Consider the following 55099-nt stretch of genomic DNA (forward strand, 5'->3'; position numbering starts at 1 on the left):
GGGGTCGTCGCCGCGGCCCTCGACGTCCGGCCAGCCGTAGTTGCCGCCCGGCTCGATCAGGTTGACCTCGTCGAAACTGCTGGCGCCGAACTCCGAGGCGTACAGCCTGCCCGAGCCGTCCCAGGCCAGACCCTGCACGTTGCGGTGACCGAGGCTGTAGACGAGCGTGCCGAACGGGTTGCCGGGAGCGGGGGCGCCGTCCGCGGTCATTCGCAGGATCTTGCCGGCCAGCGAGTCGCGCTGCTGGGAGAGCCGCCGGTCGCCGGTCTCGCCGGTGCTGGCGTAGAGGTGGCCGTCGGGGCCGAACGCCAGCCTGCCGCCGTTGTGGATGACGCCCTTGGGGATGTCCTGGACGATCACCCGCGGCTCCGACAGGCTGTCGCCGCTGAGGCGGTAGCGCACGATCCGGTTGTCCGAGGCGGCGGTGTAGTAGACGAACACCTGCTCGTCCTTGACCGCCACCCCCATCAGACCGCCCTCGCCGTCGGGGACGACACCGTCGATCGTGCCCAGTTCCTTGACCTGGCCGGTCCGGCTCACCCGCAGCAGCCTGGCGGTGTCGCGCTCGGTCACCAGCGCGTCGCCGTCGGGCAGGAAGGCGATCGCCCACGGCACGGCGAGGTCGCGGGCCACGACGGCAGGCTCCCCCGGAGGCGGCGCGGCCGTCACGGACGCCGTCGGCGCCGCCGCCCCACCGGCGCCGGAGCAGGCGGTGAGCGCGGCCAGCAACATGATCATCCAGATCTTCCTCATGTGTCCCATACTCACTCCCTGGCCATAAAGTTTCGGGCATGAAGATCTGGGTTCCCTCCGGCGAGGTCGCCGAAGTCCTGTCCGACCTGCCCGGTGTGCAGTGCTCCGTCTACGACGGCACGGGCCCGGAGCCTGCCGGGATCGAGGACGTCGAGGTGTGGATCCCCCCGCTGGTCCCGGTGCCGGACGTGCCGGGGACGCTGGCGAGGATGGGGTCGTTGCGCCTGGTCCAGACCGTCACCGCGGGCGTGGATCCCTACCGGCCGCACCTGCCGGAGGGCACGGTGCTCTGCAACGCCCGCGGCGTGCACGACGCGGGCACGGCGGAGTGGGCCGTCGGCGCGATGATCGCGGTGATCAGGGAGTTCCCCGGCTTCACCGACGCGCAGCGCGAGGGCGAGTGGACCTACCACCACACCGGCGCGCTGGCCGACTCCACCGTGCTGATCGTCGGCTACGGCTCCATCGGCGCGGCGCTCGAAAGGCGGCTCGACGGCTTCGAGGTCGAGGTCGTACGGGTGGCCAGGCGCGCGCGCGAGGAGGAGCGCGGCCGGGTGCACGGCATGGACGAGCTGTCCGCTCTGCTTCCCGGCGCCGACGTCGTGGTGCTGCTGGTGCCCGCCACCCCGGCGACCGCCGGCATGGTGGACGCGGCGTTCCTGGCTCGCATGAAGGACGGCGCCGTGCTGGTCAACGCCGCCAGGGGCGGGGTCGTCGACACCGACGCCCTGGTGGCCGAGCTCAAAGGCGGTAGGCTGCGGGCGGCACTCGACGTGACCGTGCCCGAGCCGCTGCCGGAGGGCCACCCCCTCTGGAGCGCCCCCGGCGTCCTGATCACGCCACACGTCGCGGGCAGCACCCCTGCCTCGGGGCGTCGCATGCTGCGGCTCATGCGCTCGCAAATGGCGCGTCACCTCGCTGGTGAGCCACTCGACAACGTCATCACGGACGCGTATTGAGAGTAATCCGGACCGTGGCTGGTCCGTGACCTTAAGTGCGTACGGTGGCGTCTAACCAGGAGTTCCTGACTCCGTGTCAAGGAAATCCTGGCGGCAATTGGTCCGTGTGGTTATCAGATCGGTGACGACATCGGCGTTGTCACCACCCGCGCACTCACGACCGCACACACTGGCGATGTGCACCGTCGGACTTCGGCGGTCTCGGGAGCAGGGTTCGAGACGGGATGGGCAACGACTGTGATCCGCTGGCGTGATCCACGGGCACCGCTGACCGCTGTGGCGGTGATCGGTGCGGCGGGTTTCGCCGCTGCGCTCCTTGCGGGCGGCCCGGCCCTCCTCACCGGCTCCGTCGCCGGATTCCTCGCGGCGCTGCTCGCCGCAGCCTCCCTGCTGATCGCCTCGGTCCAGCCGGTCGAGCAGCGGTCCACGGCCATGGGCACGCGCTGGATGGGCGGTGGCGGGGCGATCTGGGCGGCGGGCATGGCCGTGCGCCCGTTCGCCGCGAGCTCCAGTTTCATGGTGAGCTTCGCCGATCTCCTCGTGCTGCTCGGCGCCGTGCTGATCGGGGGCGGCGCGCTGATCGCCGCCGGTCGCAGGCTGCCCGCCATGGTGGTGTTACGGCATCTCGCCGACTCCTACCTCTGCGCCGCTTCGCTGTTCGTGGTGGCCTGGGTCGTGGCGCTGCGCCACGTCTACACCGAGACCGCGGACCCGGCGCTGTTCACCTTCGCCATGCTGCCGCCGATGCTCGCGCTGGTGGTGACGTGCGCGGTCATCCCGTCCGCGGTCACCGGCAGGTCCGCCGCCTGGCCGCTCGGGGTGGCGGGGGTCGCCGTGCTCGCCACCACCACGGTGGCCGGCATGGCGAGCGCCGTGGCCCGGCTCGACGGGGGCGCGGCGCCGGTCTGGAGCCTCGCCCTCGCGCCCGTGGCGTTCCTGCTCCTGGCCGCCATCCCGTGGATGCGCACGCGCGAGATGTCGGCCGCCCCGCTCGTCGGCAACCTGATCTCGCTGGTGCCGCTGGCGCTGGTCGCCGTGGCGACCTGCACGCTGCTCGTGCACCTGGCGAGCGCGCCACGGCAGGCGCCCGTCACCGGCGTGGTGGTGGTCGCCGCCTCCGTGGTCCTGCTCCTGCTGGTTCGCATGTTCGTGCTGTCGGGGGCCAACATCCGGCTGCGCACGCTCGTCTCGCTCGGCGACAAGCAGCTCAGGGACCTGGCCGAGAGCACCGGCGACGTGGTGCTGATCTGCGACTACGACGGGATGGTGCACGAGATCGGCCCGGGGGTGGAGGTCACCTACGGCTACCGTCCCGACGAGCTGGTCGGCGGATCGATCTTCGACTACATCCACCCCGAGGACGTGCCCCAGATCCAGTCCTCGCTGCGCGCGATGGGCATGGACGACGACGAGAACGCCAGCCCCGGCGCCTGCCTGATCGCCTGCCGGGTGCGCGGCGCCGACGGCACCTGGCGGCCCACCGAGTCGGTCGCCACCCGCCACGCCGGCGGCGAGGACCAGCTCCTGGTCACGACCCGGGACGTGAGCGACGAGGAGGCCCTGCGCAACCAGGTCGCCCACCTCACCTTCCACGACGGCGTCACCGGCCTGCCCAACCGCTCCTACTTCGAGGAGCGCACCCGCGAGGTGCTCGCCGGCCGCAGCTCCGGGCACGTGGCCGTGATCTTCCTGGACCTCGACGGATTCACCTCCGTCAACGACTCCGTCGGCCACGCCAGCGGCGACTACCTGCTCGGCCAGGCGGCGCGCAGGCTGCGCGGAGCGGTGCGCCCCGACGACACGCTGGCCCGGTGGGGCGGCGACGAGTTCGCGGTGCTCCTGGAGACGGGCGCCGAGGCTCAGCACGCCGTCGACCTGGCCGAACGCCTGGTGCGGGCGGTCTCGCAGGAGCCGTTCAGAGTGGCCGACCGCGATGTGGCGCTCACCGCGAGCGTGGGCGTGGCGTTCGCCGAGGACGAGCTCCCCGCGGGCGACCTCATCCGCAACGCCGACGTCGCCATGGCCCGCGCCAAGGAGCTGGGCGGCCGCCGGGTCGAGGTGTTCGCCGCGCAGATGCACGCCGACGTGGTGCGCAGGCTGGAGCTGGCCGCCGACCTGCAGCGGGCGTTGATCGAGCAACAGTTCGCCATCGAGTATCAGCCGGTGGTGGACCTGACGACCTCCAGGGTGACCGCGGTCGAGGCGCTCGTGCGGTGGTGGCGCGGCTCGGTGTTCGTGCCGCCTGACCAGTTTCTCGGCCCGGCCGAGGACACCGGTCTCATCGTGCCGCTGGGCGAGTGGATCCTGCGCGAGTCCTGCCGCGAGGTGGCCGCCTGGCGGGCCTCCTCCTGGGACATCGGGCTGTCGCTGAACCTGTCGGCCCGCCAGATCACCGCGCCGAGATTCGTCGAGACCGTCGAGGAGGCGCTGGCGGAGAGCGGGCTGCCGGCCTCCGCGCTCACCCTCGAGGTCATCGAGGAGATGCTCGTCGAGGACGCCGAGGAGACGGTCAAGCGGCTGTCGGAGCTGCGCGCCCTGGGCGTGCGGCTGGCCATCGACGACTTCGGCACCGGCTACGCCTCGCTGGCGTTCCTCAGGCAGCTGCCGGTCGACATGATCAAGATCGATCCGTCCTTCGTGTCCGGCCTGGGTCGCGACGAGACGCTGACGCTGCTCACCCGCACGATCGTGCGGCTCGGCCACGACCTCGGGCTCATCGTGGTGGCCGAGGGCATCGAGCGCCCCGAGCAGCTGGAGCAGCTGCGTGAGATGGGCTGCACCAGGGGGCAGGGCTTCCTGGTGGCCCGGCCGATGGCGGCCAGGGGCGTGGACTCCCTCATGAGGACGAGTCTCACGGTTTGAGATCAGTGTCCACTAAGTTGACACTCATGCGCTCGGAGCGGCTATGGTGTAAGGCATGCTTCGCAGTGAGATTCTCGTAGTACTTCGCCGGCGCGCAGGCCGTTAGCGAAGCACTACGACCTGCGCGCCGCCCCAGTCCCACCGCAGGTGGGGAGGGGCATTTTTTATGTCCTTAAGCGAGCAGCCACGCAAGGAACGAGCCGATGACCGAACGGATGACAGGTGCACAGGCCCTGGTCAGGGCGCTGGAGCACGTGGGAGTCGACACCGTTTTCGGGATCCCGGGCGGCGCCATCCTCCCCGCCTACGATCCTCTGTACGACTCGACCAAGGTCCGGCACGTGCTCGTACGGCACGAGCAGGGCGCAGGGCATGCGGCCGAGGGCTACGCGCAGGCCACGGGGCGGGTGGGGGTGTGCATGGCGACCAGTGGCCCCGGGGCCACCAACCTGGTGACGCCGATCGCCGACGCCTACATGGACTCGGTGCCGATCGTGGCGATCACCGGCCAGGTGCCCAGCGGGGCGATCGGCACGGACGCCTTCCAGGAAGCCGACATCTCCGGCATCACCATGCCGATCACCAAGCACAACTTCCTGATCACCGATCCTGACGACATCCCCCGCACGATCATGGAGGCGTTCCACATCGCCTCCACCGGCCGTCCCGGCCCGGTGCTCGTGGACATCGCCAAGGACGCGCTGCAGTCGGAGACCACCTTCATCTGGCCGCCGACGATGCAGCTGCCGGGATACCGGCCGGTGACCCGGCCGCACTCCAAGCAGATCCGCGAGGCCGCCAAGCTGATGGCCGAGTCCAGGCGTCCGGTCCTCTACGTCGGCGGCGGGGTGCACAAGGCGGGCGCGTCGGCCGACCTGATCAAACTCGCCGAGCTGACCCACATCCCGGTCGTCACCACGCTGATGGCCCGCGGCACCTTCCCCGACAGCCACCCCCAGCACATGGGCATGCCGGGCATGCACGGCAGCGTCTCCGCGGTCGGCGCCCTGCAGCAGGCCGACCTGCTCATCGGCCTGGGAGTCCGCTTCGACGACCGCGTGACCGGGCAGCTGACGACCTTCGCGCCCCACGCCAAGGTCGTGCACGCCGACATCGACCCGGCGGAGATCTCCAAGAACCGCCACGCCGACGTGCCGATCGTGGGTGACTGCAAGGAGGTCATCGGCGACCTGATCGCCACCATCGAAGCGTCCGGCCAGCAGGGCGACTACGCCGACTGGTGGACCGTGCTCAACGGCTACAAGGAGACCTACCCGCTGGGTTACGAGGAGTTCGCGGACGGCACGCTGGCCCCTCAGTACGTGATGCAGCGGCTGAGCGCGATCGCCGGGCCGGACACCTACTACGTGGCGGGCGTCGGCCAGCACCAGATGTGGGCCTCGCAGTTCATCGACTACGAGAACCCCGGCACGTTCATCAACTCCGGCGGCGCCGGCACGATGGGCTTCGCCGTCCCCGCCGCGATGGGCGCCAAGATGGGCCGGCCGGAGGCCACCGTGTGGGCCATCGACGGCGACGGCTGCTTCCAGATGACCAACCAGGAGCTCGCCACCTGCGCGCTCGAAGGCGTGCCGATCAAGATCGCGGTCATCAACAACGGCAACCTGGGCATGGTCCGCCAGTGGCAGACCCTCTTCTACGACCAGCGCTACTCCAACACCAACCTGCAGTCGACTCGCCGCATCCCCGACTTCGTCAAGCTGGCGGAGGCCTATGGTTGTGTTGGCCTGCGGTGCGAGCGTCCCGAAGACGTGGACGCCACCATCGAGAAGGCCATGGAGATCAACGACGTGCCGGTGGTGATCGACTTCGTCGTCCACCAGGACGCGATGGTCTGGCCCATGGTCGCGGCCGGGACGAGCAACGACGACATCAAGATCGCCCGTGACATGGCGCCTAAGTGGGAGAACGAAGAATGAGCAGGCACACGCTCTCTGTGCTCGTGGAGAACAAGCCGGGTGTTCTGGCGCGGGTGTCCGCCCTGTTCAGCAGGCGCGGCTTCAACATCGACTCCCTGGCCGTCGGGCCCACCGAGCACGACGACATCTCCCGCATGACGATCGTGGTCAGCGTCGAGGAGCTCCCGCTGGAGCAGGTCACCAAGCAGCTCAACAAGCTGGTGAACGTCCTGAAGATCGTGGAGCTGGACACCTCGCACGCCGTGCTGCGGGAGCTGATGCTGATCAAGGTCAAGGCCGACGCCGACAGCCGCTCGCACGTGCTGGAGCTCGTCCAGCTCTTCCGTGCCCGCTGCGTCGACGTGGCCTCCGACGCCGTGACCATCGAGGTCACCGGCACCCCGGACAAGCTCGAGGCGTTCGTCAAGGTCCTCGAGCCGTTCGGGATCAAGGAGCTCGTCCAATCGGGCATGGTGGCCATCGGCCGCGGCGCCCGTTCCATTACTGACCGGTCCCTCAGGGCACTGGACCGTACCGCCTGAAAGGTTTTAGCAAGTGACCGAGATTTTCTACGACGACCAGGCCGACCTGTCGATCATCCAGGGACGTCGGGTGGCCGTGCTGGGGTACGGCAGCCAGGGCCACGCCCACGCGCTCTCCCTGCGTGACTCCGGCGTCGACGTGCGCGTCGGCCTGCCGGAGGGCTCCAAGAGCCGCGAGAAGGCCGAGAACGACGGCCTGCGCGTCCTCACGCCCGCAGAGGCGGTGAAGGAGGCCGACGTCACCATGATCCTGGCGCCGGACCACATCCAGCGCCACCTCTACGCCGAGCACGTCGCGCCCAACCTCAAGGAGGGCGACGCGCTGTTCTTCGGCCACGGCCTCAACATCCGCTACGGCCTCATCGAGGCGCCCGAGGGCGTCGACGTGTGCATGGTCGCGCCCAAGGGCCCCGGCCACCTCGTCCGCCGCCAGTTCGAGGCCGGGCGCGGCGTGCCGTGTCTCGTGGCCGTCGAGAAGGACGCCTCGGGCAAGGCCCTCGACCTGGCGCTGTCGTACGCCAAGGGCATCGGCGGCACCCGCGCCGGCGCGCTGCGGACGACCTTCACCGAGGAGACCGAGACCGACCTGTTCGGCGAGCAGGCCGTGCTGTGCGGCGGCGTCTCCGAGCTCATCAAGGCGGGCTTCGAGACCCTCATCGAGGCGGGTTACCAGCCGGAGGTCGCCTACTTCGAGTGCCTGCACGAGATGAAGCTCATCGTCGACCTCATGTACGAGGGCGGCATCTCGAAGATGTACTGGTCGGTGTCCGACACCGCCGAGTACGGCGGCTACACCCGCGGCCCCCGCGTCATCACCGACGAGACCCGTCAGGAGATGCGGCGCATCCTGGGCGAGATCCAGGACGGCACCTTCGCCCGGCAGCTCGTCGAGGAGTTCGACGGCGGCCAGAAGGACTTCACGCGCTACCGCGAGGAGCTCGAGGAGAACCCGATCGAGAAGACGGGCGCCAAGCTCCGCCCGATGATGAGCTGGCTCAAGGCGTAAGTAACACCGCGACAGGGCGGCGGGCGGGCGGCGAAGCCCGCCCGCCGCCCGTCGTGCGGACGGCGGGCTCGTCGTCCGCTCCACCGTCTCCCTCCCTCGCGTGCGATTCCGCGATCCGGGAAGAGCGTCGCCGGCTGCGCGTCGAGGCCGGCCCATGAGGATCGTGACGGCCCAGCGCCATCCGTCATCCCGTACGGCGCCCGTACCCGAGCGTGAGCGGGCTCAGGGCGTCAGGGCGTCGCCCGCGATGACGAACCCGGGCTGCGCTCCCACCGCCGGCAGCACGGCGCCCGACACCCCCGACCCTCGGGTGGCCGATCGCTCAGGTCCGGCCGCACGGAGGATGACTCCGGGGACTCGTCGTCCGCCGGCTCGGCCCTCGGCCGCAGAACCCCCAGCCCGGAGACAGCAGCGGCATCCAGATCACGCTTGGCGCCGCTTGACGTAGTCGTCGTCGCGCGAGTGGGAGAAAACCGGCTCGACCACCACGAGAACGCACATCACGGCGTGTTCGCCGAGCGGGGTCCGGTGTGGGTGGTTATAGTCCGCTTCCCAATGAGATGCACCAGTTTGAGCCACGGAGTGCTCGCGTCATGGTCATCACGAGGCAACGAGAGACGAGAGCATTCCCCAGCTGGGCACACCTATTCGTCAAGTAGGGCGATCTTCGGCATCACTTCCCCCAGGTGATGTGTTTTCGCAGGTCAAGAGTGAAAATGCCAGCGTTTGTGGAAAGAAGGCGCAGGGCAGATCTTCTCCCGATAGCTACGGAGAGTAGTCGATCGGTATCAAGGAGAATCAGTATGTACAGACAAGGGCTCATCCTGGCCGGGATCGTCGGCGGGATGGTCATGTTCGGCGGCTCCGCGCTAGCTGCGACGCCCACCTCCCACACGGAGACGGCCGTTTGGCCCCAGGCCAACGACGACCCGGAGAACAACTTCCTCGTCTGCGGTGACGAGAACATCTTCTCCAGGGAAGGCGTGGACAACAGCACGAGAGGCGTGCTGGTCCTTGAGACCGGCGACATCCTGAGCCAGATCCTCGGCATCAAGAGCGAAGACAACGAGTGCAGCATCAGCTGAAGTCAATTCTCAGCGGCTACGAAGCGTAATCCAGGGGTCCGCCTGTAGGGCGGGCCCCTCCGCTGTGCTCGGCCTCGTACGCGAAGGCCGCCTCGAAGGAGTTGCGGGCGAGCCGGTCGAGTTGCTCGCCGGTCATCCCCAGCTCCAGCCGCAGCGCCTCGTAGTTGTCGTCCACGTACCCCCCGAAGTACGCGGGATCGTCCGAGTTGACGGTCACGACCAGCCCTTCGTCCAGCATCGCGGGCAGGATGTGGTCCCGCAGGGACGGCACCGCGCGCAGCCGTACGTTCGAGAGCGGGCACACGGTCAACGGGATCCGCTCCTCCCGCAGCCGGGCCACGAGCCGCGGATCCTCCATCGCCCTGATGCCGTGGTCCACCCGCTCCACACGCAGGATGTCCAGCGCCTGCCACACATAGTCGGGCCCGCCCTCCTCACCCGCGTGCGCCACCCTGTGCAGCCCCTCGGAGGCGGCGATGTCGAAGACCCGCCTGAACAGCGACGGAGGATGGCCGACCTCCGCCGAGTCGAGTCCCACCCCGATGAACCGGTCCCGGTACGGCAGCGCCGCCCGCAGCACCTGCTCGGCCTCCTCCGCGCCTCTGTCACGGAGGAAGCACAGGATCAGCGCGGCCGACACGTCGCTGTCCTTCATCGCCGCCGACAGGCCGCCGAACACCACGTCCAGCGGCACGCCCCTGATCAGGTGGGCCTGCGGGTCGAAGAAGATCTCCGCGTGCCGGACCCCCTGCGCGGCGGCCCGCCGCAGGTAGGCGGCGGCGAGGTCGTAGAAGTCCTCCTCGGTGCGCAGGACCGCCAGGTTCTCGTAGTAGACGTCCAGGAACGACTGCAGGTTCGCGAAGGAGTAGCGCGCGCGGATGGCCGACACGTCGAAGGTCGGCAGGTCGATCCGGTTACGCCTGGCCAGCTCGACGACGAGCTCCGGCTCGAGAGTGCCTTCGATGTGCAGGTGGAGTTCCGCTTTGGGACGCATGGCAACGAGTAAACCCGACGCCGGGTGGTCTGGGCGCGCGGCCGCTGGGATCAGGGGAGGCGGCCCGCGACGAGGCGGCCTCTTGAGACGACGGCGACGATGTTGGCCACGGCGAGGTCCTCGATGCGCTCCCACGGGCGGCCGCGCAGCACCACGAGGTCCGCGCCGAGGCCGGGCTCGACGCGCCCCACCGGCATGCCGATGGCGTCCGCGGCGTCGGAGGTGGCCGCGCGCAGGGCCGCCCCGGCGTCCATGCCGAGGACCTCGGCCATGTGGACGACCTCGGCGAACTGGTCGCCGAACTGGACGTGGTGCCCGTTGGCGTCGGTGCCCAGGACGAACCGGACGCCGAGCCGCGCCGCCTCGGCGAACAGCAGGTCCCGCTTCGCCACCAGCTCGGCGGCCTTGGCCCTGGCCTCCGGAGGCACGGGTACCTGGCCCTCGGCGACGGCCTTGTTGATCAGCAGGGTCGGGGCGACGGGAGTGTGCCGGGCGGCGAGGGTCTCCGCCAGGTCCGCGCTCATGAGCGTGCCGTGCTCGATGGAGTCGACGCCCTCCTCGACGGCGACGCGGATGCCGCCCTCGGAGTGGGCGTGGGCGGCGACGAGCATGCCGAGCGCGTGCGCCTCGTCGACGACCGCCCGGATCTCCTCGCGGGTGTAGTTGCGCCAGTCGTGGCCGTCGCCGATCGACAGCACGCCGCCGCTGGTGGTGATCTTGATGCCGTCGATGCCGGCGCGGGCCCAGGTGCGCACCAGCTTGCGGCACTCGTCGGGGCCGTCGGCGGTGGGCTTGCGCAGAGGGTGCGCGGGCGGCAGGAACAGGTCGCCGTGCCCGGCGGTCATCCCCACCATGCCGTGCACCCTGATGCGCGGGCCGGGCAGCAGTCCCTCGTCGAAGACCCGGCGCAGCGCGACCTGCGCCTCGTCGCCTGCCAGGTCGCGCAGGGTCGTCACGCCGTGACGCATGGCGCGCTGGGCGTGCGCGACGCCGTGCAGCACCTGCTCGTCCCGGGTGGTGACCAGCGGCCAGGTGGTGAAGTCGGACGGGCGGTCACGCGCGTCGCCGATCAGGTGGACGTGCGTGTCCACCAGTCCGGGGATGACGCACAGGCCGTCGTGCCGCTGCTCGGCGGGCCGCAGGTCGAGGATTCGGTCGGGCTCCCAGGTGAGGTCCACCGGGCCCCGCGGTTCGGTGCCGTCCCAGAGAGCGATTCCGTCAAGTCTCATGTCATGGGGACGCTACCGGACACCTCTCTGACCTGGGCGGATCTACGCACCTCGCGCGGCGGGCGGTCGGCTCACCGTTCAGCCGAAGATGGCCTTGGGGCCGCCGGTGAACCAGAGGTGTCGATGCGGATCCGGCGCATGACCCAGCGCTCGCCGTCGCGTACCAGGCCGACGTCGTAGAGGTTCTTCAGCAGGGCGTGCGTGCCGTGGTCGGCGCCGGGGAGGGCGTCTTCCCGGTCGGCGCCCAGACCAGGCGCTACTACGCCCGGCCCGACGTGGCCCACGTCGTCCTGCGTGACGCCCCGCCGGTGGAGTGGGGACTCCTCTGGCGCGCGGACGGGGCCACCGCGCGCGTCCTCGCCTTCGGCCGGGCCGCCCACGACCTGGTACGCGACCGCGCCTGATCATCGAGAAAGCATGCGGGCCCGGCCACGGTCCGTTGCGGGGGGAGTCGCGGCCGGGCCCGCCGGAGGGGAGCGCTGCGGGCGTGCGGTGGGAACCGGCACGGGTGGGGCCGGTGTGCCCGCGCGCTCCCTGGCTTCGGCGTGCGGCGGGGGCTCAGTGTGCGGCGAAGACCTGGGTCCAGTGTGGACCTTTTGAGTGCTGTCCGACCCCTATGTGAGTGAAGCTGCAGTTCATGATGTTCGCGCGGTGCCCTGGGCTGTTGAGCCAGCCCTGGACCACCGAGGCGGCCGTGCGCTGGCCCATGGCGATGTTCTCGCCCCAGGTCCTGATCGGCGCGAAGCCTGCGGCCCTGATGCGGTCGCCGGCGGAGCGGCCGTCCCTGGAGGTGTGGTCGAAGTAGCCCTTGGCCGCCATGTCCGCGGAGTGCCTGTCGGCCGCGGTGTGGAGCTTGGCGTCGTGGGTGAGCGGCCGGCAGCCGTTGCCGGCCCTGGCCTGGTTGGTGAGCCTGACGACCTCGGTCTCGGTGGCCGAGGCGCCGGCGCCGCCGGTGGCGGGCCGCCCCTTGCAGGACAGCAGAGCGCTGCGCGAGGTGCTGGTGCCGCCCTGGTAGTCGAGGGCCACGACGTAGTAGCGCCGGGGGGTGTCCGAGCAGCGGAGCTTGGCCGTGATCCGGCCGTTGGTGAGAAGCCGCGAGCCGCTCTTGAGCGTGCGGTCGGGGCCGGTGACGGCCTGCTTGACGCGCACCCTGAGCAGTGCTCGATCGTCGCAGCCCGACCTGCCGGCCGAACCCCTGACCATGCCCTTGGCGTCGAGGGACGGCTTGGCGGCCACGACCCGGCAGGCCGTCTTCGAGGTCTCCACCGCGGTCTTCGCGGTCCGCGCGGCGGCAGGGGATGCCGGGATGGAGCTCAATGCCGCCAGACTTCCGAGGCAGGCGAGTGCCTGGAGCTGTCTGCGCATTCCGTCCTCCGATGAAGGCTAGACAGTGCGTCGAACCCGCATTCTGGTGCCCGCCCGTCTGGTTTGTCACGAAAAACCAGGCTATACCTGGAGCTCCAAGTGTCTCAATCGTAACAAATGTCCCGCCCACCTCGGTAAACCCACAGCAAGACTCACGCGTCTCGGGACCCCAGAAAAGAGCGCACCGCAGCGGAGAGCTGTGACTGAGCGCTTCAAGGCGGACTAGCACTTCAGCCGGCGGATGTGCGTTGGCCGAGGGGTAGATCGCCGTTCATCGCCGCGCCCAGCTGGGCTCGCTCTCCAGCTGCCGCAGTATCTCGGAATCCGCGGCGTACGGCACCAGCAGACCATCCGGCCCCGCCCGGTGCGACCAGACGGCCTCATCGTGAGTACTCCTGGGCCAAAATGGCCCGCATGCCTACAAAGCCCGAAGATCACGTTGAGGCCGCACATCCCTCCCCGTTCAACGACTACGACAGGATCGCCGAGGGGTACACGGCCGAGAACGAGACCAGCCTCGTGAACGCGTACTACGAACGGCCCGCGATGCTGGAGCTCGCCGGGGACGTGACCGGCCGGCGGATCCTCGACGCCGGCTGCGGCTCGGGTCCCCTGTTCTCCGCGCTACGCGATCGAGGCGCCATCGTGACCGGCATCGACGCGAGTGCCGGGATGCTGGAGCTGGCCCGGCGGCGGCTGGGCGACGACGCGGATCTGCGGGTCGCCGACCTGGCCAGCCCGCTGCCCTTTCCCGACGGCGCCTTCGACGACGTCATCGCGTCCCTGGTGCTGCACTACCTGGAAGACTGGGGACCGACACTGGCCGAGCTGCGACGCGTCCTGAGGCCTGGCGGCCGACTCCTCGTCTCGGTCGACCATCCTTTCGTGATCTCCCTCATGCGTCACATGGCCGGGGAAAAGCCCAGGTATTTCGGAACCCGTAACCGGACCGAAGAATGGACCATGGGTGGGCAGAGCGCCCAGATGATCTTCTGGGACCGGCCGCTGCACGCGATGACCGAAGCCTTCACCACGGCCGGCTTTCGCATCAGCGTCATCAGCGAACCGCCGTTTGTGCCGGAAGCCCGCGAACTTTTCCCCGAGGAGTTCCGCGAGATCACCGGCACGAGATTCCTGAGCTTCCTGTTCTTCGTTCTAGAAGCCGACTAACGGCGCCTCGTCACGATCGGCTGTGCTGACTGAGCGTTTCAGCTAACGATTTCCGCCAACTGAAGCGCTCAGTCACAGTCGCCCGCGGCTCGGGGCCCAGAAGGGAGCGCACCGCGCGGAGAGCCGCGCGGTGCGCCCGTCGGTCAGTGACGTCCTAGCACTGCGCCGGCTTGAGCCAGGAGCACTCCAGGTCGCCCGCCTGCTCGGTGGTGGCGCGGAGCTGGGTGGCGGCGTCCACCGCGGCCGCCCGCGTGAACTGGGCCAGGCGGATCGCGATCTTGTCCTCGATGTCCTTGGGCGAGCCCGACAGATACTGGTTGAGCATGATGGAGAAGACCAGCGGCTCCCCGTCGGCGCTGGTGACGTAGCCCGACAGCGCCGTGACGCCGGTCAGCGAGCCCGTCTTGGCGCGCACGTTGTTCGCCGCGGGGGTGTCGCGCATCCGGCTGCGCAGCGTGCCGCCCACGAAGCGGTCCGGGTTGCCGGCGATCGGCAGGGAGTCGTACCAGGTCTGGAACCACGGCTTGGCACGCACGGCGGTCAGGAGCTGCGCGATCGAGGCGGGCGTGAAGCCGTCACGGCGAGACAGGCCGGAGCCGTCGCGCATGTTCAGCACCTGCACGCCGTTGGCCTTGGCGAAGTCGGTGCTCACCTTGAGGCCGGCCGCCCAGGTGCCCTGGCCCGCGACCTTGCGGCCCATGGCCTTGACGAGGATCTCGGCGTGGATGTTGTTGCTGAGCTTCATGAACGGCACCAGCAGCTCGCTCAGCGGCATCGACTCGCGGGAGGCCAGCTCCTTGGCGTCCTTGGGAGCCGCGCCGGCCGCGGTCGGGCCGAGCACCTTCACGCCGTGCTTGACCAGCGCCTTGCGGAACAGCGAGGCGGCGTAGGCGGTGGGGTCGTCCACGGCCACCCACTCGGAGTACGGGGAGGCCACGGTGCCGCTGATCACCACCGTCCGGGTGCCGTGCTGCCGCTCGATCAGCACGTTGTTCGACGTGCCGACGGTGGCCCGGTTCACGATCTTGAGGTAGTCGGTCTCGGGCGTGGTCGACACCTTGACCTTGTCGCCGTCGGCCGCGACCGAGACGATCACCGAGCCGGCGTCGTAGTCCCGGTCGGGGGAGGCGGTCAGGGCGGAGATCGGCGCCGCGTAGTAGGCCGTCTCGTCGTCCCAGGCCCAGTCCTGGCCGAGCCGTACGGCGTCGAACCAGGTGTCGTCGGCGACCAGCTTGCCGGTGACCACCTTGACGCCCGCGCCGGCCACCTTGGCGGCCAGCGCGTCGTAGTCCTCGGCCAGCATCGTCGGATCGCCGGTGCCGCGCAGGACCAGGTCGCCGGTGAGCACGGAGCCGACCTTGCGGCCGCCGTGCAGCACGCTGGTGGCGAAGCGGTAGTCGAGGCCGAGCGTCTCGGCCGCCGCCGAGGCGGTGAAGAGCTTGGTGTTGGACGCCGGGAGCATGAGCTTGCCGGCGTCGGTCGCGTACAGCTCCTCGCCGTTGGCGGCGCTCTTGACCACCACGCCCGCCCGGGCGATGGTCAGCCGGGAGTCGCCGAGGATCTGGTTGAGGTCCTGGGCCAGGTCGGCCAGGCCGGGTGCGGGTTCGAGCGCGATCGCGGGGGAGGAGGGGCCGGACGCCCACGCGAGGGCCGCGACGAGCGCGCCCGCGACGAGGGATGCTGAGGTGCGCCGCATGGGGGTCTCCAAAGGGCTGGGGGGTCTCGCCCTGGGATCATCGATCAGCGCAGACGTCGTGTAATCCGCAAATATCCGTATCTTTCGGTACGGCGCCCGCCCGGTCCGGTCTCCGCATGGCCGTCAGCTCGACGGCAGGTCCGAGCTCACCAGGAAACCGCAGTCGCCGAAGGAGACCTCGTCACCCGACCTGACCCTGGCCGGCCCGACCAGCCGCCAGCCGTTGAGCCGGGTGCCGTTGAGCGAGCCCAGGTCGACCAGCATCCACCCGCCGCCGTCGTCGCGCCGCAGCTCGGCGTGGACCCGCGAGACCGTCAGATCGGCCAGCACCAGGTCGCAGGCCGACCCGCGGCCGACCACGTAGCGCATGCGCTCGTCGTCGGGCAGGGCCAGCCGGGGCAGCCGGGGCTTGCGCCAGGCGGCCTGCAGGTTGGTGCTGAAGCCGGACGCCGCGGAGACGATGCCGGTCAGCATGCCGGTCACCCGCCGGCGGAACGTGGGGCGGCGCGGCAGGTCGGCGACGAGCGCGTCGAGCTCCTGCTGGTTGCGGGCTCGCAGCGCCTGGTCGACGCGGCCCACGAAGGTGTCGTGGGAGATCCGTCCCTCGACCGCGCGGTCACGGAGCTCGTGGATCGCGCGGTCACGCTCGCCGTCGGAGGCGCGGAACGGCGGATGCGTCGAGCTCATCTCCCGAGTATCGGCCTGGAGAGCGTTCCGTGTCCAGATTACGCGGATCTGTTGCGGCGGGCATACCGAGTATGCATACTCAGTATCCATGTCGATCAGACACGGACTGCTCGCATTGCTGAGCAGAGGGCCGCGCTACGGCTATCAGTTGCGGGTGGAGTTCGAGGCGTCGACGGGGGCGACCTGGCCGCTCAACATCGGCCAGGTCTACACGACGCTGTCCCGCATGGAGCGGGACGGCCTGGTCGCGCCGGGCGGCGCGGACGACCAGGGCCGGGCTGTCTACGCGATCACCGAGGACGGCCTGCGGGAGCTGGAGCGATGGTTCGCCACCCCGGTCGACCAGGCCGCCCGGCCGCGTGACGAGCTGGTCATCAAGCTCGCCATGGCCGTGGCGGCCGACGACGTGGACGTGACGGCGGTGATCCTGGCCCAGCGCATGGCCACCATGCGCACCCTGCAGGAGCTGACCAGGACCAAGCGGACCGCCGGGGGAGTCGCGCAGCGGCTCGTCATGGATTCGATGATTTTCAAGGCCGAGGCGGAACAGCGCTGGCTGGACCACTGCGAGGCCGTTCTCAAGGAGAAGAGCGCATGACTGTGGTGAGGCTGCTGGACGTGACGCGGGTGCACGGCGAGGTGCACGCGCTCAGGGGCGTGAGCTTAGAGGTCTCGTGCGGCGAGCTGGTGGCGGTGATGGGCCCTTCGGGCTCCGGCAAGTCCACCCTGCTCAACCTGGCGGGCGGCCTCGACCGGCCAACGTCGGGCAGCGTGACGATCGAGGGGCGGGACCTGGCGGCCGTCAAGGACCTGGCCGCGCTCAGGCGGCGCAGTGTGGGCTACGTCTTCCAGGACCTGAACCTCATCCCGTCACTGACGGCCGCCGAGAACGTCATGCTGCCCAGGGAGCTCGACGGCGTGCGCGCCGGACCGGCTCGGGAGCAGGCGCGGGCCGTGCTGGAGGAGGTGGGCGCGGGCCAGGCCGCCGACCGCTTCCCCGGCCAGCTGTCCGGGGGGCAGCGTCAGCGCGTGGCGATCGCCCGCGCGCTGGTCGGCGAGCGGCGCCTGCTGCTGGCCGACGAGCCGACGGGCGCGCTCGACACGGCGACCGGGGACGAGATCCTGCGGCTGCTGCGCGAGCGCTGCGACGCGGGCGCGGCGGTGCTGCTGGTGACCCACGAGCCGCGCTACGCGGCCTGGGCCGACCGGGTGGTCTACCTGCGGGACGGCCGGGTCGCCGACGCCACGGCGGTGCGGCTGGAGAGCGCCCGATGACGGCGATCTTCGCCGCGCTGCGGATCTCGCGCCGGGACGCGCTGCGCGCCAAGGGGCGCAGCGCCCTCGTCATGGCCATGGTCGGCCTGCCCGTGCTGGTCATCACCGGGCTGCTCACCGGCTTCGCCACGGCCGACGTGACCGAGCGCGAGGGGATGACCGCCACACTCGGAGCGGCCGACGTCAGCATCAGGACCAGCGAGTTCCGCGGGCCCATCGTCCAGAGCCCCGAGAACTTGGGCTGGTCGTTCGACGGCTCGTCCCCCCGTTCCCGGGAACCGAGGACGGCGGCCGAGGTGACCGCGCTGATCCCCGGCCGGATCGTCCCCTACGACGTCGGCAGCGTCGAGGTCCGCCGTCCCGAGCGCTATGACGTGGTGAGCGCGGTGGAGCTGGACCTGCGCGACCCGATGACCCGCGGGATCCGCGACCTGGTCCAGGGCCGCTTCCCCGCCTCGCCCGGCGAGGTGGCGGTGACGTCCGCGATGCTCGGAGACGATGTCCGGCTCGGCGCGACGATCAGCGTGACCCCCCAGGACCGTCCGGTCCGGGTGGTGGGCGTGGTCGAGCATCCGTACAACGGCAGGCACAAGGAGGTCGTGGGTCTGCGCGACGTGCTGCTCCTGGACAAGCGCGACGGGCACGGCACCGGTTGGCTGGTCGACACCCCCGCGCCGGTCCGGTGGGAGGACGTGCGGCGGCTGAACCGCGTCGGGCTCTACGCCACCTCCCGGGCGGTGCTGGCCGACCCACCGCAGGGGGCCGGATTCGACCGGCCCTACCCGGCGCAGGCACTGATCGCCATCGCCGCGGTCGTCGTGCTCGTCGCCCTGGAGACGACCCTGCTGGCCGGTCCCGCCTTCGCCGTGGGGCTGCGGCGCAGGCGCGGGGAGCTGGCCATGGTCGCGGCGCAGGGCGGCTCGGCCGGGCACCTGCGGGCGATCGTGCTGGCCGACGGCCTCGTGCTGGGCGGCATGGCGGCGGTGCTCGGCGCGGCGCTCGGCACCGGCGGCGCGCTGGTGGTCACGCCCGTCGTGGCGCGCTGGACGGGTTCGCTCGGCCCGCCGGAGGTGCCCTGGCTCCAGGTGCTCGGCGTCGCCGCGCTGGGCCTGGTCAGCGCGCTGATCGCGGCCCTGATCCCCGCGGTCCAGGCCGCCCGGCAGAACCCCGCGCGGGTGCTGGCCGGGCGGGAGGACGAAGGGGGGACGCGCCGCCGCGCGGGCCGTCCGGTCCTCGGTTTCCTGCTGGTCGTGACCGGACTCGGCCTGACGGTGCTCGGCCTGACCATGCCCCACCTGCGGGCTCTCGGCTCGGGCAGCGAAGAGTCTACGATCATCGTCGGTGGGGTGGCGGTCGTCCTCGGGCTGGTCGCTGTCATGCCGTGGCTGGTCCAGGCCGGTGGCCGGCTCGCCACCCGGCTGCCGCTCCCGCTCCGGTTGGCCGTGCGCGACGCCTCCCGCCATCGGGTCCGTACGGCCTGCGCGGCGGCCGCCGTCATGGCCGCCAGCATGGGCGCGATCACCCTCGGCATCGGGGCCGAGAGCCAGTTCACCGCGCACCTGGAGAGCTACCGGATGAACGCCCCCAGGGGCACCCTCACCCTCAGCGCCGCGCGGACCGGCGACAGCGGCTGGGCCGACCTGCGGGCCGCCGCCGCGAAGGCGCTGCCCGGCGTCCCGCTGATCCCGGGGCAGCAGGTGGTCACCGGCGACGGCGAACCGGTCATCACCCTGGTGGTGCCGGACGGCTGCGACAGCCAGTGCGGCATGCTCGTCGACCTGCCGATCGGTGATGCCCGGCTGCTCGCTCTTCACCAGGGACGGGCCGACCCCCAGGCAGCCGCGGCTCTGGCGCGGGGCAAGGCGGTCGTGTTCGACCGGCGGCTGGCGAAGGACGGCATGCTGACCGTCAACCTGTCAGGGGCCTTGATGCCGAAGACGCAGGAGCTCCGCATCCCTGCGGTGTGGGCCGGCGCGGCCGACCCGCTGCTGGGCGGTGCCGTGCTGCCGCCCCAGGCCCTGACCGGGGCGGGGCTCCAACTCAAGGAGTGGCGCCTGTACGCGGCGCACCGGCCGGCCGATCGCCCGAGACTGGAGCGGCAGCTCAGCCTGCCCACCGGCAAGGCGGACGTCCAGGTGGAGAACGGCCCCGACGACCCGCCCACCGCGCAGTTCTGGATCCTGCTCGGCGTCGCGCTGGTCCTGGGTCTCGGCGGCACCTTCGCCGCCACCGGGCTCGCGGCCGCCGACATGCGGCGGGACCTCGACACCGTGTCGGCGGTCGGCGCGCCGCCGCGCGTCCGCAGGCTCATCGTGGCGGCTCAGGCCGGATACGTCGCCGGGCTCGGCACCTCGGTCGGCGCCGTCGCGGGCGCCGTCATGGGAGTCGCGGCGAGCGTGCCGCTGACCAGATTCGCCGGTTTCCCGGACGGAACCTCCGCCCTCGCCACCGTCGCCGTCCCGTGGCTGTTCACGGCCGCGATCGTGCTGGGCCTGCCGGTGCTTGCGGCGCTGGTGGCAGGGGTGGTCACCCGGACGCGTCCGGGACCACCGGCGCGACGGCTCGCCTAGGGTCGGTCAGCCGGTACTTCAGCGTCATCACCGCCGAGAGCAGGATGATCAGCGCGGGGATCGCGGTCTGCCCGATGAGGACCGCGGTCAGCGCGCTGTCCGGCTGCGCCACCGGCCGGCCGGGCTCGGAGGAGATGAACCCGCCGATCGACAGGATGGTGCCGAAGATCAGCGCGCCGAAGGCGCTGACCCCGCTCTCGATGGCCGTCCACAGCCCGGTGAACACCCCGGCCCGCCGCTTGCCGGTCGTCTCGGCGTCCATCGCGATCACGTCGGCCAGCATGGAGAACTGCAGCAGCGTGACCCCGGCGATCCCGGTGCCCACGAGCAGGATCATCACGTGCGCGTACAGACCGCCGAACAGCGGCGTGAGCACGGCCGCCAGGGTGCCGCAGCCGAACATGAGCGCCGCGAGGATCATCGCCCCGCGCTTGTCGAAGCGCCTGGCCAGCCGCGTCCAGAGCGGCATGGTCAGCAGCATCGGTCCCACCAGGGCGGCGAACAGCGTGGTGGTGGCCTTGGGGTCGCCGATCGTGTAGGCGGCGAAGAACGGCGCGGCCGCCAGCATCATGGCCACCGCGAGCTGCTGCGTGCAGCTCAGCACCAGCAGCCAGACGAACGCCGGATTGCCTCTGGCCGCGGCGAACTGGGCCCGCAGGCCGCCGCCGTCGGCCTGCGGGGCGCCGGTCATGGGAGCGCGGGCCGTGCCGAAGAAGGCGCCGAACATGGACGCCGCCAGCACGATCGCGATCGCCACGGCCATCAGCCGGTAGCTGTCCAGGGTGCCGTTGCCGCCCTGGCTGTTGACGATGGCCGGGGCCGCGATGCCGCTGATGGCAGTGGCCGCGCCCACGAAGACCATCCGCCACTGCAACAGTGACGTCCGCTCGTGGTAGTCGCCGGTCATCTCGGCGGGCATCGTCTTGTACGGCACCTCGAAGAGGGCATAGGCCGTGGCCGCCGCCAGGAAGCAGGCGCCCACGTACAGGGCGGCCGGGGTGCCGGTCAGCGGCGGGCCGGCGAAGACCAGGTAGAAGGCGATCGGCAGGGTGCAGGCCCCGGCCAGCATCCACGGCCGCCGGGGCCCGAGGCGCGAGGCCGTCCGGTCCGACCAGCGGCCCACCAGCGGGTTGATCACGAGGTCCCAGACCTTCGGCGCCGTCACCACCACGCCGGCCAGCCACGCGGGCACGGCCAGGAAGTTCGTCATGTAGTAGAGCAGCAGCAGGCCGGGCACGGCGCCGAAGGTCGCGGTGCAGAACGACCCCACGCCGTAGCCGAGGCGCACGCCCTTGGACACCGCGGTCGCGGCCGGTGCGATCATGAGCCCCATTCAAGCCGAGCGAGGGCTTGTTCGGTAAGGCCCAGTTTCCCGGGCCCCACCGCGGAGTGCGTCAATCGCTGACGTTGGCGCAGACCACGTGCGCGCCGATCTCGATCATCCGGCGCTCGCTGCGCGAGTCCGCCACCCTGGCCATGAGGATCGGCGCGCCGCTCGCCGCGAACTGCGGCAGCCTGGCGCGAACCCCCCGGTGCAGGTCACGGACCACGTCCTCGGCCGCCGACATGTGCACTTTCACGTGCAGCATGATCCCCGGCGCGCCCGAGGCCGTGCGCGCCTCGGAGATCCACACGTGGTGCACCAGCGGGAAGTCCATGAGCAACTGCGCGATCGCCTGCCGCAGCGCGGGCAGTATCGGATGCGCGCACCGCCGGTAACCGGGGTCCACCTGCTGCATGGGACCTGACAGGTGCGGGCGCGGCGCCGGGATCCAGGGCATCGGCGGCGACTCGGGGGACGGCGGCGCCACCTGGGCGAGCGCGCCTCCCCGCGAGATCGTGGCCATCGCCCCCGTCGCGTAGGCGGCGGGGACGGCCCCGGACATGACCGGTGTCGGGCCCGTACGGGTGGAGGTGAGGAAACGCTGGAGGTCCTCGATGGGCACGGCGGCCGCGGCGGGACCCGCGGCATCGATCACGATCTCCCGCACGCCGGTGACGCGCTGGATGTCCAGGACGGTGTCGGGGTCGCAGGCCGACAGCGAATGGCTGCCCCGGTGACGGGCATACGTCACCGCGCTGGTGTACCCGAGGAGCACTCGGTCACCGGCCTGTGTCGTCCCCAGGACGACTGATCGGTCTGGTCGCACGGCCACCAGGACTCCACCGTCAGCGAGAGCCGCCAGCAAGCGGTGCGGACCACCATGCTGGGCGAGCACGTCGGCAAGCGCAGGATTCCCGATGCTCATATGACGAACCATAGGTAGTTGGCCACGGCTTATCAGGCTAATGGCGAATAAATCTCCCGATCAAGACAAAGACGGGAGCAGTGTGGATGAGTTTGCCGCGAGCGGGGTACGGCGAGGCGCCGGGGAGCGTCTCAGATGCTGAGTCCTTCGTGAATGCGTTCACAAGCGTGGATAGACTCTGTGGGATCCGAGGGGCCCGTCGACGTGTCCCTCACGCCCGTCGCACGCTCGAAGGATTCACACCCGTGAACAAGCCCGTCGTACTGGTCGCAGAGGAGCTGTCCGAGGCCGGCCTCGCCGTGCTCGGCGCCGATTTCGAGGTCCGCCACACCGACGGCGCCGACCGTTCCCAGCTGCTGCCCGCACTCGCCGACGTGGACGCGCTGATCGTCCGCTCCGCCACGCAGGTCGACGCCGAGGCCGTCGCCGCCGCGCCCAAGCTGCGCGTGGTCGCCCGCGCCGGTGTCGGCCTCGACAACGTGGACGTCGAGGCGGCCACCAAGGCAGGCGTCATGGTGGTCAACGCCCCGACGTCCAACATCACCAGCGCCGCCGAGCAGACCATCGCGCTCATCCTGGCCAGCGCCCGCAACACCGCGCAGGCCCACGCCGCGCTGAAGAACGGCGAGTGGAAGCGGTCCAAGTACACCGGTGTCGAGCTCGACGAGAAGGTCGTCGGCATCCTCGGCCTCGGCAAGATCGGCCAGCTCGTGGCCCAGCGGCTGCAGCCGTTCGGCGTCGAGCTGATCGCCTACGACCCCTACCTGCCGCCGGCCCGCGCCGCGCAGATGGGCGTCAAGCTGCTCAGCCTCGAAGAGGTGCTCAAGCAGGCCGACTTCATCACCGTGCACCTGCCCAAGTCCAAGGAGACGCTCGGGCTCATCGGCGACAAGGAGCTGCACGAGGTCAAGCCCTCGGTGCGGATCATCAACGTGGCCCGCGGCGGCATCGTGGACGAGTCCGCCCTCTACTCCGCGATCAAGGAGGGCCGCGTCGCCGGCGCCGGCCTCGACGTGTTCAGCAAGGAGCCCTGCACCGACAGCCCGCTGTTCGAGCTGGACCAGGTCGTCGCCACCCCGCACCTCGGCGCCTCCACGCACGAGGCCCAGGAGAAGGCCGGCACCCAGGTCGCCAGGAGCGTGAAGCTGGCGCTGGCGGGCGAGTTCGTGCCCGACGCCGTCAACGTCCAGGGCGGCGCCGTCGCCGAGGACGTCAAGCCCGGCCTGCCGCTGGCCGAGAAGCTGGGCCGGGTCTTCACCGCGCTGGCCGGCGAGGTGGCCACCAAGCTCGACGTCGAGGTGCGCGGTGAGATCGCCTCCAAGGACGTGCGGGTGCTGGAGCTGGCCGCGCTCAAGGGCGTCTTCACCGACGTGGTGGAGGACTCCGTCACCTACGTGAACGCGCCGCTGCTCGCCAAGGACCGTGGTGTCAGCGTCGACCTGATCACCAGCTCTGACAGCCCCGACTGGCGCAACGTCATCACCGTGCGCGGCGTGCTGGCCGACGGCCGCCAGGTCTCGGTGTCCGGCACGCTCTCCGGCCCCCGGCAGATCACCAAGATCGTCGAGGTCAACGGCTACGAGATGGAGATCGAGCCGACCGCGCACCTGTCGTTCTTCACCTACACCGACCGCCCCGGCGTCGTCGGCGTGGTGGGCCGGATTCTTGGTGAGCAGGGCATCAACATCGCCTCCATGCAGGTGGCCCGCGACGTCAAGGGCGGCAAGGCGCTCATCGCGCTGACCGTCGACTCCGCGATCCCGGCCGAGGTGCTGGAGCAGATCGGCTCGGAGATCGGCGCCGAGAGCGGCCGCTCGGTCGACCTCGAGGACTGACTCCTCGGAAAGTCCGCTTCGAAGGGCCGCCTCCGGATGCCTCCGGCGGCGACCCTTTCGCTGTCTCAGAATGCGAGATAGTAGGACATCCAACGAGACAGCCCGGCTACCGCCAGGTAGTCTGGCGAACGATGCGCCAGGTTCTCGTACTTATTACCTGCCGCGGCGGGGCCTGTTAGGGCAGGTCGGCGACCCGTCGCGGTGAGCGGCGAGCCGTCGGCCGGTAAGTCCCTTCGTGCGGTCCGTGATCCGGACCCCGAGATCAGGCCCGGTCGGATTCGCGACCGGGATCCGACTTCACCTTCCCGACGCCTCGCGAAATGAGCTGAGTCCCATGTACGAGATGTATTCCTGGAACGGCGCCGACGAGCACGAGGACGAGGCGGCCCAGGCGCTGCAGACGGCGCTGGACCGCCGCGACAACGGCGGCGTCCCTCAGAACTCCAGCCGGTAGAAGGCCGCTGCCCGGGCCATCCCGGGCACCAGCTTCATCAGGCGAGCCGCCGCGCGGAAACCCGGCGGCAACCCGGGTCCGGTCAGGTCGAGCGCGCTCAGCATGGTCACGCAGCGCAGCTTCGGATGGATCGACAGCAGGTGCTCGGGGCCGTCGACGGCCCAGTGCATCCTGGCCTTCGCCCTGCGCACCGGCGTGTTGAGCACCTGCAGCCTGAGCCCGAGCCTGCTCAGGGCGTCGAACACGAGCTGCCCGCCGGCGAACCGGTCCACGATCCGCCGGACGAGCTCCCGGCCACCCGCCTCGTCGAGGTAGTAGAACAGCCCCTCGGCGATCACCAGCACCTGCCTGCCGTCGCCCGGCACCTGGTCCAGCCAGGCCAGGTCGGTGACCGACGAGCCGATCATCGTGTAGCCGGGCCGCTGCGGGAACAGGCGCCGGCGCAGCTCCACGACGTCCGGGTAGTCCACGTCGTACCAGTCGACGGTGGGCGGCGGGTCCAGCCGGTGGACGCGGGTGTCCAGGCCGCAGCCCAGGTGCAGCACCACCGCGTCCGGATGCGCGGCGAGGAAGCCGGTCGCCCACTCGTCCATGAACCGGGCCCGGAACGCCACCGAGGCGGCGCTGCGGCGGGTGATGCCCGTCTCAGTGAAGTCGTGGTCGATCCGCTCGATCGCCTGGACGGCCATGTCGTCGCCCAGGATCGGCTCCGGTGACCGCGCGTCCAGGGCCCTGCCGTACAGGGTGGCCAGGAGAGTCGCCTTCTCCTTGGTGAGATGCACCTTCTCGGCTGCCATGCCTCACACGCTACGTGTCACAGGGTGCTTGCGGTGGGCATGGCCGGGATCAAGGCGGGCTTCGAGGCCTGGCGCACGCCCTTGGGGTCGGGCCGTACCGCGCCCACGAAGGCGTCGCGGCGCCAGGCGGACAGGCGTTCCTCCTTGACGACGTCGCCGCTGTGCGGGGCGTGGACCATGTGGCCCGGTTTGGAGATCATGCCGACGTGGCCGAGGCCGCTGAAGAAGACCAGGTCGCCGGGCTTGAGGTCGTCCCAGGCGATCTTCCTGCCGAAGGCCGAGTACTGCTGGGCGGCCGTGCGCGGCAGCTTCACGCCGGCGCTTTCGTACGCCCTGAGCATGAGGCCGGAGCAGTCGTAGCCGCGCTCGCTCGTCCCGCCCCAGACGTACGGGATGCCGCGCTTGTCCATGGCGAAGGACAGGGCGGCCTTCCAGGCGGGCTGGGGGCGGCTGCGCTTGCGGATCTTCTCGACCTGGGCGGCGGTGAGGGTGACGCTCTTGGGGGTTTCGGCCGCGTGGGGGATTTCGGCGGCCTGGGGGGTTTCGGCGGTGCGGGGGGTTTCAGCGGTTTGGGGGGTTTCGGGGGTGTCCGCAGGGTCCGCGCTCGCCGGCAGTTGGGCGGCGGCGAGTACGAGACCCGTGGTGGCGAGGAGAATGGCGATGCGAGACAGGGGACTGTCCTTCCATACGGCCGGCCGGGTTAGCTGACGGGCTCGGGCTTGGAAGGCGCCCTACGGCGTTGATGCCGATTCGCCCCAGGTTGGGGTGGGTCCCCGGCTCCACACAGTGCTGTGTGGATTAGGCTGGGGGAACTCTAACGAAACGGTCAAATCCCCGCAAATAGGACAAAGGTAAAATGTCCGGCCCGTGAGATCATGTGTTCGTCAGCCGAGACGAGCCGGTAAGGTACGCCCATGGAGTCGCGCAACATTCGTCTGGCAGTCATCCCCGGTGACGGCATCGGCACCGAGGTCGTGGCCGAGGGGCTGAAGGTCCTCGATGCGGTCGGGACCAAGATCGAGGCCACCCGTTACGACCTGGGCGCCGCCCGATACCACCGCACCGGCGAGACGCTGCCCGACGCCGTGCTGCAGGAGCTGCGCGGCTATGACGCGATCCTGCTCGGCGCCGTCGGCGACCCCAGCGTGCCGCCGGGAATCCTGGAGCGCGACCTGCTGCTGCGCATCCGCTTCGAGTTCGACCACTACGTCAACCTGCGCCCGGTCAAGCTCTTCCCCGGCGTGGAGACGCCCCTCGCCGACACCCCGGCCGAGGACATCGACATGGTCGTCATCCGCGAGGGCACCGAGGGTCTCTACGCCGGCACCGGTGGCACCATGCGCCGTGGCACCCCGCACGAGATCGCCACCCAGGAGTCGCTCAACACCGCCTACGGTGTCGAGCGCGTGGTGCGCTACGCCTTCGACAAGGCGATGTCGCGCCCCCGCAAGAAGCTGACCCTGGTCCACAAGACCAACGTGCTGACCTTCGCCGGAGACCTCTGGCAGCGCACCGTCGACCGCGTGGCCGAGGAATACCCCGAGGTCACCACCGACTACAGCCACATCGACGCCGCCTCGATGTTCTTCGTGTCCCAGCCCGAGAGGTTCGACGTCGTCGTCACCGACAACCTCTTCGGTGACATCATCACCGATCTGGGAGCGGCCATCGCCGGGGGCATCGGCCTGGCCGCCAGCGGCAACATCAACCCCGAGCGCACCACGCCCAGCATGTTCGAGCCGGTGCACGGCAGCGCTCCCGACATCGCCGGGCAGGGCAAGGCCGACCCGACCGCCACCATCCTGTCGGTCGCCATGCTGCTCGACCACCTCGGCCTGGCCGCCGAGGCGGCCAAGGTGGAGCAGGCCGTCGCCGACGACATCGTCGAGCGCCTGGCCGGATGGGCCGGCCGCACCACCCAGGAGATCGGCGACGACATCACCGCGCGAGTATCGAGCTAGGGCCGCCCAGCTCAGCAAGCGCCTGGCGGTCCGACGAGGACCCGCCAGGCGCTTTTGCGTGTTTGAAGGGCGAAACCACCCCATCAGTCCCTTGCCATCCCAAATAGCGAGACAATAGGAAGTACGGACCGCCCTCACGGCAGTACCGGCCCGACATCGCAGAGAGAAGGACCCTCGTCATGACCATCGCTCAGAAGCTAAGCTTCGACGTGCAGCTATCCGACCACGCTCGCACCGCGGCCGAGCGCGAGCAGGTATTGGCGAATCCGGGATTCGGGCAGACCTTCACCGATCACATGATCTCGATCGACTACACCGAGGGCCAGGGCTGGCACGACGCCCGGCTCCAGCCGTACGGGCCGCTCACGCTCGACCCGGCCACCTCGGTCTTCCACTACGCCCAGGAGCTCTTCGAAGGGCTCAAGGCATACCGGCAGGTCGGCGGCTCCATCGTGACCTTCCGGCCCTATGCCAACGCCGCCCGGTTCAATCGCTCGGCGGTCCGCATGGCCATGCCCGAGCTGCCCGAGGAGACCTTCGTCGAGTCGCTCGAGCTCCTCGTCCGGACCGACCAGGAGTGGGTGCCGACCACCGAGGGCCACAGCCTCTATCTGCGGCCGTTCATCATCGCCACCCAGGTGGGCCTCGGTGTGAACTACCCGTCGAAGACGTACAAGTATCTGGTCATCGCCTCACCCGCGGCCTCCTACTTCACCGGCGGCATCAAGCCCGTCTCGGTCTGGCTCTCCACCGACTACACCCGCGCCGCCCCCGGTGGCACCGGTGCCGCCAAGTGCGGCGGCAACTACGCCGCAGCCTTCGTCGCCCAGCGCGAGGCCGTCGCGCACGGGTGTGACCAGGTGGTCTGGCTCGACGCCCACGAGCACCGCTACGTGGAGGAGATGGGCGGGATGAACCTGTTCTTCGTCTTCGGGAACAAGCTCGTCACCCCCGCCCTGACCGGGACCCTGCTGCCCGGCATCACCCGGGACTCCATCCTCTCCCTGGCCGCCGACCTGGGCCTGGAGGCGGAGGAGCGCCTCATCACGACCGACGAGTGGCAGGCCGGATGCGAGTCGGGCGAGCTCACGGAGGTGTTCGCCTGCGGCACGGCGGCGGTCGTCACCCCGGTCGGCAAGGTCAAGGGCGCCGACCGCGCCTGGACCGTCGCCGACGGCACCCCGGGCCCGGTGACCATGCGCGTGCGCGAAGAGCTGGTCGGGATCCAGTACGGCGCCCGCCCCGACGCCCACAACTGGGTCCACAAGATCGGCTAGTGAGGCCGGGCATCGGGTCGGCTCCGCCCGGTGCCCGCCTCCCAGGCGGTCACCCCGAGATGGCTCGTGGATCCCAGGTCCACGGGGCTTTCCAGGGTGATGCGGTGCTCGGCCGCGCGACCGGTGACGACGACCACGGTGGTCCCGGTTTTGGGCAGCTGGGTGGTGTCCTCGTAGGTGTTGCGCCACACCAGGCCGAAGCGGACCGAACGGCCGGGGCGCACGGTCAGGGCCTTGGCTCCCGGGTCCCTGACGGCTGTGGTGATGCGCCGCGCGCCGCGGTCGATCTTCACCTTCACCGGGTCGCCCTGCTCGTCCAGGAGGCGAACGCGCGGATAGCCGCTGACCTGCCGCTTCCGCTTGCCGCAGTTGGTGAGCGTCATGGTCTGGACCCGCAGCCCCATCGCGGCGTTCGCCTCCCCGGCGGACAGGAGCATGCCCGAGCGGGGGCAGTCACGTGGCCGCTCGGTCTCGACCGGCTCGTCGATGGTCAGGGGCGTCGGCATCGGCGGCGTGGGGCGTGGGGCGTCGGCCGCCGGCGGGCCGCAGCCCGCAAGGCCCAGCACGGCGCCCAGGGCCACAGCGGCTGACAGGGCACGAGCGCTGGAGACGACGTTCACCTGAGACATCCTGGCGCAGTCCGAGGGGTGCGACGGAACCTCCCATGCCGATTCGCCGTTCTCAGGGACTTGGCCGAGCGGGAAGAATACGCTCGGCCATGAGCTGATCACACTCAGGCGAGGGCGGTGGCATGATCAGGCCTGTCGAAGAGCGTTACCGCACGGTCCGGGAGCTGTTCCCGGAGCTCCGGATCGAGCTGGTCAACGGCCGCATCGTGGTGAACGACACCGGCACCTGGCAGCACAACACGATCATCGCGCAGGTGCTCTTCCAGCTCGTGCCCGTGGTCGCCGAGCGCGGGTGGGAGGTCTGGCCGAACATCACGGTCTTCCTCGGCGACGAGGCCGACCGTTACGTGCCCGATCTCACGGTGGTGCCGCAGAACCCGGTGATGGAGTCGGACGAGGCGGTGCGCGGTGACAGCACACTGCTGCTCGTCGACGTGGTGGCCGCCGGCAACGCCTATGACGACCATGTCGTGAAGCCGATGGGCTACGCGCCCGCGGGCGTCCCCCTCTACCTGGTGATCGACCCGTTCCAGCGGGTCGTCAAGCTGCACAGCGAGCCCGGTCCGGGCGGCTACGCCAGGGAGACCGCCGAACCGGTGGGAGCGCCGCTGCTCCTGCCCGACCCGTGGCACCACCTCATCGACACCGGCAGGCTGCTGGACGTCTAGCGATCATCCGGCCGTCCTGCCGGGCGCCGCGGCGGACTCGTACGTGATCATGACGAAGCCGAGGTGTCCTCGTTCTTCCTGATCATGGTGAGCCCGTCCGCGATCGGCAGCATGACGACCGTGACACGGGGATCCGCGATCACCAGGTCGTTGAACTCGCGCATCCGCACCGTCGCCGGGTCGTCCCGGGCCGGATCGGCCACGTAGCCGGTCCACAGGGTGTTGTCCACCATGAGCAGCCCGCCTGGCCGCATCCTGCTCATCAGCAGCTCGTAGTAGGCCGGGTAGCCCGACTTGTCGGCGTCCAGGAAGGCCAGGTCGATGGGCTCGTCGAAGGCGCTCAGGGTGTCGCGCGCCGGGCCGAGCGTGAGCGTGACGCGCTCGGCCACGCCCGCCTTGTCCCAGTAGCGCCGGGCGATGGACGTCCACTCCTCGCTCACGTCGAAACAGTGCAGCCTGCCACCCGACAGCCCCCGGGCGATGCACAGCGAGGAGTAGCCGGTGAACGTGCCCACCTCGACCGCCACCCGCGGGGCGACGAGCCGCGTGATCATCGTGAGGAAGGTGCCCTGGTCGGCGGAGATCTGCATGCCCGCGGCGTCGCCGGTGACCGCCGCCGTCTCCGCGGCGAGCTCCTCCAGCAGTGGATCCGGGTGGGTGGAGTGGTCGAGAATGTAGCGCGCCACGGCCTGATCAAGCACGTAAGCCTTCATGAGGCCATTGTGTGTCAGCCCGTCCAGTGGTCACACAAGCCGCGCGGTCCATAGATATCCGGATAACGCCCGTTGTTGCTGGTTCAGGTAAGGTCGCGGCGATAAATGGGCAAAGGGCGGGTCATAAATGATGAAGAGAGTGGTGGCCGTCGTGGTCGCCTGCGCGGCGCTGGCCGTGCTCACCGTGGTGACGTTCGCGGATCCCGGCCGCCCGTCGCAGGGCGAGGTCCGGCTGATGCGCCAGCCTGACGGATCCATGGTGCTGGCCGACAAGGGCGGCCAGGCGCCCGTGCTCGAACTGTACGAGGACTTCGACTGCCCCGTCTGTAAGGACCTGCACGAACGGGTGGACGCGACGATCGAGCGCCTGGCACGAGAAGGGAAGGTCAAGGTGGTCTTCCACCCGGTGACGATCTTCCGGGACGAGCCGATGCGGTCCAACTCCGTCCGCGCCGCCGCGGCCGCGCGGTGCGTGCCGGAGGCGAACTGGCTGGCCTTCAGGAACGAGCTGTACGCCATCCAGCCGGCGCCGCACGGTCTGGCCTCGGGCTTCACCGTGGCGGAGCTGGCCGCGGCGGCCAGGAAGGCGGGGGCGGCGGCGGTCGACGAGTGCGTGACCTCGCAGTCGTACGCCGAGGCGCACCTGGCGGAGAGCGCGAAGGTCAGCCTTGAGGGGACGCCCACCGTCGTGCTCGACGGTCGGCTGCTGGGCGACGAGGCGTTCGATCCGGCGGCGCTGGAAGAGGCCATCACCGGCGGCGGGGGCGTCACGGTATGACCAAGGGACTGTCCAGAAGATGAGATCGATGTGCCAGATGGTGAATGAGTGTGGCAGACTCGCAAGCACCATGTTCTACGGTCTGCTCATTATCGGCAGGCGCGCTGGCTAACGCAGGGACACCGCCAGCGCGCAGACCTCTCACGTCCGTGAGGGGTCTTTTTGTTTTCCGAAAAGAAAGAAGAACCATGGCCGACGACCGCTTCCACGTCTATGACACGACGCTGCGTGACGGAGCACAGCAGGAGGGGCTCAACCTCACCGTCGCTGACAAGCTCGCAGTCGCGCGCCACCTGGACGGGCTGGGCGTCGGTTTCATCGAGGGGGGCTGGCCGGGCGCCAACCCCAAGGACACAGAGTTCTTCAGGCGGGCTCAAACAGAGCTGGACCTGAAGCACGCGCAGCTCGCCGCGTTCGGTGCGACCCGCCGAGCCGGCGTGAAGGCAGCCGACGACCCGTTGGTGGCCGCCTTGCGCGAATCCGGCGCGCCGGTCGTGACCCTTGTCGCCAAGAGTCACGACCGGCACGTGGAGCTGGCCCTCCGCACGACTCTCCAGGAGAACCTCGCGATGATCCGCGACACGGTCTCTCACCTTCGTGCGGAGGGGCAGCGAGTCTTCCTCGACGCCGAGCACTTCTTCGACGGCTACACCTCCAATCCAGCCTACGCGCTGGAGGTCATCCGCACCGCCGCCGAAGCGGGCGCGGATGTCATCGCCCTGTGCGACACCAACGGCGGCATGCTGCCCGACGAGCTGGCCGAGATCGTCTTCAACGCCGTCCAGACCAGCGCCCGGGTCGGCATCCACTGCCACGACGACACCGGCTGCGCGGTCGCCAACACGCTGGCCGCGGTCAAGGCGGGCGCGACTCACGTGCAGGGCTGCGCCAACGGCTACGGCGAGCGCTCCGGCAACGCCAACCTCTTCACCGTCGTCGCCAACCTGCAGCTCAAGCGCGGCTTCGACCTGGTGCCCCCGCAGGCGCTCGCCGACATGACCCGCATCGCGCACGCGATCACCGAGGTCACCAACGTCACCCCCAACTCGCACGCCCCCTATGTCGGCAACTCGGCGTTCGCGCACAAGGCCGGGCTGCACGCCAGCGCGATCAAGGTCGACCCCAACCTCTACCAGCACATCGACCCCGCCGAGGTCGGCAACGACATGCGCATGCTGGTCTCCGACATGGCCGGCCGGGCGTCGGTCGAGCTCAAGGGGCGCGAGCTGGGCTACGAACTCGACGCCGCCCACACCAGGACCCTGGTCGAGCGGGTCAAGGACCTGGAGTCCAAGGGGTTCACGTTCGAGGCCGCGGACGCCTCGTTCGAGCTGCTGCTGCGTGACACCGTCCACGGTGAGCGCAGGCGTCACTTCGAGGTCGAGTCCTGGCGCGTGATCGTCGAGCGCACCAAGGGCGGCGAGCTCGTCAGCGAGGCCACGGTCAAGCTGCACGCCAAGGGCGAGCGGATCGTCGCCACCGGCGAGGGCAACGGCCCGGTCAACGCCCTGGACAGGGCGGTGCGGCTGGCGCTGGAGAAGCTCTACCCGGAGCTGGCCGGGGTGGAGCTGGTGGACTACAAGGTGCGCATCCTGGAGGGCACCCACGGCACCGGCGCCATCACCCGCGTGCTCATCACCTCCAGCGACGACCGCTCCGACTGGGCCACGGTCGGCGTCGGCCAGAACGTCATCGACGCCTCCTGGCAGGCGCTGGAGCAGGCCGTGACGTACGGCCTGCTCCGTGCGGGCCATGAGCCCGGCTGAGCCCTAGAACAGGTCCGAGGGGAAGGTCACGCCGTTGACCGTGACCTTCCCGCCGGAGCAGGACACCTTGGGCGAGTCGGTGCCGGGGACGACGATCGTCAGCAACGACTTGGCGGCGGGGGAGACCACCACGTTGGTGGGCTCCTTCGACAGGTAGTTCGGCGACATCCAGCCGAGCTCACCCCCGCGCCGCACCTTCTGCCCGCCCACCGGCTTGCAGGAGGCGAGCTGCACCAGGGTGACGTCGAACTTGCCGTCCCGGAGCACGACCCGGCCGGCGCGGTTGGACACCAGCTTGAGCGAGTCGTCGAACCGCCACAGGTTTCTGATCTTCTTGCCGCCGGACGCGGTGTCGAGCACCGCCATCACGTCCTCGCCGTGGTGCACCAGCACCGACCTGGTGCGGGAGACGCCATAGGCCTTGTCGGTCAGGCGGAACGACTGGCTGTCCTTGCCGTACGAGGACTTGGTGAGCTTGCTCGACGTGCGCGGGCGGAACTTCTGGCCCACGACGGTGGGGACGTTGTGCGCCTCGGGGGAGAGCGTCCAGTAGCGGTAGGAGTTCTTCTCGTAGGAGTGGAACCCGGCGTCGACCAGGATGTCGCGGCCCTGCGCGTAGTAGGTGACGCCCAGGTGGTCCTCGTGACCGTGGAACTTCATGCCGGGGCCGAAGCGGATCGAGTAGTAGGCCGAGTCCGGCTTGCCCCAGTCGGTCCGGCCGTAGACGTAGCCGGCCTTGTACGTCCTGACCTTCTGCTTCGGCGTGCCCGCGTCCATCTTGGGCTCGGTCTCCGCGCTGCCGTCGCCGATGGGCACCATGTAGCCGTTGGGCTGGGTGGAGTGCGCGATGAAGTCCTTGAGGGCCTCAGCCCGCTTGCCGATCTCGCCCGGCACCTTGCGGCCGCACGCCCGCATGTTGGTCATGGCGACCTGGAGCCTGCCGTAGACGTAGACGGCGTAGCGCGGCGCCTGCTCCATGAGCGCGCCCTGTGAGTCGACGTCCAGCTTGACCGTGCCGGTGAGTCGCTTGGAGGCCAGACCCGACCAGTCCGCGCGGCCGTAGCGACAGCCGATGGCCATGAGCGCGATGTCCTGGTCGATGCCGTGATTGTGGCCCTTCTTGTAGAGCCTGGAGTCCGACAGGAGCTTGGCGTGGTCGGCGAGGCTCTGCTTGAGCCAGTCGTCCTTGACGTGCATGCTCAGACACACCAGCGGCTGACTCCGCAGCGAGACCGGGTGGTCCTTCCAGACGTAGGACTGGGTGCCGCGGGCGCCGCGCCTGTTGTGCTCCGCCCAGTCCTTGGTGATCTCCTTGGCGCGATCCAGAAAGCGCTGCTCGCCGGTGTTCTCGTACGCGACGACGAGCGTGCCCATCCAGCGCAGCGACTGGAAGACGTACTCCCAGGAACGGTTCTTGTACGGGCTCGCAGCCCAGTTGATCTTCTTGCCGAGCTTGACCGCGGGCAGGCCCACCAGCGAGATCTCGCCGCGCATCACCTCGTCCGCGGTCGGGGTGCCGGGCAGCCAGTCGCCCTGGCACTGCGCCGTGCGCTTGACCGGAGCCGACGTGGTGTCATCAGCCTGCGCGTGGCTCACCATCCCGCTGAGGAGGAGCGTTAGGGCAAGGGGGATCGCGAGGCGGCGCACGCCGGTTCCTTCCGGGCCGAAAAGATGGGGGCGGCACATGCTGTCCGAATCTTGATCCCAAGGTCAAGTCAGGCGCCAGATCGTTAGCGGCTCGATGCGGCGCGGTTTCCGGCCCCTGGTCTCGTCGCGGTCTTCCGGGTCGGACATGCTGTCCTCATGAGATACGACGACCTTGTGCTCCCCGACACGCCGGTCTGCCGGACCGCCCTCGAAGTGGCCACCCGCTATCACTCGCCGTCGCTGCTCAACCACTCCATCCGGGCGTACGTATGGGCCGCGGCCTACGCCCAGGAGCGGGACATCGCGTTCGACGCGGAGCTGCTGTGGGTGTCGTCCATGCTGCACGACATCGGCCTGACGGCGGAGTTCGACAGCCACACGGTGCCCTTCGAAGAGGCGGGCGGGCATGTCGCCTGGGCGTTCTGCGCCGGCGCGGGCTGGCCGGTCGAGCGCAGGGTCCGCGCCGCGGAGGTGATCATCCGCCACATGTGGGACGAGGTGCCGCTGGAGGAGGACCCGGAGGGGCACCTGCTGGAGCTCTCGACCGGCATGGACATCTCCGGGCGGCGCACCGAGGACATCCCGGCCGGGTTGCGCGAGGAGGTCCTGCGCCGCCACCCGCGCCTGGAGATCGCCAAGGAGTTCGCCGCCTGCGTCGCCGATCAGGGCGCGCGCAAGCCGTCGAGCCTGGCCGGAGGGTTCGTCAGCAGCGGGATCGCCGAGCGAATCGCCCGCAACCCGCTGGACGCCTAGGACTTCGGCGCCGCGCTCTGGACCACCTCGAAGGACCACACCTCGGAGCCGGAGGCGGCCGGGCCCTGCCCGTGGCCGTGCCCTTGCGCTTGCCCCTGCGCCTGCGCCTGCGCCGCCTGGGCGTGCCCGCGCTGGAACGCCTGGCCCTTCTGCCAGGTCTGGAAGTCCTCCTCGCTGCGCCAGCGGGTGTAGACGAGATAGCGGTCGGTGCCCTCGACCGGCCGCAGCAGCTCGAACCACTCGAACCCGTCGGCCGCCTCCACCATCCCGGCCCGGTTGGAGAAACGCTCCTCCAGCTGGGCGCGCATGTCGGCGGGCACGGTCAGCACGTTGATCTTCACGACCGATGGCACGGGAGATCCTCCAAAGAGTCCGGCTCGTTCAGCCTTCCAAGCAAACCACGGACGGTCAGCGCACCATGCGTTGCGGTGCCCGTGCCGGCTCGAGGCTGACCCGGGCGACTGTGGGCACGCGCTCCCTCTCCAGGGCGGCGCGCAGGTGCGGGATCGCCACCCGGGTGAGGTGATCGGTGATCGCCCTCATCGGCGTGTGCTCGTCGGCGACCAGGCGGAGCCGTACCTCCGGCTGCCTCGGCGAGCCGGCCAGGCTGGCGTCGGCGCTCAGCACGGCGGGGCCGGACGCCACGTCCGCCGCGAGCGCGTGCGCGACGCCGTCCGCCGTCACCCGCGTGACGCCGCCGGGGCCGCCCTCCAGCAGCACCGAGTCGTATCTGTCCGTGCGGCCCTGGACGAGCAGCCAGCGCAGGGCGAGCAGCGCGACCACGAGGGACAGCGCCGCCAGCGCCCACCAGATCCACGGGCTCGTACGGGCGAAGAAGTCCTGCACGTTGCCGTCCACGACTGGTGTCCCCGCCGGGGCCCAGTCCGTGGAGAAGGTGCCGAGTCCCCGGGCCAGCCCCACGCCGCCCAGGATCGTCAGGACGGCGCCGGTCAGCGCCAGCCCCAGCCGGTTGCCGCGCCCTGTCTTGCGGTTCACCTGCGCTCCTTCACGTTCACGTGCACCCGGTACGGCTCGACCGGGTCGAGCGCGGCGAGCCTGTCCAGGACGGCGTTCCTCACGGCCTGCTCGAAACCCTCCGGATCCCACCCGGAGGTTTCCGCGGTCACGGTCACCGTGCCGCCGTGCAGGCTGGCACGGGCCGAACGGACGCCCGGCACCTCCTCGGCGGCATGGGCCAGCGCCCCGGTGAAGCCCTTGGGGCGCATACCGATGACGACCTCGGCGTCGCCCGTCCGTACGGGCACCATCCGCGGCCGCCCCGGTACCAGCGCGGTCAGCAGCAACGCGAGCCCGAGCAGGGTGACGACCGCGGCGGCTGCCAGCACCAGCGGGCTCGCCCACGTGGTCGAGACGGCCCAGTCGAGCATCCGGTCGTACGGCACCAGCCGCAGCGGCCTGCCGAACAGCGCCGAGATCGTCTCGGCGGCCACCAGCAGGCCCAGAGCGGTGAGCAGCACTGCCACCACGGCGGCGGGCACCGCCCGGCGCGGCCGGAAGGCCCGCTTGGCCACCCGGTCGGCCGCCCTGGTGCCGGCGCGCGCGCTCATCCGGCCCCTCTCCTCGGCCCGGGCCCCGACGGCCCCGATCTCGCCGCCGGATCCGCCCCCGCGGGATCCGGCCGGGTGGGGTCGGTCGGGGCTGGATGCAGGGCGGCGGGGTCCCGCGGTGTGGGATCCGGCCGGGTGGGGTCGGACGTGGTCGTGTGTGGTTCGGCGGGGGCCGGGCGTGTGGGGTTGGCCGCCGTCGGGGGTGGTTCGGCGGGGACCGGCCGCGTGGGGTCAGGCGTGGTCGCGTGTGGTTCGGCGAGGTCCGGGCGTGTGGGGTCGGGCGTGGCCGGGTGCGGGGCGGCGGGGGCCGGGCGTGTGGGGTTGGCCGCCGTCGGGGGTGGTTCGGGTGGGTGGGGCTGTGCTGGGGCGGAGGCAGCCGGGCGTGCTGGGGCCGAGCCTGCCCCCTGCCGGTCCGCGAGGTCCGCAAGAGTGAGGTCCACCCGGGTCACCGCCAGGCCGGTGAGCTCGCCGACCCTGGCGGCCACGTGCCGCCTGATGGTCCTCGCCACCGTGCGCAGCGGTGCCGGGTAGGCGACGGTCACCCGCAGGTCGACCGTGACCCGGTCGCCGTGCACCTGGGCGCTGGAGCCGCTGGCCCAGGGCCGGTTGCCCTGGGACACCTCGCGGACCTCCGGAACCTCCCTCGCGACACGGCAGGCGATCTTCGTGGCCGCGCGGTCGCTCACCGAGGTGTGGCCGCGCCGCTCCGGCGGGTGGCGTTGCGGCGCCCCCGCCTCTGACGCGCGGGAGTCGACGGTGGCGGTCATCGGCGCCTCACGGTGAGATTCGGCAGGTTCACCTCGCCGCTCTCGGCGATGCGGCCCACCAGGAGACCGATCGCGCCGAGCACCAGCACGAGCAGGAACGCGCCGAGGCCGCCGAAGGCCCCGGCCAGACCGAGGACCATGCCGACGGCCATGCCGATCACCGGTATCCAGGGAACGCTGTTCACGAGATCGCCTCCTCCTCTTGCACCACGTCGTGGACGCGCACGTTGATCCGGCGCTCTCCGACCAGGTCCGACACGGCCTGCCGCACCTCGTCGGCCAGCTCGGGCAGCGGGTTGCCCAGCTTCGCCACGATGGAGATCTCCACCGCGTCGTCGGTCACGGCCACGCCCGGCAGCCGCTCACCGGGCAGGTACGTCGCCACCGTTCCGAAGGGGCCGCTGGACAGGTCGACCACCCCCGGGCAGGCACGGACCCGGTCGGCGATGGTCCAGGCCCGTGCCCGGTCGGTGAGGGTCGCCGAGTCCGTCATCGGACCCTGGACTCCTGGTCGGCGTCATTCTGTACGGCGCCCTTGTCCTGTTCGGGCAGGTGGACGTCGTCCACCCTGATGTTCACCTCGGTGACCTCCAGGCCGGTCATGCGCTCGACCGCGTTGATGACGTTCTTGCGCACGGCCGCGGCGAGGTCCGGGATCTTGGTGCCGTACTCCACCACCAGGTCCAGGTCCACGGCGGACTGCCGCTCGCCGACCTCGACCGACACTCCCTGGCTCGGGCTCCTGCCGTCGCCGCCGACCATGCCGCGCATGGTGCTGAGGGCCTTGGACCCGCCGCCCATGGCGTGGACGCCCGCCACTTCGCGCGCCGCCAGGCCCGCGATCTTGGCGACCACCCCGTCGTCGATGCTGGTGCTGCCCTTGTCGGTAATGAGCGTGCTCTCGTGGCCGCCTTCCTGAGTCCTGGCGCGCGGCACGCCCGTCTGATTGACCATCGTGTCCGACACGATCCGTCACCCCCGGCGTTGCGATGTGTCTCTCCACACGAAGCTCTAACCGGCGGTCTAAGGATGATGCGCAAGAAAAAGGACTTTAGGCCTATTTATTGACATATCGTGACTTGCTCTGTGTGCGGCGTCTCGGGACGGTCAAGGCGTGCGGCGGCGCTTCGTGGACGACCCCGCCGGCGTCGGCGATAGCCTTGTCGAGTGCGTATAGCGAGGTTCTCCACAGGCGAAGGCGTCTCGTTCGGCGTGGTCGAAGGCGGTCCGGGCGAGGAGTTCGTCTCCGCGATCTCCGGTCATCCGTTCGGCCAGGTGCAGTTCACCGGTGAGCGGCTTCCGCTCTCCCAGGTGCGGCTGCTGGCTCCGATGCTGCCCAGCAAAGTGGTCGCCATCGGCAGAAACTACGCCGAGCACGCCCACGAGATGGGCAACGAGGTGCCCGACGAGCCTCTCATCTTCATGAAGCCGTCCACGTCCGTGATCGGCCACGGCGAGTCGATCGCCTACCCGACCACGCTGTCGGATCGGGTCGACTTCGAGGGCGAGCTGGCCGTGGTCATCGGCAGGCTCTGCCGCGAGGTGCCCGCCGAGCGGGTCAAGGACGTCATCTTCGGCTACACCTGCGCCAACGACGTCACCGCTCGCGACCTGCAGAAGAAGGACGTGCAGTTCACCCGGGCCAAGGGCTTCGACACCTTCTGCCCGCTCGGGCCGTGGATCCAGACCGACCTCGACGCGAGCGACCTGGCGCTCACCACGACGGTCAACGGGGAGATGCGGCAGACTGGCCGGACCAGCCAGCTGATCCACGACATCCCCGCTCTCGTCGCCTACGTCAGCGCGGTCATGACACTGATCCCCGGCGACGTGATCCTTACGGGCACCCCGGCCGGGGTCGGCCCGCTGGACGTCGGCGACGAGGTGAGCGTCGGCATCGAAGGCATCGGCACTCTGACGAACAAGGTGGTCTCTCGTGACTGATCTACGGGTGCGCTTCGCCCCGTCCCCGACCGGTATGTTCCACGTCGGCGGCGCCCGCACGGCGCTGTTCAACTGGGCGCTGGCCGAGCAGTCCGGCGGCCGGTTCGTGCTGCGCGTCGAGGACACCGACGCGACCAGAAACCGTCCGGAGTGGACCGAGGGCATCATCTCGGCCCTCGACTGGATCGGCATCAACGGCACCAACCCGGCTTTCGAGGGCCCCTACTTCCAGTCGGCCTACGAGCCGCAGCACCGCGAGGCCGTGGCCAAGCTGCTGGCCGACGGCAGGGCCTATCACTGCGACTGCACCCGTGAGCAGCTCGTCGCCCGCACCGGGTCCGAGCACAAGGGCTACGACGGCCACTGCCGCGACCGCGGGCTGACGGAGGGCGCGGTGCGCTTCCGCACGGCCGACGAGGGGGTGACCGTGGTCGACGACGTCATCCGTGGCCGGGTGGAGTTCCCCAACGAGGCCCAGGAGGACTTCGTCATCGCCCGCACCGACGGCTCGCCCCTCTACGTGCTGGCCAACGCGGTCGACGACATCACCCAGGGCATCACCCACGTGGTCCGCGGCGAGGAGCACCTGGGCAACGCCGCCAAACAGGAGCTCCTGTGGCCCGCCCTGGGCGCGACCGCGCCGGTCTGGGCGCACCTGCCGGTGATCGTCAACGAGCAGCGCAAGAAGCTGTCCAAGCGGCGCGACAAGGTGGCGCTGGAGGACTACCGCGCCGAGGGTTATCTGGCCGAGGCCATGGTCAACTACCTCATGCTCCTCGGCTGGGGGCCCGGCGACGACCGCGAGATCATGCCGTGGTCCGAGATGGTGCCGCTGTTCAAGCTGGAGGACGTCAACTCCTCCAGCGCCTTCTTCGACGAGAAGAAGCTGCGCGCCTTCAACGGCGAGTACATCCGCGCCCTGCCGATCGAGACGTTCGAGGAGCGCTGCCTCCCCTACCTCGATCCGGCCTGGGACCGGGAGCTGTTCAGCAAGGTCGCCGCGCTCGCGCAGACCCGCATCGCGGTGCTGTCCGAGATCCGGCAGAACGTCGACTTCCTCTTCCTGCCGGAGCCGGCGTTCGACCAGGCGTCCTGGGACAAGGCGATGAAGAACTCCCCGGAGGAGATCCTCACCGGCTATCTGGCGCGGCTCGACACCGTGAGCTGGGATCCCGAGTCGCTCAAGGAAGCGCTGGAGGAGGTCGGCACGGCTCACGGGCTCAAGCTCGGCAAGGCCCAGGCGCCCGTCCGGGTGGCGGTCACCGGCCGGACCGTGGGCCTGCCGCTGTTCGAGTCGGTCGAGGTGCTCGGCCGCGAGCGGACCAAGGACCGGATCCGCGCGGCACTAGCGCGCCTGCGAGGCTGAGCGCCGCGCCCGCGGCCATCGACAGCCACACGCCCGTGATCCCGAGCCACGCGCTCAGCAGGTAGGCGAGGGGCAGCTGTACGGCGAAGCCCGCCAGTGTGGCGGCCAGCAGTCGGCTGCCCCTTCCGCTCGCCTGGAGCACCCCGCCGACGGCGATCAGGGCGCCGAACGGGATCAGATAGAGCGTCATCCAGCGCAGGAAGCTCACGGCCGCCGACGGATCGTCCGCGAAGAGGCCCGTGACGGGGACGGCCACCGCGTTGAGCACGACGGCCACCGCCGCCCCCGCGAGCAGGCCCAGCCGGAGCGGCGAGCCGGTGGGCTCGGTGCGCGAGGTGCGGATCATGGCGGCCTGCCGGAACGCGTAGAAGACCATGACCCCGGCGAGCATGACCTTCTGCCCGATGCCGTAGCCGGCCAGTTCGGCGGTGCCGAAGCCGGCGACGATGTCCACCAGCACCATGCCCACCAGGGCACGAGCCAGGAAATCTCCGGACATGGGCAGCCCGGTCCTCAGCACGTCACCCGCCAGAGAGTCGAGAACCGCCTGGCGGCGACCCAGTAGTGCGCGGCCCGCCCGAGGGGCGGGAGCCGCTTCACGAGGCGTACGGCGGGCCAGCGTGCGGAGGGAGACGGCCAGGGTGGCTGCGCGCGCGAGTACCGTGGCCAGCGCGGCTCCCTGCACGCCCAGGCCGAGCCCGTAGATGAGCAGCGGGTCGAGGACGATCACCAGCGCGTTGCAGATCAGCGCGTGCCGCATGGGCCTCCTGGTGTCGCCCATCCCTTTGAGCACGCCGTCGACGACCGTCTGCGCGAAGTACACCGGCAGGCCGCCGAGCGAGATCAGGAAGTAGGACGCCGTCAGCCCGGCGTCGTCGGTGAACAGCGCGGCCAGCGGCTCGCGGAGCAGGACACCCGGAACGGTGATCGCCAAGGAGCACGCCGCCCACAGCCACCAGCCGGTCCTGATCACGGGGGAGAGCGGTTCGCGGCCGTCGCGCCGGCCGACCAGCACGGTGACGCCCGTGGGAACGGCCAGGAAGAGTCCGTAGGCGAGGTATTCGGCCGTGGTGGCCACGGTCACCGCGGCCACGGCGTCCGCGCCCAGGCCGGAGACCCACAGCAGGTCGATCAGACCGACAGCCACGACGGCGGTCAGCAACTCCACGTAGATGGGCATCGCCAGCTTGATCATGCTTATACCTCGATTCGTAGTGCCTCGAATCGAGGTATAGCGTTACGATGCATCCCATGGCAAGTGGCGGTGACCTGACTCTCACCATCCTTGGATTCCTCAGCGAGCGCCCGATGCACGGCTACGAGCTGAAGGCCCGGCTGGCGGCGCTGACCGGCCATCTGCGGCCGATCAGCGACGGCGCCCTCTATCCGGCGATCGCCAGACTGGAGTCGAAGGGCCTGGTCGAGCGGCACGAGGAGGCCGGCACGCACGCGGCCCGCAGGCAGGTGCTGACCATCACCCCGGAGGGCAGGCAGGAGCTGCTCGGCCGGCTACGCGACCCCAGCGACCTGGACATCAGCGACCAGACCAGGTTCTTCGCACTGCTGACGTTCCTGTCGGCGCTGCCCGGCGGGCAGGAGCAGGCCGAGGTGCTCCGGCGGCGGCTGGCGTTCCTGGAGGCGCCGGCGAGCTTCTTCTACGAGCGCGGCAAGCCGGTCAGGATCCAGGACGAACCCGACCCCTATCGGCGCGGCATGCTGCAGATCGCCCGAGCGTCCAGCCGGGCCGAGAAGGAGTGGCTACGGCAGCGGATCGAGGAACTGGACGCCCGCGGCTGACGCCGTGCCTCCCGATCAGCCCCGAGGCGGTCGACGGAGGACGGCGCCCCGGGGCGGTCGGAAGACACTGCGGCCGACGCGACGGTCAGATGAGACCGCGGCGCTCCAGCAGCGGGCGGATGCTCGGCTCGCGGCCGCGGAAGTTGCGGAAGGAGGTCAGCGCGTCCACGCTGCCGCCCTTGGACAGCAGTTCGCGGCGGAAGTGGTCGCCGTTGGCCCGCTTGAGCCCGCCGTTCTCCTTGAACCACTCCACGCTCTCCGCGTCGAGCACCTCGCTCCAGATGTAGGAGTAGTAGCCGGCGCTGTAGCCACCCGCGAAGATGTGCGCGAAGTAGTTGGTCCGGTAGCGCGGCCTGACCAGCGGGAAGGCGATCTGCGCCGCCTCCAGGGCCGCCGCCTCGAACGCCTCGGCGTCCGGCACGCTCTGGCCCGAGCCCAGCTTGTGCCAGGCCCAGTCGAGCAGCGTCGCGGCCAGGTACTCGACGGTCTGGAAGCCCTGGTTGAACCGTTCGGCGGCCTTCAGCTTCTCCACCAGCTCGGCGGGCATCGGCTCGCCCGTCTCGTGGTGCTTGGCGTAGCTCGACAGGATCTCGGGCCACGTCGCCCACATCTCGTTGACCTGCGACGGGTACTCGACGAAGTCGCGCGGCACGCTGGTGCCCGACACGCGCGGGAAGCGTACCTCCGAGAACAGCCCGTGCAGGGCGTGCCCGAACTCGTGGAAGGCCGTGTTGACCTCGTCGTAGGACAGCAGCGTCGGGCCCGAGGCCGGCTTGGTGATGTTCAGGTTGTTCATCACCACGGGCTTGAGACCGAACAGGAACGACTGGTCGACCAGGTTGTTCATCCACGCGCCGCCCCGCTTGTTGGCCCTGGCGTACGGGTCGAGCAGGAACAGTCCGAGCGCGCCGCCGTCCTCGTTGAACACCTCGAAGACCTTGACGTCCTCGTGGTAGCCGGCGAGGTCGGGCCGCTCGGTGAAGCTCACGCCGTAGAGCAGGCTCGCCGCCTTGAACACGCCGTCGCGGAAGACGCGGCCCAGCTCGAAGTAGGGGCGCATCGCGTCGGCGTCGAAGTCGTAGCGGGCCTGGCGCACCTTCTCCGAGTAGTAGGACCAGTCCCACGGCTCGATCTCGAAGCCCGCCTGCCCGGCCAGTGCCTCGGCCTCCTGGCGGGCGTTGCGCACGGCCGGGCCGACGAGCTGGCCCAGCATCTCCTCGACCGCCTCCACGGTCTTGGCCGTCTGGTCGGCGACCACGTACGCGGCATGGTTCGCGAAGCCCAGCAGCGCGGCGCGCTCGGCGCGCAGGGTCGCCATCCTGACGGCCAGGTCGAAGTTCTGTGGCGCCCGCGCCACGCTCAGCGTGTAGAGCTTGCGGCGCACCTCGCGGTCGGTGAGCTGGGCGAGTGCCGGCTGGTTGGTGAAGTTGAGCAGCGGCAGCACGTAGCGGCCGTCCTTCTCCAGCGACTTGATCGTGGCCTCGTCCAGGCCGTCGAGCTCCTTGGCGTCCGTCACCACCAGAGCCGACTCGGTGGAGGCCTTGAGCAGGTTCTGCGAGAACTCGGTGGAGAGCTTGGACAGCTCCTCGTTCAGCGCCCGCAGCCTTTCCTGCTCGGACTCGGTCAGGTCGGCGCCGGCTCTGACGAAGTCCTCCCGGTACTTCTCCAGCAGCCACGCCTGCTCGGGGTCGTCCGTCGTCACCTGCTTGAGCCGCGCCCACAGCCGGCGGTTGAGCCGGATCGCGTCGCTGTGCCTGGTCAGCTCCGGCGAGACCCGCTTCTCGATGTCCATGAGGGCGTCGGAGGTGTTGGACGCCGCGACGCTGAAGAAGACCGTGGCCACCCGGTCCAGGATGCGGCCGGACCGCTCCAGCGCGGCGACCGTGCTGTCGAACGTGGGCGGCTCGTCGCCGGCCGCCACGGCCTCCACCTCGGCCAGGTGCTCCGCCATCCCGCGTTCGAACGCGGGCAGGTAGTGCTCCTCGCGGATCTCCTCGAAGGGCGGCAGCTCATAGGGCAGGCTGCTCGGGGCGAAGAAGGGATTCTCGGCCAAGGCTGGGGCTCCTCCACGTGGTGGTTTGTCCCCATCAGCTTGGCACGGCGGACCCGGTGCCGTACGCCGTGGGCAGACGGTCGGGCATTCGTTTTGGTCTTACACCCCTAGCTGGGCTATTCTTTCGGACGTCGCCAGGCGCCGCCCCCCAGGGGCTGCAGGCGGTGGGGTATGGTGTAATTGGCAGCACGACTGATTCTGGTTCAGTTAGTCTAGGTTCGAGTCCTGGTACCCCAGCACTATGCGGATGCTTCGTACGAAGCATCCGTTTCTTGTTTTATGGACGAGTTCCGTTTAAAGCGGGGATCCTTTCTCCCGTTCGCCGCCCCCTTCCTCCTTCCCCTGTTGCTCTTCTTCCCCGTGTGCCTGCTGCTCGGCGGCATCCTCACGGGCAGCTTCGCCTGGGGACTGATCATCGGGGTCGCCGGCACGGTCGCGCTCGTCGGCGTGCTGGTGGTCAAGCACAGGCGGATGGTCGAGGGCACCGTCGTGCGCTTCTCGGAGCGGGGCGTGGAGATGGCCGACACCTACGGTTTCGTCTTGCGCCTGGGCTGGCCGCACATCGCGCGGGTCGACGCGGTGGAGAGCCGGATGGCCAGCTCGCGCACCGTCGGCCGGCCCGGCGGTGTCCGGGTACGCGCCGGAGCCATGCAGAGCGTCGGCCTCGTCGGCTGGGGCGAGCGCGAGGTGCCGGCGCGCATGCCCCGCTGGATGCGCGAGCATCTGGCCCGGGTGCCTGTCGATCCGGACACCGGCCTGCAGTGGCTCGGCATCCCGCTCGGCGCCGTCGACCCGCTGTGGGAGCGCGGGCCGATGGGGGGCTGGGTACGCCGCCACCGCCCCGATCTGCTGGCCTGATAGTGGTTTGGTGTGCTCCTTCGGGTGCGGTAGAGTTACCTGCGTTGCCGGGGAGGCCCGGCAAGCTCGCTTGTGGACAGGGTCCCGTCGTCTAGTGGCCCAGGACGCCGCCCTCTCAAGGCGGTAGCGCCGGTTCGAATCCGGTCGGGACTACCACTGTCACAAGCTCGCGAAGGTCCCGTCGTCTAGTGGCCCAGGACGCCGCCCTCTCAAGGCGGTAGCGCCGGTTCGAATCCGGTCGGGACTACACATCACCGAGAGACCCGATCGTAGATCGGGTCTCTTCGCGTTTCGGGCCGCCGCCTGACCGAGCACGACGAGGCCGATCAGCAGCGACGGCCGGCTTCCCGCCGTTGAGCAGGGCCACCGCGGTGGCCGGCATCCGGCGCGGCGCGTACATCCAGGACTTGAGCGCGAACGGGCTCCTGTTCACTCAGGAGGGCTGCGCCGACCGCCACAGCGGCGCTCACAGCCGCTGAGGGACTCAGGCCGCCCGGGGTACGGCCCACAGCCTCCGGCGCGCCCAGGGGAGCAGCGGGACCGCCGCCGGCGCGAACCTGCGCCAGGCGACGACCCGCGCCGTCACGGCCTGGAGCACGAGCGCGCCCGGGGCGGTGCCGCCTTGGACGGGAGCGACCCTCGCCCCCGATCCCCTCGGTGGCGAACGGCGGGCCGCTACGGGGTGGCGGAGCGGGCCTTGAACAGGGCCCGGCGAGCCGCCTTGGCGATCTGCTTGTCCGGGTGGACCTGGGAGATCAGGTCGAGCAGCTCCTCCACGTGCGCGTGGGGGATCTTCCACACCACCTCGAGCAGGTTGTTGAGCAGCTCGGGGCCGATGTCCCGCAGACTGCCCACGAACTCCGCCCGGCCCAGGCCGGCCGAGATCGTCCACATGTCCAGGATCAGCCAGTGGGTGTCGTCCTGCGTCGGCTCCGGGGCGTCCTCCACCTCGAGCTGGCTCAGGTGCGTCGCCGCGTAGGGGCGCAGCGACGGCTGCTCGAGCGCCTCCTGCCAGGCGGGCACGGCGGCCTCGCCCAGCGTGCCGACGACGCTGGCCGCCTGCACCCGGATCAGCGCGTCGCCGTCGTCCTTGGCCGCGGCCTCCAGCAGTTCCTCGGCCGCCCGCTCGGGCTCGCGCAGCCGCATCCATGCGGCGAACTCCGCGTCGGCCTCGTCCTCGGGCAGCTCCGCGCTGAGCACGAGCAGCTCGTGGGCGCTCATCGACTCGATGGCGGGCCGCGCGTCGATCTCGATGTCGGAGTCGTCGACCAGGTGGACGACACCCTCGGTGCCGAGCGGGGTGAGGCTGACCGCGTCGTCGCCGACCTCGACCATGCCGTAGCCGGTCAGCCATTCGAGGACCGAGGCGAGCGGATCGCCCGCCGCCTCCCAGGCGTCGGCGCCCAGCTCGTCGACCTCGGCGGCGAACTCGGCCAGCTCCCCGCGGAGCTCGTCGAGGTCGCGCGTGCCGCCCGCGAGCAGCAGCCGGACCAGCAGAGCGCGGGTCAGGCCGGCCAGGGCCATGGTCAGATCCTCGTCGGACAGCTCCGGGTCGCCGTAGTCGACCGAGTGCAGGCCGAGCATCCAGGCGTCGAGCACGTCCTCGTCGTCGTCGAACGGCCACTCGGAGGTGTCGTCCTGGACGGCCACGGTGCTGCCCTCGCCCGGCTCCAGGAACTCAAGGTCCACGGCCAGGTTCCACAGGTTCCACAGCTGGGGGACGGCCTCGGCGAGCGAGCCGTCGGTCTCGGGCCTGGGCAGCCCGACGGTGGCCAGCGCCTCCTCCACCTCGGCGTCGGAGAGCAGCGTGTCCTCGCCGACCCGGCGGCCCGAGCCGACCCACAGGGCCAGGTCGCGGGCCTTGGTGACCAGCGGCACTTCGCGGGCGGCGGCGGCCAGCTCGGAGTCGGGGCGCAGCCTGATGGTGGGCAGGTCCGCGAGCTCGTCGGCGAACGGCTCGAAGTCGCCCAGATCGCCGGCCTCGTCATCGTCCTCGTCGCCCTCGACGTCCTCGATGAGGTCCTCCATGAGCTCGACGAAGTCGTCTTCGACGTCGTCGAGCTCCGCCTGCAACTCGACGAGGGAGTCGGAGCCCTTGGTGAGCCGGCCGGTCTGGGAGAGGAATGTCAGGTACGCGTCGACGGCGGGGACCATCCCGTCGGCCGCTGCGTCGGGGTCGTCGATGACCTTCGGCATGCGGTCGAGCAGCAGATTACGCAGGTCGGCGCGCTTCCACGTGCCGAGATCCTGCGAGAAGGCGAGACGGTGCCAGAGTGCGGCAGGCCCCACGAGCTCGGGGTCGCTGTCGGGCGCGTTGGTACGGGCCCACAAGATGAACTCTTCGAGCAGGGGTCGCAGCTCAGTGGCGGCTACCTCGATGCGATCTGTCACGCACTCAGGCTAGTGCTCCCGCGAGGCACTCGGCTCCCCAAATAGGGGCTTTGACTGATCATGAGGTGCGGCGCATGGCTTCGGTGATCCGCTCCGCCGCCGCCATCACGGGCACCGCGTGCAACCTTCCGGGGGCCCTCGTCAGCCGTTCGATGGGGCCGGAGACGGAGACCGCCGCGATCACCTTGCCGCCGCTGCCCCTTATCGGCGCGGACACGCTGGCCACCCCTTGCTCGCGCTCTCCCACGCTGTGCGCCCAGCCCCTGCGCCGCACGGACGCCAGCGTGGCGGCGGTGAACTTGGCGCCCCGCAGGCCGCGGTGCAGCCGGTCGGGCTCCTCCCAGGCGAGCAGTATCTGGGCGGCCGAGCCGGCCGTCATCGGCAGCGCCGAGCCGACGGGCACGGTGTCGCGCAGGCCGCTGGAGCGCTCGGCGGCGGCCACGCAGACCCGCTCGTCACCCTGACGCCGGTAGAGTTGCGCGCTCTCGCCCGTGAGGTCGCGCAACTGCATCAGCACGGGCGCGGCGACGGCGAGCAGGCGGTCCTCGCCGGCGGCCGTGGACAACTCGGAAAGCCGGGGGCCGAGCACGAACCTGCCCTGTGTGTCACGGGTCACGATGCGGTGGTGTTCGAGCGCGACGGCGAGCCGATGGGCCGTGGGGCGGGCCAGGCCGGTCGCCTGAACGAGCTGCGCCAGGGAGGCCGGTCCGGCTTCGAGGGCGTTGAGTACCAGAACGGCCTTGTCCAGTACTCCGACTCCGCTAGAGTTGTCCATACACCGATACTGCAGTCTCGACATATGAGAAGGCAAGTCGGAGTTTGAGCGAGCGAGCCGCGATGCGGAGCATCGCATCAAATAGGAGGAGATCATGGGCCGCACACTGGCCGAGAAGGTCTGGGAGCAGCATGTCGTGCGCCGTGCAGAGGGCGAACCCGACCTGCTCTACATCGACCTGCACCTCATCCACGAGGTGACCAGCCCGCAGGCGTTCGACGGACTCCGTCTCGCCGGCCGGCCCGTGCGAAGGCCCGACCTCACGATCGCCACCGAAGACCACAACGTCCCGACCGTGCTCGGCCCGATCGCCGACCCGGTGTCCAAGGCCCAGGTCGAGACGCTGCGCAAGAACGCCGCCGAGTTCGGCATCAGGCTGCACCCGATGGGCGACGCCGGGCAGGGCGTGGTGCACATCATCGGCCCGCAGTTCGGTCTCACGCAGCCCGGCATGACGATCGTCTGCGGCGACTCCCACACCTCCACCCACGGCGCCTTCGGCGGCATCGCGTTCGGCATCGGCACCTCCGAGGTCGAGCACGTGCTGGCCACGCAGACGCTGCCAGCCTACCGGCCCAAGACCATGGCCATCGAGGTCTCGGGCGAGCTGCCCCCCGGCGTCACGGCCAAGGACCTGATCCTGGCCATCATCGCCAAGATCGGCACCGGCGGCGGCCAGGGCTACATCGTCGAATACCGGGGCGAGGCCGTGCGCAAGCTCTCCATGGAGGGCCGCATGACGGTGTGCAACATGTCCATCGAGGCGGGCGCGCGGGCCGGCCTGATCGCCCCCGACGAGACCACGTTCGCCTACCTGGAGGGCCGCCCGCACGCGCCGTCCGGCGAGGCGTGGGACCAGGCCGTCGCCTACTGGAAGACGCTCAGGACCGACGACGACGCGGTGTTCGACAAGGTCGTGGAGATCGACGCCTCGACGCTGGCCCCGTACGTCACCTGGGGCACGAACCCGGGCCAGGGCCTGCCGCTCACCGAGAGCGTGCCCGACCCGGAGAGCTTCGGCGACCCGGTCGCCAAGTCCGCGGCCGAGCGGGCGCTGACGTACATGGGCCTGACCGCCGGCACCCCGCTGCGCGAGATCGAGGTCGACACGGTCTTCGTCGGCTCGTGCACCAACGGCCGCATCGAGGACCTGCGCTCCGCCGCCGACATCCTGCGCGGCCGCCAGGTCAAGACCCGCACGCTCATCGTCCCCGGCTCGATGCTGGTCAAGCTCCAGGCCGAGCAGGAGGGCCTGCACGAGGTGTTCAAGGCCGCCGGCGCCGAATGGCGTGAGGCCGGGTGCTCGATGTGCCTGGGCATGAACCCCGACACGCTCCAGCCCGGCGAGCGCAGCGCCTCCACCTCCAACCGCAACTTCGAAGGCCGCCAGGGCAAGGGTGGCCGCACCCACCTGGTCTCGCCGCAGGTCGCCGCCGCGACCGCCGTCACCGGCCGCCTGACCGCCCCAGCCGACCTCTAGGAGAACCTTCCGATGGACGCTTTCACCACCCACACGGGCACGGCGGTGCCGCTGCGCCGCAGCAACGTCGACACCGACCAGATCATCCCCGCCGTCTGGCTCAAGCAGGTCAGCCGCACCGGGTTCGAGCGCGGCCTGTTCGCCGCCTGGCGCGAGGACCCGGCGTTCGTGCTGAACGACCCCTCCTACGCGGGCGCCTCGATCCTGGTCTCCGGTCCCGACTTCGGCACCGGCTCCTCGCGCGAGCACGCCGTGTGGGCGCTGCAGCAGTACGGCTTCCGCGTCGTGATCGCCGCCAGGTTCGGCGACATCTTCCGCAACAACTCCACCAAGATGGGCCTGCTGCCGGTCATCCTGCCGGACGAGAAGGTCGAGGCCCTGCAGGACGCGATCGAGGCGGACCCGGGCCTGCAGGTGACCGTCGACCTGGGGAGCCGCGAGGTCCGCTGGGCCGGCGAGGCCGTCGGGTTCGAGATCGACGACTACACCCGCTGGCGGCTGTTGGAGGGCCTCGACGACATCGGGCTGACCCTGCGTCACGCCGAGGATGTCGCGGCGTACGAGAATGGTCGGCAGCCATGGCTGCCGACGACCGTCTAGAAGACGACGAACTGGCGCGGCGGTTGCGCGAAGCGCACCGCCGCGTCCGCATGCTGCCCGCCTCCGAGAAGGAGCGGCAGGCCCGCCGCTACCTGTCCATCTGCGATCTCGCCAAGCGTGATCCACAGCGGGCCGCCGCCCGCCTGGAAGCATTCCTGACCTCGTTGGACAGCGTTTCCGACACGCCACGCGAGGGGGAAAACACGCTGGGTGATTGAGTTCCCCCCGGATCCGGCCTACTTTCGACCGCGTAAGGGGTTTCTACGTCGGACTCGTGAGCTGGAACCCCGCGCCGTAACTGGGGGAGCAGAACTTTCATGAACAAGCGGGAACTCGTCGACGCCATCGCAGACCGGGTGGGCGACAGGAAGACGGCGACCGAGGCCGTGAACGCGATCATCGACGCCGTCCAGAAGGCAGTGGCGAACGGGGACAAGGTCTCGATCACCGGCTTCGGCGCTTTCGAGATGGTGCACAAGCCGGCCAGGACGGCGAGAAACCCGTCAACCGGTGCGGAGATCAAGGTCCAGGAGAGCTGGGCGCCGAAGTTCCGTCCCGGCTCGGATTTCAAAGAGCTGGTGAACGTGGGCGGCAAGAAGGCCGCCAAGAAGAAGTAACCACAGGACGGCGAGGCCCGGGCTCCGAATCGGGGCCCGGGCCTTCTCATGGCCGCGTCATGGCAGCGGGAACGTCGACAGCGTGATGTAGGTGATCTCGCCGCCCGCCATCGCGAGGTTGACGCGCTGCCCGGTGCGGAGCAGGCGCAGCGGGCCCGCGTCGAAGGCGCGGGCGGGGAAGTCGAGGACGGTCCCGTCGTCGAGGAACACCGAGCCCGACCGGGTCACGTCGTCGAAGCTGCGCACTGTCGCCTGCACGTCAGCCAGCCTAAGGGTCAGCGGGCGGGCGGGCCAGCAGGCCACAGCTCGGCGACCACCGCCGCCGTGTGCCGGCCCAGCCCGAGCGCCACGGCCGCGCGCAGGTCGTCGGGGGTGTCCACGTCGCGCCTGAGCGAGTCGATGCCGTCCAGGCACAGCTCCTTGGCTCCGCCCGCCAGATGCTTGGCCCGCGACTCGCCGCCGAAGCGGGGCTCGAACGGCCGGCCGGGCCGTACGCCGTAGAAGGTGGTGCCCACCTCCAGCGCGTCGGGCACGAACGACTGGTCGAACTCCGCCGCCGCGGCCAGCGCGGCGGCGAGCTCCGCCGGGCGCAGCGAGGGCAGGTCCGCCTGCAGAGCGCCGACCGCGTCGGCGGGCGCGAGCCGGGCGGCGTGCGCCGCCCCGGTGCGCAGCGCGGTGTTGAGCCCGCGGTCGGGGTCGGCGACGACCTCGGCGCCCAGCGCGCCGAGCGGGCCGGCGGCGGCGGGGTCGGCCGTCACCACGATGACCCGGGCGACCGGCGGGCAGGCCAGCGCCGCGGTGACGGTGTCGCAGGCGACGGCGACAGCCAGCCGTGTGCGGTGCGGTCCCGTGGCGGCGGCCAGCCGGGTCTTCGCCGCGACCAGCGTTTTCACCGGGATGACCAGCGACCAGCGGATGCTCATAGGGTTAAGCATCGCGCCTCGACAGCCCCGCCCGCCAACCGGGACACTTGGCCGCATACCGTAGCCGTTGGAGGAGACCATGAGTCGCACGCGACCGTCGCGTTTCTGGGAAACCCTGGCAGTCGTGATCGTGAAACCGCTCTCATGGCTCCTGGTCAAGAAGGACTGGCGCCGTGGCGACCGCATGCCCCGCACCGGAGGCATCATCATCGCGGCCAACCACCTGTCCTGGGCCGACCCCGTGCTGCTGGCGCACTTCCTCTACAACCACGGCCGCTGGCCGGTCGTCCTGGCCAAGTCCGCGCTGTTCAAGGTGCCCTTCCTGGGCCACGCCGTCCGCGCGCTCTGCGCCATCCCCGTCTATCGGGGCAGCAGCGAGGCGGCCAGGTCGCTGCGGGAGTCGGCCCAGCGGCTGGAGGACGGCGGCGCGATCCTGTTCTACCCCGAGGGCACCTGCACCCGAGACCCCCGGCTGTGGCCGATGGTGGGCAAGACCGGTGCCGCCCGGCTGGCCCTGGAGAGCGGCGCCCCGGTGATCCCGGTGGCCCACTGGGGCGCGCACGAGCTGCTGCCCTACGGAGAGAAGAGGCCGAGACCGTTCCCGCGCAAGACCTTCCGCGTCATCGTCGGCCCGCCGGTCGACCTGTCGAAGTACGCGGGCCGGTCCCCGGAGGCCGACGTGCTGCGCGAGGCCACGGCCGACATCATGATGGCGATCACCGCGCAGCTCGCCGAGCTGCGCGGCGAGAAGGCGCCAGAGTCCCCCTACGACCCTGCCGGGAAGTGACGCGATGACCAAGGCCGCAGTGTTCGGCACCGGCTCGTGGGGGACCACCTACGCGATGATCCTCGCCGAGTCGGGCAACAAGACCATCCTGTGCGGGCGCAGGCGGGAAGTGGTCGAGTCGATCGACCGCACCCACATGAACACCGACTACCTGCCCGGCATCTCGCTGCCCACGTCGCTGCGCGCGACCACCGACGTCGCCGAGGCGCTCGACGGGGCCGACTTCGTGGTGCTCGCCGTGCCGTCGCAGACGCTGCGGGCCAACCTCACCGCCTGGCGCGAGCACATTCCGCGTGACGCCATCCTGGTCAGCCTGATGAAGGGCATCGAGCTCGGCACCACCAAGCGGATGAGCGAGGTGATCCGCCAGGTGGCCGAGGTGCCCCAGGAGCGGGTCGCGGTCGTGTCCGGGCCCAATCTGGCCAAGGAGATCGCCCAGCGCCAGCCCGCCGCCGCCGTGGTGGCCTGCACCGACGAGGGCGTCGCCGCGCGGCTGCAGGAGGCCTGCCACCTGCCGCCCTGGTTTCGTCCTTACACCAACACCGACGTGGTCGGCGTCGAGCTCGGCGGCGCGGTGAAGAACGTGATCGCGCTGGCCGTGGGCGTGGCCTCCGGCATGGGCATGGGCGACAACGTCGGAGCCATGCTCATGACCAGGGGGCTGGCGGAGATCTCCCGCCTCGGCGCGGCGCTCGGAGCGGATCCCCACACCTTCGCCGGGCTGGCGGGCATGGGCGACCTGGTGGCCACCTGCACCTCACCGCTGTCGCGCAACCGCACCTTCGGCGAGAACCTCGGCCGCGGCATGACCCTGGAGCAGGTGATCGCCGCCACCAAGCAGACGGCCGAGGGCGTCAAGTCCTGCGAGTCGGTGCTGGAGCTGGCCAGAAAACACGACGTGGAGATGCCGATCACAGAAGTGGTCGTCGGCGTCGTGCATGACGGCATGTCGCCGACCGAGGCGGGGATGCTGCTCATGTCGAGGTCGCCCAAACCCGAGCGCTACGGCGTCTGACGAGGTGATCGGCGAGGTCCCCCGCGCGCTTGACTCGCTGTAACGGGGGCACGCCGGTAGATTCGGACGTCATGAGCAAGCCACGCGTCGCCGTCGTTTTCGGGGGTCGCAATTCTGAGCATGCCGTGTCTCTGATGGGCGCGGGCAGCGTGCTGGATGCGATCGACAGGAGCAAGTACGAGGTGATCCCCATCGGGATCGCCCAGGACGGCAGGTGGGTGCTGGCCGCGTCCGGCCAGCGGTTCGCGATCGAGGCCGGTGAGCTGCCCGCCGTCGACGCCTCCGGCGCGACGCTCGCGCTGCCCACCGGCGGCAGCACCCTGGTGGCCTACGATCCGGGCAGCATTCCCGTCGAGCTGGGCTCGGTGGACGTGGTCTTCCCCGTCATGCACGGGCCGTTCGCCGAGGACGGCACCATCCAGGGCCTGCTGGAGATGGCCGGGGTCCGCTACGTCGGCTCCGGCGTGCTGGCCAGCGCGGTCGGCATGGACAAGGGGCACATGAAGACCGTCCTGGCGG

The 55099-nt window shown here is 70.3% G+C and carries 55 protein-coding genes, 3 tRNA genes and 1 riboswitch (2 of these 59 only partly in view); of the genes, 32 read left to right on the top strand and 26 right to left on the bottom strand.

What is annotated here, in order from left to right:
- On the bottom strand, nt 1–753 hold the 5' portion of the coding sequence (locus V5E28_RS09055) for a PQQ-dependent sugar dehydrogenase (RefSeq protein ID WP_336205976.1). Its footprint begins 300 nt before the window's first position; only the first 753 of its 1053 coding nucleotides appear in the window; the start codon lies at nt 751–753; the stop codon falls past the left edge of the window.
- 38 nt (nt 754–791) lie between these two features.
- On the opposite strand from V5E28_RS09055, the gene V5E28_RS09060 reads away from it, so the two are divergent.
- The 6 genes from V5E28_RS09060 to V5E28_RS09085 all read left to right on the top strand — a co-directional run bounded on the left by V5E28_RS09060 (nt 792) and on the right by V5E28_RS09085 (nt 9126).
- Complete coding sequence (locus V5E28_RS09060) at nt 792–1712, top strand: 2-hydroxyacid dehydrogenase (RefSeq protein WP_336205977.1); 921 nt, start codon at nt 792–794, stop codon at nt 1710–1712.
- A 276-nt stretch (nt 1713–1988) separates the two neighbouring features.
- A complete protein-coding gene (locus V5E28_RS09065) occupies nt 1989–4574 on the top strand; it encodes a putative bifunctional diguanylate cyclase/phosphodiesterase (RefSeq protein ID WP_336205978.1) in 2586 nt (861 codons plus the stop codon).
- Nucleotides 4575–4777: 203 nt separating this feature from the next.
- Entirely contained in the window at nt 4778–6514 is a 1737-nt protein-coding gene (locus tag V5E28_RS09070) for an acetolactate synthase large subunit (RefSeq protein WP_336205979.1), read from the top strand.
- Nucleotides 6511–7035 (top strand): acetolactate synthase small subunit, encoded by a 525-nt coding sequence (ilvN, locus tag V5E28_RS09075; protein WP_336205980.1) that lies wholly within the window; start codon nt 6511–6513, stop codon nt 7033–7035. The genes V5E28_RS09070 and ilvN overlap by 4 nt, the downstream gene beginning before the upstream one ends.
- Nucleotides 7036–7057: 22 nt before the next feature.
- Nucleotides 7058–8041: a ketol-acid reductoisomerase gene (gene ilvC, locus V5E28_RS09080; protein ID WP_336206407.1), complete on the top strand. Its 984-nt coding sequence runs from the start codon at nt 7058–7060 to the stop codon at nt 8039–8041.
- 803 nt (nt 8042–8844) lie between these two features.
- Nucleotides 8845–9126, top strand: coding sequence for a hypothetical protein (locus V5E28_RS09085; RefSeq protein ID WP_336205981.1), 282 nt, complete (start codon nt 8845–8847; stop codon nt 9124–9126).
- Between the two features lie 16 nt (nt 9127–9142).
- On the opposite strand, the gene V5E28_RS09090 is transcribed toward V5E28_RS09085, so the two are convergent.
- A complete protein-coding gene (locus V5E28_RS09090) occupies nt 9143–10120 on the bottom strand; it encodes an adenosine deaminase (RefSeq protein WP_336205982.1) in 978 nt (325 codons plus the stop codon).
- A 50-nt stretch (nt 10121–10170) separates the two neighbouring features.
- A complete protein-coding gene (locus tag V5E28_RS09095) occupies nt 10171–11349 on the bottom strand; it encodes a metal-dependent hydrolase family protein (RefSeq protein WP_336205983.1) in 1179 nt (392 codons plus the stop codon).
- A gap of 197 nt (nt 11350–11546) precedes the next feature.
- Between V5E28_RS09095 and V5E28_RS09100 the strand changes: the two genes are divergently transcribed.
- A complete protein-coding gene (locus V5E28_RS09100) occupies nt 11547–11753 on the top strand; it encodes a hypothetical protein (protein WP_336205984.1) in 207 nt (68 codons plus the stop codon).
- A 154-nt stretch (nt 11754–11907) separates the two neighbouring features.
- Here V5E28_RS09100 and V5E28_RS09105 read toward each other — a convergent pair whose 3' ends face one another.
- Nucleotides 11908–12714 carry a CAP domain-containing protein gene (locus V5E28_RS09105; protein ID WP_336205985.1) on the bottom strand — a complete coding sequence of 269 codons (807 nt, stop codon included), beginning with the start codon at nt 12712–12714 and terminating at the stop codon, nt 11908–11910.
- A gap of 405 nt (nt 12715–13119) precedes the next feature.
- On the opposite strand from V5E28_RS09105, the gene V5E28_RS09110 reads away from it, so the two are divergent.
- A complete protein-coding gene (locus V5E28_RS09110; protein WP_336205986.1) occupies nt 13120–13884 on the top strand; it encodes a class I SAM-dependent methyltransferase in 765 nt (254 codons plus the stop codon).
- Nucleotides 13885–14038: 154 nt separating this feature from the next.
- Here the strand turns inward: V5E28_RS09110 and dacB are convergent, their stop codons facing one another.
- Both dacB and V5E28_RS09120 read right to left on the bottom strand, forming a co-directional pair.
- Nucleotides 14039–15580, bottom strand: coding sequence for a D-alanyl-D-alanine carboxypeptidase/D-alanyl-D-alanine endopeptidase (gene dacB, locus V5E28_RS09115; protein ID WP_336205987.1), 1542 nt, complete (start codon nt 15578–15580; stop codon nt 14039–14041).
- A 123-nt stretch (nt 15581–15703) separates the two neighbouring features.
- Nucleotides 15704–16267, bottom strand: a complete 564-nt coding sequence (locus tag V5E28_RS09120) for a DUF1707 and FHA domain-containing protein (protein ID WP_336205988.1) — start codon at nt 16265–16267, stop codon at nt 15704–15706.
- An 88-nt stretch (nt 16268–16355) separates the two neighbouring features.
- On the opposite strand from V5E28_RS09120, the gene V5E28_RS09125 reads away from it, so the two are divergent.
- Genes V5E28_RS09125 through V5E28_RS09135 form a run of 3 tightly spaced genes read left to right on the top strand, consistent with a single transcriptional unit; the run spans nt 16356 to nt 20112 of the window.
- Nucleotides 16356–16865, top strand: coding sequence for a PadR family transcriptional regulator (locus V5E28_RS09125; protein WP_336205989.1), 510 nt, complete (start codon nt 16356–16358; stop codon nt 16863–16865).
- Entirely contained in the window at nt 16862–17542 is a 681-nt protein-coding gene (locus V5E28_RS09130) for an ABC transporter ATP-binding protein (protein ID WP_336205990.1), read from the top strand. The genes V5E28_RS09125 and V5E28_RS09130 overlap by 4 nt, the downstream gene beginning before the upstream one ends.
- Complete coding sequence (locus V5E28_RS09135; protein WP_336205991.1) at nt 17539–20112, top strand: FtsX-like permease family protein; 2574 nt, start codon at nt 17539–17541, stop codon at nt 20110–20112. Before V5E28_RS09130 ends, V5E28_RS09135 begins: the two co-directional genes overlap by 4 nt.
- Here V5E28_RS09135 and V5E28_RS09140 read toward each other — a convergent pair.
- Nucleotides 20069–21436 (bottom strand): MFS transporter, encoded by a 1368-nt coding sequence (locus V5E28_RS09140; protein ID WP_336205992.1) that lies wholly within the window; start codon nt 21434–21436, stop codon nt 20069–20071. The genes V5E28_RS09135 and V5E28_RS09140 overlap by 44 nt on opposite strands.
- 70 nt (nt 21437–21506) lie before the next feature.
- Nucleotides 21507–22361 carry a hypothetical protein gene (locus V5E28_RS09145; protein ID WP_336205993.1) on the bottom strand — a complete coding sequence of 285 codons (855 nt, stop codon included), beginning with the start codon at nt 22359–22361 and terminating at the stop codon, nt 21507–21509.
- A gap of 245 nt (nt 22362–22606) precedes the next feature.
- Here V5E28_RS09145 and serA point away from each other — a divergent pair, with 245 nt between their 5' ends.
- Nucleotides 22607–24196, top strand: coding sequence for a phosphoglycerate dehydrogenase (gene serA / locus V5E28_RS09150; protein ID WP_336205994.1), 1590 nt, complete (start codon nt 22607–22609; stop codon nt 24194–24196).
- Nucleotides 24197–24631: 435 nt separating this feature from the next.
- Here the strand turns inward: serA and V5E28_RS09155 are convergent, their stop codons facing one another.
- Nucleotides 24632–25447: a class I SAM-dependent methyltransferase gene (locus V5E28_RS09155; protein WP_336205995.1), complete on the bottom strand. Its 816-nt coding sequence runs from the start codon at nt 25445–25447 to the stop codon at nt 24632–24634.
- A 17-nt stretch (nt 25448–25464) separates the two neighbouring features.
- The gene (locus V5E28_RS09160) at nt 25465–25857 is read right to left on the bottom strand and encodes a C40 family peptidase (protein WP_336205996.1); all 393 of its coding nucleotides are present in this window, start codon (nt 25855–25857) and stop codon (nt 25465–25467) included.
- A gap of 264 nt (nt 25858–26121) precedes the next feature.
- A riboswitch (cyclic di-AMP (ydaO/yuaA leader) is annotated at nt 26122–26262 on the bottom strand.
- A gap of 99 nt (nt 26263–26361) precedes the next feature.
- On the opposite strand from V5E28_RS09160, the gene V5E28_RS09165 reads away from it, so the two are divergent.
- Nucleotides 26362–27408 carry a 3-isopropylmalate dehydrogenase gene (locus tag V5E28_RS09165; protein WP_336205997.1) on the top strand — a complete coding sequence of 349 codons (1047 nt, stop codon included), beginning with the start codon at nt 26362–26364 and terminating at the stop codon, nt 27406–27408.
- Between the two features lie 179 nt (nt 27409–27587).
- Nucleotides 27588–28685: a branched-chain amino acid aminotransferase gene (locus V5E28_RS09170; RefSeq protein ID WP_336205998.1), complete on the top strand. Its 1098-nt coding sequence runs from the start codon at nt 27588–27590 to the stop codon at nt 28683–28685.
- Here the strand turns inward: V5E28_RS09170 and V5E28_RS09175 are convergent.
- Entirely contained in the window at nt 28682–29305 is a 624-nt protein-coding gene (locus V5E28_RS09175) for a DUF4232 domain-containing protein (RefSeq protein ID WP_336205999.1), read from the bottom strand. The two genes, V5E28_RS09170 and V5E28_RS09175, sit on opposite strands and share 4 nt — an antisense overlap.
- A gap of 131 nt (nt 29306–29436) precedes the next feature.
- Here V5E28_RS09175 and V5E28_RS09180 point away from each other — a divergent pair, with 131 nt between their 5' ends.
- Nucleotides 29437–29982: a Uma2 family endonuclease gene (locus V5E28_RS09180; protein WP_336206000.1), complete on the top strand. Its 546-nt coding sequence runs from the start codon at nt 29437–29439 to the stop codon at nt 29980–29982.
- 47 nt (nt 29983–30029) lie between these two features.
- Here the strand turns inward: V5E28_RS09180 and V5E28_RS09185 are convergent, their stop codons facing one another.
- Nucleotides 30030–30695, bottom strand: a complete 666-nt coding sequence (locus V5E28_RS09185) for an O-methyltransferase (protein WP_336206001.1) — start codon at nt 30693–30695, stop codon at nt 30030–30032.
- A 127-nt stretch (nt 30696–30822) separates the two neighbouring features.
- Between V5E28_RS09185 and V5E28_RS09190 the strand changes: the two genes are divergently transcribed.
- Entirely contained in the window at nt 30823–31473 is a 651-nt protein-coding gene (locus V5E28_RS09190) for a DsbA family protein (RefSeq protein ID WP_336206002.1), read from the top strand.
- 188 nt (nt 31474–31661) lie between these two features.
- Entirely contained in the window at nt 31662–33239 is a 1578-nt protein-coding gene (cimA, locus tag V5E28_RS09195; protein WP_336206003.1) for a citramalate synthase, read from the top strand.
- A gap of 3 nt (nt 33240–33242) precedes the next feature.
- Here cimA and V5E28_RS09200 read toward each other — a convergent pair whose 3' ends face one another.
- On the bottom strand, nt 33243–34886 hold the full coding sequence (locus V5E28_RS09200) for a heparinase II/III family protein (protein WP_336206004.1): 1644 nt from the start codon (nt 34884–34886) through the stop codon (nt 33243–33245).
- 156 nt (nt 34887–35042) lie between these two features.
- On the opposite strand from V5E28_RS09200, the gene V5E28_RS09205 reads away from it, so the two are divergent.
- A complete protein-coding gene (locus V5E28_RS09205) occupies nt 35043–35639 on the top strand; it encodes an HD domain-containing protein (protein WP_336206005.1) in 597 nt (198 codons plus the stop codon).
- Here the strand turns inward: V5E28_RS09205 and V5E28_RS09210 are convergent.
- From V5E28_RS09210 to V5E28_RS09240, 7 genes are read right to left on the bottom strand one after another with little or no spacing between them, the layout of a single operon-like run.
- Nucleotides 35636–35992 (bottom strand): antibiotic biosynthesis monooxygenase family protein, encoded by a 357-nt coding sequence (locus V5E28_RS09210; RefSeq protein WP_336206006.1) that lies wholly within the window; start codon nt 35990–35992, stop codon nt 35636–35638. The genes V5E28_RS09205 and V5E28_RS09210 overlap by 4 nt on opposite strands.
- Before the next feature lie 55 nt (nt 35993–36047).
- Nucleotides 36048–36635, bottom strand: coding sequence for a hypothetical protein (locus V5E28_RS09215; protein ID WP_336206007.1), 588 nt, complete (start codon nt 36633–36635; stop codon nt 36048–36050).
- Nucleotides 36632–37207 (bottom strand): DUF6286 domain-containing protein, encoded by a 576-nt coding sequence (locus V5E28_RS09220; RefSeq protein WP_336206008.1) that lies wholly within the window; start codon nt 37205–37207, stop codon nt 36632–36634. The genes V5E28_RS09215 and V5E28_RS09220 overlap by 4 nt, the downstream gene beginning before the upstream one ends.
- Complete coding sequence (locus tag V5E28_RS09225; protein ID WP_336206009.1) at nt 37204–37974, bottom strand: Asp23/Gls24 family envelope stress response protein; 771 nt, start codon at nt 37972–37974, stop codon at nt 37204–37206. The genes V5E28_RS09220 and V5E28_RS09225 overlap by 4 nt, the downstream gene beginning before the upstream one ends.
- Nucleotides 37971–38159, bottom strand: coding sequence for a hypothetical protein (locus V5E28_RS09230; RefSeq protein WP_336206416.1), 189 nt, complete (start codon nt 38157–38159; stop codon nt 37971–37973). Before V5E28_RS09230 ends, V5E28_RS09225 begins: the two co-directional genes overlap by 4 nt.
- Nucleotides 38156–38467, bottom strand: a complete 312-nt coding sequence (locus V5E28_RS09235; RefSeq protein WP_336206010.1) for a hypothetical protein — start codon at nt 38465–38467, stop codon at nt 38156–38158. Before V5E28_RS09235 ends, V5E28_RS09230 begins: the two co-directional genes overlap by 4 nt.
- Nucleotides 38464–38928, bottom strand: coding sequence for an Asp23/Gls24 family envelope stress response protein (locus tag V5E28_RS09240; RefSeq protein ID WP_336206408.1), 465 nt, complete (start codon nt 38926–38928; stop codon nt 38464–38466). The genes V5E28_RS09235 and V5E28_RS09240 overlap by 4 nt, the downstream gene beginning before the upstream one ends.
- Before the next feature lie 213 nt (nt 38929–39141).
- On the opposite strand from V5E28_RS09240, the gene V5E28_RS09245 reads away from it, so the two are divergent.
- Complete coding sequence (locus tag V5E28_RS09245) at nt 39142–39918, top strand: fumarylacetoacetate hydrolase family protein (RefSeq protein WP_336206011.1); 777 nt, start codon at nt 39142–39144, stop codon at nt 39916–39918.
- Nucleotides 39911–41284: a glutamate--tRNA ligase gene (gltX, locus tag V5E28_RS09250; protein ID WP_336206012.1), complete on the top strand. Its 1374-nt coding sequence runs from the start codon at nt 39911–39913 to the stop codon at nt 41282–41284. The genes V5E28_RS09245 and gltX overlap by 8 nt, the downstream gene beginning before the upstream one ends.
- Here gltX and V5E28_RS09255 read toward each other — a convergent pair.
- On the bottom strand, nt 41178–42479 hold the full coding sequence (locus V5E28_RS09255; RefSeq protein WP_336206013.1) for an MATE family efflux transporter: 1302 nt from the start codon (nt 42477–42479) through the stop codon (nt 41178–41180). The two genes, gltX and V5E28_RS09255, sit on opposite strands and share 107 nt — an antisense overlap.
- Nucleotides 42480–42535: 56 nt before the next feature.
- On the opposite strand from V5E28_RS09255, the gene V5E28_RS09260 reads away from it, so the two are divergent.
- Nucleotides 42536–43081, top strand: a complete 546-nt coding sequence (locus tag V5E28_RS09260; RefSeq protein WP_336206014.1) for a PadR family transcriptional regulator — start codon at nt 42536–42538, stop codon at nt 43079–43081.
- 85 nt (nt 43082–43166) lie between these two features.
- Here V5E28_RS09260 and V5E28_RS09265 read toward each other — a convergent pair whose 3' ends face one another.
- Entirely contained in the window at nt 43167–45134 is a 1968-nt protein-coding gene (locus V5E28_RS09265) for a M3 family metallopeptidase (RefSeq protein ID WP_336206015.1), read from the bottom strand.
- A gap of 165 nt (nt 45135–45299) precedes the next feature.
- Here V5E28_RS09265 and V5E28_RS09270 point away from each other — a divergent pair.
- The 4 genes from V5E28_RS09270 (at nt 45300) to V5E28_RS09285 (ending at nt 46239) form a co-directional block, all read left to right on the top strand.
- Nucleotides 45300–45371: transfer RNA gene (locus V5E28_RS09270), tRNA-Gln, on the top strand.
- Between the two features lie 108 nt (nt 45372–45479).
- On the top strand, nt 45480–45992 hold the full coding sequence (locus V5E28_RS09275; RefSeq protein WP_336206016.1) for a hypothetical protein: 513 nt from the start codon (nt 45480–45482) through the stop codon (nt 45990–45992).
- 80 nt (nt 45993–46072) lie between these two features.
- Nucleotides 46073–46148, top strand: a tRNA-Glu gene (locus V5E28_RS09280).
- A gap of 18 nt (nt 46149–46166) precedes the next feature.
- Nucleotides 46167–46239, top strand: a tRNA-Glu gene (locus V5E28_RS09285).
- Between the two features lie 428 nt (nt 46240–46667).
- On the opposite strand, the gene V5E28_RS09290 is transcribed toward V5E28_RS09285, so the two are convergent.
- On the bottom strand, nt 46668–48383 hold the full coding sequence (locus V5E28_RS09290) for a hypothetical protein (protein WP_336206017.1): 1716 nt from the start codon (nt 48381–48383) through the stop codon (nt 46668–46670).
- Nucleotides 48384–48441: 58 nt separating this feature from the next.
- Entirely contained in the window at nt 48442–49158 is a 717-nt protein-coding gene (locus tag V5E28_RS09295) for an IclR family transcriptional regulator (protein WP_225291990.1), read from the bottom strand.
- A 94-nt stretch (nt 49159–49252) separates the two neighbouring features.
- Here V5E28_RS09295 and leuC point away from each other — a divergent pair, with 94 nt between their 5' ends.
- The 4 genes from leuC to V5E28_RS09315 all read left to right on the top strand — a co-directional run bounded on the left by leuC (nt 49253) and on the right by V5E28_RS09315 (nt 51855).
- On the top strand, nt 49253–50638 hold the full coding sequence (gene leuC, locus V5E28_RS09300; protein WP_336206018.1) for a 3-isopropylmalate dehydratase large subunit: 1386 nt from the start codon (nt 49253–49255) through the stop codon (nt 50636–50638).
- A gap of 12 nt (nt 50639–50650) precedes the next feature.
- Nucleotides 50651–51238: a 3-isopropylmalate dehydratase small subunit gene (leuD, locus tag V5E28_RS09305; protein WP_336206019.1), complete on the top strand. Its 588-nt coding sequence runs from the start codon at nt 50651–50653 to the stop codon at nt 51236–51238.
- Nucleotides 51217–51456, top strand: a complete 240-nt coding sequence (locus V5E28_RS09310) for a hypothetical protein (protein ID WP_336206020.1) — start codon at nt 51217–51219, stop codon at nt 51454–51456. The genes leuD and V5E28_RS09310 overlap by 22 nt, the downstream gene beginning before the upstream one ends.
- Before the next feature lie 99 nt (nt 51457–51555).
- Nucleotides 51556–51855 carry an HU family DNA-binding protein gene (locus V5E28_RS09315; RefSeq protein ID WP_336206021.1) on the top strand — a complete coding sequence of 100 codons (300 nt, stop codon included), beginning with the start codon at nt 51556–51558 and terminating at the stop codon, nt 51853–51855.
- Between the two features lie 57 nt (nt 51856–51912).
- On the opposite strand, the gene V5E28_RS09320 is transcribed toward V5E28_RS09315, so the two are convergent.
- Both V5E28_RS09320 and cofC read right to left on the bottom strand, forming a co-directional pair.
- Nucleotides 51913–52113, bottom strand: a complete 201-nt coding sequence (locus tag V5E28_RS09320) for a hypothetical protein (protein ID WP_336206022.1) — start codon at nt 52111–52113, stop codon at nt 51913–51915.
- A gap of 17 nt (nt 52114–52130) precedes the next feature.
- The gene (gene cofC / locus V5E28_RS09325) at nt 52131–52778 is read right to left on the bottom strand and encodes a 2-phospho-L-lactate guanylyltransferase (RefSeq protein ID WP_336206023.1); all 648 of its coding nucleotides are present in this window, start codon (nt 52776–52778) and stop codon (nt 52131–52133) included.
- A 124-nt stretch (nt 52779–52902) separates the two neighbouring features.
- Here cofC and V5E28_RS09330 point away from each other — a divergent pair, with 124 nt between their 5' ends.
- From V5E28_RS09330 to V5E28_RS09340, 3 genes are all read left to right on the top strand, one after another.
- Complete coding sequence (locus V5E28_RS09330) at nt 52903–53565, top strand: lysophospholipid acyltransferase family protein (RefSeq protein WP_336206024.1); 663 nt, start codon at nt 52903–52905, stop codon at nt 53563–53565.
- Nucleotides 53566–53569: 4 nt separating this feature from the next.
- Nucleotides 53570–54580: an NAD(P)H-dependent glycerol-3-phosphate dehydrogenase gene (locus V5E28_RS09335; RefSeq protein ID WP_336206025.1), complete on the top strand. Its 1011-nt coding sequence runs from the start codon at nt 53570–53572 to the stop codon at nt 54578–54580.
- A gap of 71 nt (nt 54581–54651) precedes the next feature.
- Nucleotides 54652–55099, top strand: the 5' end (the start) of a protein-coding gene (locus V5E28_RS09340) for a D-alanine--D-alanine ligase family protein (protein WP_336206026.1). Its footprint extends 647 nt past the window's final position; the window shows 448 of its 1095 coding nt (coding positions 1–448); it begins with the start codon at nt 54652–54654; its stop codon lies off the right edge, out of view.

It is taken from the genome of Nonomuraea sp. LPB2021202275-12-8, from assembly GCF_037044575.1.
In the GTDB taxonomy this organism is placed as follows: Bacteria; Actinomycetota; Actinomycetes; order Streptosporangiales; family Streptosporangiaceae; genus Nonomuraea.

Bases quoted from the DNA above. Each gene is read 5' to 3' on its own strand.
- V5E28_RS09060 (WP_336205977.1), top strand. From the start codon at position 792: ATGAAGATCTGGGTTCCCTCCGGCGAGGTCGCCGAAGTCCTGTCCGAC.
- V5E28_RS09070 (WP_336205979.1), top strand. From the start codon at position 4,778: ATGACCGAACGGATGACAGGTGCACAGGCCCTGGTCAGGGCGCTGGAG.
- ilvN (WP_336205980.1), top strand. From the start codon at position 6,511: ATGAGCAGGCACACGCTCTCTGTGCTCGTGGAGAACAAGCCGGGTGTT.
- V5E28_RS09085 (WP_336205981.1), top strand. From the start codon at position 8,845: ATGTACAGACAAGGGCTCATCCTGGCCGGGATCGTCGGCGGGATGGTC.
- V5E28_RS09090 (WP_336205982.1), bottom strand. From the start codon at position 10,120: ATGCGTCCCAAAGCGGAACTCCACCTGCACATCGAAGGCACTCTCGAG.
- V5E28_RS09095 (WP_336205983.1), bottom strand. From the start codon at position 11,349: ATGAGACTTGACGGAATCGCTCTCTGGGACGGCACCGAACCGCGGGGC.
- V5E28_RS09105 (WP_336205985.1), bottom strand. From the start codon at position 12,714: ATGCGCAGACAGCTCCAGGCACTCGCCTGCCTCGGAAGTCTGGCGGCA.
- V5E28_RS09110 (WP_336205986.1), top strand. From the start codon at position 13,120: ATGGCCCGCATGCCTACAAAGCCCGAAGATCACGTTGAGGCCGCACAT.
- dacB (WP_336205987.1), bottom strand. From the start codon at position 15,580: ATGCGGCGCACCTCAGCATCCCTCGTCGCGGGCGCGCTCGTCGCGGCC.
- V5E28_RS09120 (WP_336205988.1), bottom strand. From the start codon at position 16,267: ATGAGCTCGACGCATCCGCCGTTCCGCGCCTCCGACGGCGAGCGTGAC.
- V5E28_RS09125 (WP_336205989.1), top strand. From the start codon at position 16,356: ATGTCGATCAGACACGGACTGCTCGCATTGCTGAGCAGAGGGCCGCGC.
- V5E28_RS09130 (WP_336205990.1), top strand. From the start codon at position 16,862: ATGACTGTGGTGAGGCTGCTGGACGTGACGCGGGTGCACGGCGAGGTG.
- V5E28_RS09135 (WP_336205991.1), top strand. From the start codon at position 17,539: ATGACGGCGATCTTCGCCGCGCTGCGGATCTCGCGCCGGGACGCGCTG.
- V5E28_RS09140 (WP_336205992.1), bottom strand. From the start codon at position 21,436: ATGATCGCACCGGCCGCGACCGCGGTGTCCAAGGGCGTGCGCCTCGGC.
- V5E28_RS09145 (WP_336205993.1), bottom strand. From the start codon at position 22,361: ATGAGCATCGGGAATCCTGCGCTTGCCGACGTGCTCGCCCAGCATGGT.
- V5E28_RS09155 (WP_336205995.1), bottom strand. From the start codon at position 25,447: ATGGCAGCCGAGAAGGTGCATCTCACCAAGGAGAAGGCGACTCTCCTG.
- V5E28_RS09160 (WP_336205996.1), bottom strand. From the start codon at position 25,857: ATGGACAAGCGCGGCATCCCGTACGTCTGGGGCGGGACGAGCGAGCGC.
- V5E28_RS09165 (WP_336205997.1), top strand. From the start codon at position 26,362: ATGGAGTCGCGCAACATTCGTCTGGCAGTCATCCCCGGTGACGGCATC.
- V5E28_RS09170 (WP_336205998.1), top strand. From the start codon at position 27,588: ATGACCATCGCTCAGAAGCTAAGCTTCGACGTGCAGCTATCCGACCAC.
- V5E28_RS09180 (WP_336206000.1), top strand. From the start codon at position 29,437: ATGATCAGGCCTGTCGAAGAGCGTTACCGCACGGTCCGGGAGCTGTTC.
- V5E28_RS09185 (WP_336206001.1), bottom strand. From the start codon at position 30,695: ATGAAGGCTTACGTGCTTGATCAGGCCGTGGCGCGCTACATTCTCGAC.
- V5E28_RS09190 (WP_336206002.1), top strand. From the start codon at position 30,823: ATGATGAAGAGAGTGGTGGCCGTCGTGGTCGCCTGCGCGGCGCTGGCC.
- cimA (WP_336206003.1), top strand. From the start codon at position 31,662: ATGGCCGACGACCGCTTCCACGTCTATGACACGACGCTGCGTGACGGA.
- V5E28_RS09205 (WP_336206005.1), top strand. From the start codon at position 35,043: ATGAGATACGACGACCTTGTGCTCCCCGACACGCCGGTCTGCCGGACC.
- V5E28_RS09220 (WP_336206008.1), bottom strand. From the start codon at position 37,207: ATGAGCGCGCGCGCCGGCACCAGGGCGGCCGACCGGGTGGCCAAGCGG.
- V5E28_RS09225 (WP_336206009.1), bottom strand. From the start codon at position 37,974: ATGACCGCCACCGTCGACTCCCGCGCGTCAGAGGCGGGGGCGCCGCAA.
- V5E28_RS09235 (WP_336206010.1), bottom strand. From the start codon at position 38,467: ATGACGGACTCGGCGACCCTCACCGACCGGGCACGGGCCTGGACCATC.
- V5E28_RS09240 (WP_336206408.1), bottom strand. From the start codon at position 38,928: ATGGTCAATCAGACGGGCGTGCCGCGCGCCAGGACTCAGGAAGGCGGC.
- V5E28_RS09255 (WP_336206013.1), bottom strand. From the start codon at position 42,479: ATGATCAAGCTGGCGATGCCCATCTACGTGGAGTTGCTGACCGCCGTC.
- V5E28_RS09260 (WP_336206014.1), top strand. From the start codon at position 42,536: ATGGCAAGTGGCGGTGACCTGACTCTCACCATCCTTGGATTCCTCAGC.
- V5E28_RS09295 (WP_225291990.1), bottom strand. From the start codon at position 49,158: ATGGACAACTCTAGCGGAGTCGGAGTACTGGACAAGGCCGTTCTGGTA.
- leuC (WP_336206018.1), top strand. From the start codon at position 49,253: ATGGGCCGCACACTGGCCGAGAAGGTCTGGGAGCAGCATGTCGTGCGC.
- leuD (WP_336206019.1), top strand. From the start codon at position 50,651: ATGGACGCTTTCACCACCCACACGGGCACGGCGGTGCCGCTGCGCCGC.
- V5E28_RS09310 (WP_336206020.1), top strand. From the start codon at position 51,217: ATGGCTGCCGACGACCGTCTAGAAGACGACGAACTGGCGCGGCGGTTG.
- V5E28_RS09315 (WP_336206021.1), top strand. From the start codon at position 51,556: ATGAACAAGCGGGAACTCGTCGACGCCATCGCAGACCGGGTGGGCGAC.
- cofC (WP_336206023.1), bottom strand. From the start codon at position 52,778: ATGAGCATCCGCTGGTCGCTGGTCATCCCGGTGAAAACGCTGGTCGCG.
- V5E28_RS09335 (WP_336206025.1), top strand. From the start codon at position 53,570: ATGACCAAGGCCGCAGTGTTCGGCACCGGCTCGTGGGGGACCACCTAC.